This window comes from Tenacibaculum finnmarkense, from assembly GCF_900239185.1.
In the GTDB taxonomy this organism is placed as follows: Bacteria; Bacteroidota; Bacteroidia; order Flavobacteriales; family Flavobacteriaceae; genus Polaribacter; species Polaribacter finnmarkensis.
This window is the reverse complement of record NZ_OENA01000085.1, coordinates 1,123-51,944: the sequence shown is the minus strand read 5'-3', so window position 1 is coordinate 51,944 and position 50,822 is coordinate 1,123. Positions and strand designations below refer to the sequence as shown.

The window sequence follows — 50,822 nt, the reverse complement described above, 5'->3', positions numbered from 1 at the left end:
AATCGATGAAATTCGTGAAAATGACGAAGTTGAATTCGAATTACAAGAAGGAAAAAAAGGATTAAACGCTGTTGACGTAAGAGTATTATAATATATATTTTATTACCAGAGTAAACTTTTTAAAGCCTATCAATTTATTTTGATAGGCTTTTTGTTGTAAAAACCCACACTTTTATTAATGTTTTGGGCTATAAAAAAAATATAATGCTAATAAAATCAAATATTTACCTTGATTTTAAATATTTGGCATTACATTTGCAATTCAATTAACGTTGCAATCAATTAAGTAAGCAACATATATTTTTTATATTATGAATAGAGGTACCGTAAAATTTTTTAACGAGTCAAAAGGATTTGGATTTATTACAGAAGAAGGATCAAACAAAGAACATTTTGTACACGTTTCAGGATTAATCGATGAAATTCGTGAAAATGACGAAGTTGAATTCGAATTACAAGAAGGGAAAAAAGGATTAAACGCTGTTGACGTAAGAGTATTATAATATATATTTTATTACCAGAGTAAACTTTTTAAAGAAGCCTATCAATTTATTTTGATAGGTTTTCTTATTTTTAAACCGAAACTAATTTTCAGAATGAAAGAAGGAACAAACAGAAAAGATATTACAATAGGTGCTGCTGTTGAAGTTGTACAAAAAAATCATCAAAAAACAGGTGAATTAACAGCAGGAGTTGTGAGTAGGTTGTTAACAAATTCAGCAAATCATCCACATGGAATAAAAGTACAATTAGCATCTGGAATTGTAGGACGAGTACAAAAAATAACAGCAAACTAGCTAGGCTAATTTGCTGTTTTATTATTGCTTTTTAACTTTTTTTATTCCGTCTACTAAAAATAAACTAGCAAATAAAACTTTTACAAGTAAGTATATGTATTTACTTTGAGTGGTAATTCCGAAAAAGACCCTATATAATTCTTTGTCTTCTAGGAAATTAGAAATTGATTCTACTAAAATAAAAACTCCTAGTATAATATATATAAATGGTATTGCTTTTTTCATTAGTTCATTGGGATTTTTATGGTGTATGTTTTATTGCTTTTATTGTTCAATTTAGATTCTCGCAACCAAGGATTTACTAATTTTAACTCTTTATAAGTAACCTCGTATTTTTTTGCAAAGTTTGTAATGTTTGCAATTGACGTATTTACTTGAACATTATAAGTAGTCGGAAAGGTGTATAAATCTTCTTGATCGTATATAAATCCATATTTATTAGGATTTCCTAGCACTTCTTTTAAAGCTAAAATTCTAAAAACATACCTGCTAGTTTCACTATTTAAAAGTAAATCATAGTAATTATCAACTTGCTGTTGCTTTAAACGTTGCGAAATTCGACCGTTACCTGCATTATATGCAGCAGCAGCTAGTGTCCAAGAACCCAGTTTTTTCTTCGCCTTTTTTAAATATTCGGCAGCAACTCGTGTTGATTTTTCTAAATTATAACGTTCATCAACATTTCTATTTACCTCTAATCCATATTCACGACCAGTGGCAGGCATAAAATGCCAATATCCAGCGGCACCTTTTGATGACGGAATGTTAATTAAAGCACTTTCGGCAACACATAAATATTTAAAATCATCAGGCACGCCATATTTTTCTAGCAAAGGTTCTATGATAGGGAAAAATTTATTAGCACGTTTAATTAACAATACTCCGTTAGATTGCCAATAGGTATTTACCAATAATTCACGATCCATATGTTCTTTAACATCTGCTTTTTCTAAAGGAACACGTTCTCCTGCGAGTTCCATGTAGCTAGGTGCTTTTACAGCTCTAATTTCATAGCTTTCAGCTACATTTTTTATTTTAGATTCATTTTTTTTGCTTATTGTATTGGTCAATAATACCGCTACAAAAACAATAGTTATAAGTGATAAAAAACGGATGGATTTATTCATTTTCTTTAATTTTTAGGTGATTTTAAGCTCTTTTTCTGATTTTTAGCTATTTATAACAAGTTAATGAATAAAACATTCTTTTTCTAAAATTTTAGAAATAGTTTTTGCTTTATTTAAAATCATAATATGTGTTCCATTTTCAACTTCAATATAATTTTGAAGATTTTTTGCAGGAAAAACTTCATCATCAGTTCCGTGTATATGAGTTATATTCGCCAAGGGCTTAGATTGTTGCCAATGTAATACATTATAAACCGACCATTGTAAATAGGTTTCATCTCTTTTTGATAGATATATTTTATATAATTCAGCTCTTTTTTTCAGATAATCATTAAAAAAATAGCGTTCATATTTTTCGATATTCGCAATTATTTTAGAAGGGAAAAGTTTATAAACTCCTGTTATATACGCTAATTTCAAGCGTTTTGGCAATTCGTTATTATTTTTGATGCTCGATATTAAAATTACTTTTTCACAATCAATAATTTTACTCATTTCCTGCACCATAATCCCTCCAAAAGAAACACCTATTAAAATTGGTTTTTCATGATGAATATTTTCACACATTCTTCGGGCATATGCTTCGATGCTTTCATCAATAGAAATCGGCAATAACCATTCTAGAAAATGAAGTTCAAATTTTTCTTTTGATAGTTTTATGTATTCAAATATTTGTGTATTAGCTCCTAAACCAGGTACAAAATAGAGGTGTTTTTTTTCCATTAATAGTTATATTATAGTTTATAAAATTTGAAACACATAAATTATTTAGTTAAAATCAAGACCTCACAGGCTTTTAAAATCTGTGAGGTCTGAAAAGAAAGTATTTTATTCATCAAAATTAAAACGCACTATACCATCTTCATCAATTTTAGTTAAAGTAACGGTATGTAAGGTGTTTACTAAACTAGGATTCCAAGGAGTTTTAACTTTTACATAATTCTGTGTAAAACCATGAATATAGCCTTCTTTATTTTCACTTTCAAACAATGCGGTTAGCGTGTTTCCTAGTTGACTTTCATAAAAAGCCCTACGTTTTTTAACCGATAAACCACGTAACATTTTACTTCGTTTTGCACGTACATTTTTAGGAACTATTCCGTCCATACCAACAGCTTCGGTATTTGGTCTTTCAGAATAAGTAAATACATGTAAATACGAAATATCCATTTCGTTTAAATAATTGTATGTTTCTAAAAACAACTCGTCTGTTTCACCAGGAAAACCAACAATAACATCAACACCTATACAAGCGTTAGGCATTACTTCTTTAATTTTTTGTGTTCTATTAGTATAGGTTTTTGTTAAATAACGACGCTTCATTTTTTTCAATAATTCGTCATTACCAGATTGCAGTGGAATGTGAAAATGAGGCACAAAAGTTTTCGATTTCGATACAAAATCAATAGTTTCATCTTTTAATAAATTTGGTTCAATTGATGAAATTCGCAAACGTTTAATACCTTCAACCTTGTCTAATTCTTTGACTAATTCTAAAAAAGTATGTTCGTGTTTTTTATTTCCAAATTCCCCTTTTCCGTAATCACCGATATTAACACCCGTTAAAACGATTTCTTTGATGCCTTTTTCTGATATTTCTTTGGCGTTTTTCAATACATTTTCCAAAGTATCTGACCTAGAAATACCACGGGCTAACGGAATTGTACAATAGGTACATTTATAATCACAACCATCTTGCACCTTTAAAAAGGCACGGGTACGATCGCCAATAGAATACGCACCAACATACGAATCGGCCTCTTCAATTTCGCACGAATGCACTTCGCCAATATCATTTTTGGTTAAATCGTTAATATAACTGGTAACATTAAATTTTTCGGTTGCGCCTAATACCAAATCAACGCCATTTACATTGGCTAATTCTTCGGGTTTTAATTGGGCATAACAACCAACACCAATTATAAAAGCATCTTCATTTTGTTTTAGCGCATTTTTTACAATTGATTTAAAACGTTTGTCGGCATTATCGGTTACCGAACAGGTATTTATTACATATATTTGAGCTTTTTCATCGAAATCGACACGTTCAAAACCTTCATTTACAAAGTTTCGAGCAATTGTTGAGGTTTCAGAAAAATTTAATTTACATCCTAAAGTATAAAAAGCTACTTTTTTATCTGCGTTCATTCTTGTACATTTATCAACTACAAAATTACAATTTTATTCATGATTTTTGAAACGGAAAGATTACTCATTAGAAAACTTATTTTTACTGATTTAAAACCTTTTCATTGCCTAGAAAGTAATCCGTTGGTTTTGCAATATGCAACAGGTGGGGTTAAAACAATTTTAGAATGTGAAAAAGAATTAATAATGTTGATAAATAAATATGAAAAACCAAGCAATGATTTTTTTATTTATGCAGTAGAACGAAAATCGGATGGTTGTTTTATAGGTACCTTAGGTTTAATTAAAGATGTTGAAAATAAAGAAGATGATGAAATAGGTTATCGATTTATTCAGCAATACTGGGGCAAAGGCTACGCTAGTGAATTATGTGAAGGATTGATCGGTTATTGTAAAAGGGTAGGAATGAAAAAAATTATAGCCTATGTTATTGATAAAAATATTGCTTCCAGTAAAATTTTAAAACGTTTTAATTTTAAAGTAATTAAACATTTGATAAGCGATGATATTGGCTTACCTGAAACAAAATATGAGTTAATTTTATGATAGAAGATTCTTTAAATCCGCCATATTATGCGGTTATCTTTACAACAGTATTATCTGATAATTTAAACGGATACGATGCGATGTCAATTAAAATGGAATCCCTTGCAAAACAACAAAAAGGATATTTAGGCATTGAATCTGCTCGTTCAGCAGTAGGAATTACCGTTTCATATTGGGAAGATTTGGATGCCATTGTTCAGTGGAAAAATAATATTGAACATATTCAAGCCAGAGAAATGGGAAGAGAACAATGGTACAAAAAATATCAATTGCGGATTTGTAAAGTGGAACGTGAATATGGCTTTAATAAGTGATTTTAAGGTTTAAAATTGATTAATTTTTTAAGAAAAGAGACGCTTCAGTTATTTAGACAGAAGTTTTTAAAACGATATACATTGCAGATAAATCATATTATAAAAATAAAAGAAAGTAAGCGTAATTATTTCATTTTATTCATTCTTTTTATAGGATTGTATTCCTGTACCAAACAAAGCAGTAAATTTACAGATTCACAAGTTTTTAGATATAATGAACATTCAAATATTACTTCGTTAGATCCTGCTTTTGCCAAAGATCAGCGGAATATTTGGGCGGTAAATCAATTATTTAATGGCTTGGTTCAGTTAGATGATAGTTTGCATATTCAGCCTGATATTGCTAAAAAATGGTCGATTTCTGAAGATGGAAAAACATATCGTTTTACTTTAAGAAATGATGTAAAATTTCACAAGCATCATTTATTTGGTAAAGATTCTACACGAAGCGTAAAAGCTACGGATTTTAAATATTCATTTGATCGATTAGTATCAAAAAAAGTAGCATCTCCTGGTGGTTGGGTACTTCAAAATATTGCTGATTTCAAAGCGGAAAACGATTCGGTTTTCACCATCAATTTAAAACAAGCTTTCCCGCCTTTTTTAGGTTTGTTAGCGATGAAATATTGTTCGGTAGTTCCAAAAGAAGCAGTTGATTATTTTGGTAATTCATTTAGAGCAAACCCTATTGGAACAGGTGCTTTTCAATTCAAACTATGGGTAGAAAATACCAAATTAGTATTGCGTAAAAACCCATTGTATTTTGAAAAAGATGTAAACGGAAATCAATTACCGTATTTAGAAGCCGTAGCAATTACTTTTTTGCCTGATAAACAAAGCGAATTCTTACAATTTATCCAAGGAAATCTTGACTTTATGAAAAGTTTAGACGCCTCTTATAAAGATGATATTTTAAATACCAATGGAACTTTAAAAGAGAAATATACCGATAAAATAGTGATGCAAACAGGCGCTTATTTGAATACAGAATATTTAGGCTTTTATTCAGAAGGCTTGAAAAATTACCCAACGAAATCAAAATTAATACGACAAGCAATTAATTACGGATTTGATCGTGAAAAAATGATTAAATTTTTACGTAACGGAATTGGAATTCCTGCCAAAAATGGATTTATACCCAAAGGTTTACCTTCATTTAATTATCAAAAAGGATATTCATATCAACCTGAAAAAGCAGCTGCATTAGTATTAAAATACATCGAAGAAACAGGTGATAAAAATCCTGAAATAACCATTACAACCAACGGAAATTATTTAGATTTATGTGAATTTATCCAACGGGAATTACAAAATATAGGATTGCAGGTAAAAGTATCTGTAATTCCGCCATCGACTTTACGACAAGCAAAATCAAACGGTAAATTGCCTGTTTTTAGAGCCAGTTGGATTGCCGATTATCCTGATGCTGAAAATTACTTATCGTTGTTTTACAGTAAAAATTTTACACCTAACGGACCTAATTATACCCATTTTAAAAATATAACTTTTGATGTTTTATATGAAAAATCAATACAAGAAATTGACATAAAAAAACGCTATGAATTATACCAAAAAATGGATAGTATTATTATTGAACAAGCACCAATTGTTCCGCTTTATTATGATGAAGTTATTCGTTTTAGTCAAAAAAACATACAAGGGTTAGGCATCAACCCAATTGATTTATTGAATTTAAAACAGGTTAAAAAAACGAAGAGCCTATTAAAAATTAAATAAAGATTAGATTATCGTCCTGCTGAACTAAATTTAGGTTGACGAATTCCATTTTTTAACCATAAAATGTTTTTAAATGAAATTAAACAGACGCTAAAAATTATCTAAAATAAACAATAAAAAACTACCAATGCAAACGGCTCATAATAGGGTAGTGGTCTGAAAATTTAATATCGCTAAATGTTTTATATTGATTTATAGTGGCGGTATTATCGGTCAGCATAAAATCAATCCGCATCGGATAGATGTATCGAAACGATTTCCCTAAGCCAATTCCAGCGGTTAAAAAGGCATCTTTTTTATCTTCAGATAACTTTTGATACACCCAAGAATATGCAGTGTTATTAAAATCGCCACATATAATTTTTTTCTTCTTCCAAGAATATTCATGCTGTAAAATTAGCTCGGTTTGCGCTACTTGTTTTTCAAATCCATTTGTTAAACGCTTAAATAAATGCCCTGAATCTTTTTCGCCAAAATAGTCTTTATTTGGGTTTATTTTTAACGACTCTAAATGCACATTATAAATACGAATGGTGTCTTTGTTTTTAACAATGTCAACAAAAATAGTATTGTTTGCGCTATTTTTAAAGTTTAAAGAACCGGAGTTTACAATAGGGTATTTAGTGTAAATAGCAAGCCCAAATTTCCTAGATTTTGACTTGGTTTTAATATATTTATAAGGCAGTTTTATGTCTAATAATTCAGATCGATAAAACTCTTGCATAGCCACAACATCAGGGTTTTGATTGTTGATGAACTCGTATATTTTTTGTTCGGTGGTAATGTCGTTTATATGTTTGTAATAATTAAATAGATGCACATTGTAGCTCATTACTTTTAAGTCATCATTTAAAACTGTTTCTTTATTTGATAATTTTATAAGTGGCGTAGAGCTCACCCATCCGATACTTAAAACAAGCAGTGATAGTACCGCTTTTTTATTAATTTTAAACAACCAATACCCGAAAAAAAAGCAATTTAAAATAATTAATAACGGTACAAATAAACTCAAAACTGCTAGGGCAGGAATTACCTGTGGTGACACATAGGGTAAAACATAACAAAGCAATAATAGCGTAGCTAAAATTGAATTAACGAAGAATAATAATTTTTGTATGATAGGGGATTTTTTCATTTAATTAGTACCTTGTTTGAATAAAAATTCTTTTTCGGTTTGGGTTAAAGTATCGTAGCCAGATGTACTTATTTTATCTAAAATAGCATCTACTTCTTGTTGATTAACTGATTTTTTAAACGAGGTGGTTACTGGTTTTTTACCTGACTTATAAACTGTTTTTAATGGTTCTTCTTTTTTTTCAAAACAGTTAGTAGCGGTTTTTTTTAGCTTGTTAAAAATGGTTATTTCTTTATTACTTGCTTTTAAAACATATAAAAAACCAAACAACGCCCCACCTATATGTGCCAAATGTCCGCCAGCATTACCGGCAGGTATTTGAAGTACATCTAAAGCGATCCAAATGGCGGCTAATTTCCATAATTTAACATAACCAATTAGCGGAAATCGCAATTCATAAGTAGGCATATAAGTTGCACTTCCTATAAAAATAGCTGAAATCCCTGCGGATGCGCCTAATAAAATATTATTGTTAGCACCTTGTTGTAATCCTGGGAAAAAATGATAGCTCGCTATAAAAATAACACCTCCAAAAACAGTTCCTAAAAGATAAAAATTTAGCAGTTGTTTTGAGGTAAAATAGTGCTTGAAAAAATTACCTATATAAAATAATGCAAATAAGTTTGCTAGTATATGTATAAAGCCGGTGTGTAAAAATCCGTAGGTAATAATGGTCCAGGGTTTTGATAAGAAATCATCAAAATTAGCAGGTAAAGCAAACCATTCTACTAAAAAATTGCTGTTCGATTGAAATAAAAAACCGAAAGTATTGCTGATAAAAACCAACAAAAATACCGCAAGGTTTATGTAGATTAATTGCTCTACAATACCCGCGTTTTTAAATCGATATTTTAAATTATCTAAATTTTTTGAAACATTAAATTGAAATCTATTCATTCATTATTTAATTTTATGCGATACAATATACTAAATTAATGAGTTTTAAATTGATTTTTTTTCCAATACCAAGCAATTATAAAACCAATAATAGCTCCTCCAATATGTGCAAAATGTGCAATATTACCGATAGAATATTTGGTGACTCCAAAAAATACATCACTAGCAATCATGATCGGAATAAAATATTTTGCAGCAATCGGTACTGGGAAAAATATCAAAGCCAATTTAGCGTCAGGAAATAGCAATCCGAAGGCTACTAAAATACCGTAAACAGCCCCAGAAGCTCCAACAGCGGGAGTATGATATAGGCTGTAAAATTCGCTCATTGTTTGATTGGAAAGCGTAATTAAAGTATCATTATATTGCCCTGTATTTAATAAGTTTTTGATGTCAATAGCCGATATTCCTTGCTCAATTAATTGGGTGTAAATTCCATTAAATTGATAATAATTAACAAGTGTGTAAATTAATCCTGCTCCAATACCTGCCGAAAAATAAAAGAAAATAAACTTATTTTTACCCCACATTTGCTCTAGTGGTGTACCAAAAGCCCATAAAGCATACATGTTAAAAAGTAAGTGCATCGGGCTTGCGTGCATAAAAATATGCGTAACATATTGCCAAATAGCAAAGTGTTCATTTTCAGTGTAATGTAATGCAAAAATATTTGTTATATCTAAATTTAAAAGCTGTGGTACAAAATACATAATCACATTAATGATTATTAAATGCTTTATAGCGGCTGTTATTTTTGCCATATTTATTTGTTATTTATTGAAAATGGTATCAATTTCGTTTAAAGTTAATGTTTTAAACGTTGGTTTCCCAAAGGGTGAAGTATTGGGTTCTCTACAAGAAAATAAATTATTTACTAAGTTTTCTTGCTCTTTAATAGATAGTACGGTTCCTGTTTTTAGTGCTAACGATTTTGCAAATGATTTAGCCATTACATCAAAATGACTAAAACTAGCGTCAGGCACTTCTAATTTAATGTCGTCTAATAATTCTTCTAAAATTAAGGTTATTTGACTCTCACTAATTGAAGTGGGTATGCCTCGAATAATAACACTTTCTTTGGTAAATTCATCAAACATAAAACCAGCACTTTCTAAATCTGATTTTATGGTGTAAATCATTTCGATGTCCGATTTAGAAAAAGAAATAGTTACAGGAAATAATAATTGCTGACTACTTGCTTCTTTGATGGTAATGTTTTCTAGAAACTCTTCGTATAAAATACGTTGATGCGCCAAAGATTGATTAATTAAAACAACGCCTGATTTTATAGAGCTTAATAAATATTTTTTCTGAATTTGAAAGGTTTTACCTGTTTCTGTTTCTTGATGAGATTCAAATAGTTGCTCTTGTTTTGTAGCGTCTATTGATTTATTATTGCTATACAAAGCCTCCCAGTCATCCGTATCTTTTTTAAAATTAGATTGATAACTTACCGATTTTGAGCTATCTGTGTTGGTTTGTTTATTCGCATTATTTGGTTCGTTTAAATATTCAGCAGTAGTTGTTTTTTCTTGATAACTAGGCGATGCTGTAAACGGATTAAAAGTATGATCTACAGTAATTGGCGGAAGTTTAGAGGGATCTGATGATTTTTTGCTGTAATCATACGGTGTATCTAAGTTGGCATCCCTGCTAAAATCTAAGGCGGGTGTTACATTGTACTGCCCCAAACTGTGTTTAACGGTTGCTCGTAAAATAGCATACAGTATTTTTTCATTATCAAATTTAATTTCCGTTTTTGTTGGGTGTATATTGATATCAATACTATTTGGCGGCACTTCTAAATATAAAAAATAAGAAGGATGCGATCCGTTTTCTAACAAACCTTCAAAGGCCATTACTACGGCATGGTTTAAATACGAACTTTTTATAAAACGATTGTTTACAAAAAAGTACTGTTCGCCACGTTTTTTCTTTGCAAATTCAGATTTTGTGGTAAAACCTCTTATTGAAATAAGATCAGTTTGTTCAGAAATAGGAACAAGTCTTTCATTCATTTTATTACCAAAAACAGCTACAATTCGCTTGCGTAAATTGCTTTTTTTCAGATGATAAAGCTCGGTGTTGTTGTGTTGTAATAAAAAAGAAATATCAGGATGTGCTAAGGCAACTCTTTGAAATTCATCGACAATATGACGGGTTTCAATACTGTCTGATTTTAAAAAATTACGACGCGCAGGAATGTTGTAAAATAAATTTTTAACCGCAATACTTGTTCCTTTAGGTGTTGAAATAGCTTCTTCAGAAATAATTTTACTCCCTGCTATTTTAATAAAAGAACCAAGCTCTTGATTTTCTTGTCTTGTTTTTAGCTCTACATGTGCAATTGCAGCGATAGAGGCTAAAGCTTCTCCTCGAAAACCTTTGGTATTTAAGTTAAATAAATCTTGAGCATCTTTAATTTTTGATGTAGCGTGTCGCTCAAAACTCAAGCGAGCATCTGCAATACTCATTCCTTTTCCGTCGTCAATTACTTGAATTAACGTTTTACCAGCATCTTTAATTAATAGCTTTATAGTAGCAGCGCCTGCATCAATTGAATTTTCAACTAGCTCTTTAACTACAGAGGCAGGGCGTTGTACTACTTCACCAGCAGCAATTTGGTTTGCAACATGATCAGGAAGTAATTGTATAATATCAGACATTCGTTATTTTTTAGATAAAAAGATAGAAAGATCGAAATCGATAAAAAATAAAAATAAGAGTATAAAAAAAGCAACTAAAATGATAATTGTACTATTAAAACCGCCGTTTTCAGAATTTTTAAATTCATTAAGAGCAACTGTAAATTTACCTTTTAAGCCTTTTGTTTTACCAACAGTGGTACGGTATTTATCAAATTTATGTTTTACTTGATACGGGTTTCCCTCGCCTTTGTAGTAGGTGGGTTTGTAATCAAATTTTTTATTTTCTTTTTTAATAAATCCCATGGTTACTGTTTTTGAATACTGTAGTGTAACAAAAATCACACCAAATTAAGACGAAATTCAAAGTTACTGAATTATGAATTGATTGTCAAAAATTAAGGCTAAATTAACGTTAAAAAAGAACCAAAAAGCATATTATTTTGGTTCTTTTTTATCTGAAAAAATAAAATATGTTAAAAAAAGGCTTTAAAACCCTAAAGAACTAGAAGGTTTGTCTAAGTTTTTAAGTGCTGCCATTTTAACAGCTGCAATGGCACATTCAATACCTTTGTTTCCTAGTTTTCCTCCTGATCTGTCTAATGATTGTTGCTTTGTATTGTCTGTTAAAACACAGAATATTACAGGAACATCATATTTAATATTCAAATCTACAATACCTTGTGTAACACCATCGCACACAAAATCAAAGTGTTTTGTTTGTCCTTGAATTACGTTTCCAATAGCGATAATTGCATCTACTTTTTGAGATTCAATCATTTTTTTGCATCCGTAAACCAATTCAAAACTTCCTGGAACATCCCAAGAAACAATATTATTTTGTTCTGCACCACAGTCTAAAAGCGCTTCAATAGCACCTTTGTGTAAGTTTCCTGTAATTTCGGGATTCCATTCTGATACAACAATCCCAAATCGAAACGATTTCGCATTTGGGATGGTTGCTTTATCATAATAAGATAAATCTGTTGTTGCCATTTAATTATTTTTTAGAAACTCTTGCTGCAACACGTCTGTTTAAAGCACGCCCTTCGCTAGTGTTGTTGTCAGCTATTGGATGTTCGATACCGTATCCTTCAGCATTTAATCTTTCTTTAGCAATACCCTTGCTAACGATTGAATTTAAAATAGCATTCGCTCTTTTTTCTGATAAACTTTTATTAAAATCAGCGTTACCGGTATTGTCAGTATAACCACCTAATTTTAAGTTTACGTTAGGGTAGGCTTTTAAAATTTTAACAACATTATCAATTTGGTTGTTAGATTTTTCGTCTAAATCAGCAGCACCTGTTTTGAATAAAACTCTACGTAAGTTAAACCAAGAATTTTTGTCGGCTTTAGCATCACTTTTAATAAAGTTTAACAATCCGCTTTCAAAACCTTTGCTTAATGCTAAAAATTCAGTTCCGTCGTTAAGTTTTAAATTTACAAATTCACCTAAAAATTCGTATCCTTTAACAGATTTCCCTAAAAATTCTGATTTCGTATTATAAAGTGCGTTAACATCATTCATAATATGAACATCGCTTGCAGTAGTTACAGCTGGCTTGGTTTGTTCAACTTTCGCTAAAGAAACTGCGCTAGATGCATCTGCATATTTTGCAGTATTGATGTATTTTTGAATATCTCTACCTTGATTAGTAGTAGGGTATTTCTCTTTAATGGTTGTATATAATTTTTCAGCAGTCGTATATTCTTTTAAAGACATAGCCGTTTGTGCCGCTTTAAATAAGAATAAAGGCGCTGTAAAGTCATTACTTTTCTTTTTAGCTGCTTTTTGGTAGTATGTTAAAGCATCTTCAGGTTGATTGATATCTGCAAAAGCATCACCAATTGCACCTAAAGCAGTAGCACCTAATAATTCATCCTCTGAATTAAAATTACTTAAATATTGAATTGCTTCTTCGTATTTTTTTGTTTTTAAGAAAGAAATACCCGCATAGTAATTTGCTAAATTTCCAGCTTTAGTTCCGCTAAATTTATCAGCAACATCTGTAAAACCATATTTACCATCACCACCATTTAACCCAATGTTATAAAGTGCATCTGCAGGTTTACCAGCTGATTTTTCTGCTTTGTCAAAAAATGTTCTTGGATATGCTAATTCATTTGAAGCCTCTTGTTCATTCGGTTCAGAAATAAATGTATTGTAGGCTAAATACCCTAAAATTACAGCAGCAACTGCTACCAATCCTAAAAATAAAGCCTTGCTATTTTTTTCAATCCATTGTTCTGATTTATTCGCTGTGTCATCTAAAGTATTAAATACTTCGGCTGTTGTACTTTGCGCTTCATCAAAGTTTTCTTCAACTTCTTGCTCAACCTTTTCTTTTTTAGGTTTGTAACCCCTTTTCTTGTATGTAGCCATAATTGCTTAAAAATTTGTGGAACAAAAATAGCTTTTTAAATTGGATTTTAAAAATGGATTATTCCTGAAAAAATGATAATTTGCGCTTTCTTTTTTGAAAAAAATCTTATTCATGTATCTGCAAAAATTATCGTTAGTAAATTTTAAAAATATTGAAACGCAATCGTTTGATTTTCAGCAGAAAATAAACTGTTTTGTAGGGAGTAATGGCGTTGGAAAAACAAATGTGTTAGATGCTATTTATTATTTATCGTTTGCTAAAAGTTATTTTAATTCGGTAGCGGGACAAAATATTCGTCATGGGCAAGATTTTTTTATGATTGAAGGTTCGTACCAATTAGCTAGTAGAAATGAGAAAATTTTGTGTTCTTTAAAAAGAGGGCAGAAAAAAATATTAAAAAGAAATGGTAAGCCTTACGAAAAGTTTTCGGAGCATATTGGGCAATTGCCATTGGTCATTATTTCACCTGCCGATAGAAATTTAATTGTAGAAGGTAGTGAAACCCGTCGCAAATTTATGGACAGCGTTATTTCTCAGCAAGATAAAAATTATTTACAAAGCTTAATTTCGTATAATAAAATTATCAGTCAGCGAAATGCCTTGTTAAAATATTTTGTAGCAAACAGAACTTTTGATGCTTTAAATTTAAAGGTCTATGATGCTCAATTAGTGGAATATGGAACTATAATTTATCAAAAGAGAAAAGCTTTTTTGGAAGAATTTGCGCCAATTTTTAATGCAAAACACCATATAATTTCAGGCAATAAAGAAACCGTAAATTTGCGCTATAAAAGTCAGTTACATGATGCTTCTTTGATTGATTTATTTGCAGGTAGTTTAAATAAAGACAGGATGTTGCAATATACATCATCAGGAATTCATAAAGATGATTTGAATTTTGAAATTGACCAGTATCCTATTAAAAAATTTGGATCGCAAGGACAGCAAAAAACCTACTTAATTGCCTTGAAATTAGCGCAGTTTGAATTTATAAAAAAACAATCAAATGTAACGCCAATTTTGTTATTGGATGATATTTTTGATAAATTAGATGAAAATAGGGTGGCACAAATTGTTGCATTGGTAAATAATGATGCTTTTGGGCAAATTTTTATAACCGATACACATTTTGATAGAACCGAAAATGTGCTTAAAAATAGCAATCAAGAATATCAGATTTTTAAATTGTAGTAATCATAAATTTAAAAAAGTATGGCAAAACGAGAAAACGATAGTTTTTCAATAAAAGATTTATTAGGAAGCTATATTAAAGAAGGAAGTTTAAAAAAAGGCTTTCAGAAAATTCACATTTCAGAAGCTTGGACCAAATTAATGGGCGCAGGAGTAGCGTCTTATACAACTGAAGTAAGGTTGCAAAACGGAACGCTAATTGTTCGATTGTCTTCTTCTGTTTTAAGGGAAGAGTTAAATTACGGAAAAGATAAAATCATAAAAATGATGAACGAAGAAATGGGCGAAAATTTGGTCAAAAAATTAATGTTGGTGTAATAATAATAATGTAGAGACGTCGATTTATCGCGTCTTTTTTATGGCTATCACATTTTTTATAGATGCAAAATTATTTAGGCGCCTTATATGTTAGACGCGATAAATCGCGTCTGTATGTAATGTATGTTGTGTTTATTTTATGTTTTTAATATTCACATAAAAATTTTTATCCACCGTAATTTCTTTAATTTTAGCTGCTATTTTATCCGAAGAAAATGCTGTTGTTTGCCAATTTTTAGTAGGTTTTAATTGCTGTATTTTTTTATCAACTAAAATATTTATCGGCATATTAAAACCTTCAATAATAGTATTCCAACGATATGAAATACTGTTGTTTTCAACTTTATATTCAAAAACAGGAATTTTAACGGTACGCAAATACTGATCAAAAATACAAGATAAATCTAAGCCCGACTGTGCTATCAAATAATTTTCAACCTGCTTGGTGGTTACTGTTTTATGATAAAAAACCGAATTCAAACCACGTAAAATTTGTCGCCATTTTTCATCATTATTAAGCAAGGTTCTAATGGTGTGCAACATATTGGCACCTTTATAATACATATCGCCAGAACCTTCGCTGTTTACATCATATTGTCCAATAATAGGAATGTTGTTTAAAATACTTTTTCGAGTACCAATAACATACTCAGAAGCCGCTTTTTTACCGTAATAATAGTCTAAAAATAAGCTTTCAGAATAGGCGGTAAAACTCTCATGAATCCACATATCGGCAATATCTTTATTGGTAATATTATTGGCAAACCACTCGTGCCCAGATTCGTGAATAATAATAAAATCAAACTTTAAACCCCAACCAGTCCCTGATAAATCTCTTCCTAAATATCCGTTTTCAAATTTATTTCCGTAGGTAACCGAACTTTGATGCTCCATACCTAAATACGGCGCTTCTACGAGTTTGTATCCATCTTTATAAAAAGGATATTTTCCAAACCAATGCTCAAAAGCTTTCATCATTTTAGGGGCATCTTTAAACTGCTTTTTTGCTTTTGATAAGTTATCTCGCAATACATAATAATCCATATCTAAAACACCCGCTTCGCCTTTATATTTTTCAGAAAAATGCACATAATCGCCAATATTTATATTTACACCATAATTATTAATAGGATTATCAACAAACCAATGATAGGTTGTGCTAGCGTCTTCATGTTGTTCTATTTCACGTAATTTTCCATTAGAAATATCCATCAAATTTTTAGGAACACGCACGCTAATTGCCATGCTGTCGACCTCGTCGTACATGTGGTCTTTATTTGGCCACCAAACACTTGCACCTAATCCTTGGCAAGAAGTAGCTACAAAATGATTGCCATTTTTATCTTTTTTCCAGGTGAAACCACCGTCCCAAGGCGCATTTTTAGCAACCTTTGGGTGTCCTTGGTAGTAAACATCTAAAGAATTAACAGCGCCTGTTTTTTGATGCTTTTTCAAATGAATAAAATGCGCATTTCCTTGATGAGTTACTTTTAATTCTCTGCCATTTTGAATAACTTTCGTAATTTTTAAAGGCGCTTGTAAATCAATTTGCAATACATTATGTGGTTTTAAAACCGTGTATTGTACCGTGTTTTTTCCTTGGATAAATTTTTTATCAGGATGAATAGCAATATCTAAATGATAATAGGTCAAATTCCACCAAATTCTTTCAGGGGTAATTGACCCTCTCAAACTATCTTGATGCGTAAAATTTTTATGGTGTTCAAATAGCCCTGTTTGTGCTACGATATTGCTGCTGATAAGTAAGAAGAAAATACTTATAATTAATTTTTTATACATAATACGATACTGCTGTTTTCTGAAAAAATAAGAACGACAAAGATAAGTATTTTTAAACTCTTCTTAATTATAGCGAACTTTTCTGATATTTGCACAAAATCAATTTAATGTCAAAAGTCGTATTAATAACAGGCGCATCTTCTGGAATCGGAAAAGCGGTTGCTACCTATTTACACCATAAAAATTACACCGTTTACGGAACAAGCAGAAATCCATCAGATTTAAAATTACCGTATAAAATGGTCGCTTTAGATGTTACAAAACCAGCAACAATACAAAAAGCTATTCAAAGTATTCTTCAAAAAGAAGGTACAATAGATGTGTTAATAAACAATGCAGGAAAAGGAATAACAGGGTCGATTGAAGACACGCCAACCGATGAAATGCGTGCCAATTTTAACACAAATTTCTTTGGTGCTATTGATGTTATAAAGGCTGTTTTACCACAAATGCGTCAACAAAAATCGGGTGTTATTATTAATTTAACATCTATCGCAGGTTATATGGGATTGCCTTTTAGAGGAGTTTATTCGGCAAGTAAAGGAGCTTTAGAACTCGTTACAGAATCCATTAGTATGGAGGTGAAAAGCTTCGGGGTTAAAGTAATAAATGTAGCGCCAGGTGATTTTGCGACCAATATTGCCGCAGGACGCTACCATACGCCAGTGTATGAAAAATCGGCCTATAAAGAAAAATATGTCGAAAATTTAGCGTTGATGGACGGGCATGTATCATCAGGAATGAACCCTGATGTAATGGCAAAGGCACTGCATGAAATTATAGAACATAAAAACCCAAAAATTCATTACAAAATAGGTGGTTTTATGGAGAAGTTTTCGATTGTTTTAAAACGAATACTACCCGATAAAATGTATCAAAAACTGTTAATGAACCATTATAAATTGTAAATTTGCAAGCAATATTCTGTAAAGTCAAAATCGCTTTTAATTAAAATTAATTTAACCACATAACATATATACAGATGAAATTTTTTATTGATACAGCAAATTTAGCACAAATTAAAGAAGCACAAGCTTTAGGAATTTTGGATGGTGTAACAACCAATCCATCTTTAATGGCAAAAGAAGGAATTACAGGGCATGAAAATATCATAAATCATTACAAGGCTATCTGTGAAATTGTTGAAGGCGATGTTTCTGCTGAGGTTATTTCAACAGATTTCGAAGGAATGAAAAAAGAAGGGGATGCTTTGGCTGCTTTAAATCCTCAAATCGTGGTAAAATTACCAATGATAAAAGACGGAATTAAAGCCTGTAAATATTTCTCTGATAAAGGAATAAGAACCAATGTAACTTTAGTTTTTTCAGCAGGTCAAGCCTTATTAGCGGCAAAAGCAGGGGCAACCTATGTATCGCCATTTATTGGTCGTTTAGACGATATTTCAACAGATGGATTAAATTTAATCTCTGAAATTCGTTTAATTTATGACAACTATAATTTTGAAACACAAATTTTAGCGGCATCTGTACGTCATACCATGCACATTATTGATTGTGCAAAATTAGGAGCAAATGTAATGACAGGACCTTTAAGTGCTATCGAAGGATTGTTAAAACACCCTTTAACAGACATCGGTTTAGCAAAGTTTTTAGAAGATTATAAAAAAGGAAATTAAGTAATATTATTGTTTTAAAATAGGAAGTCAGAGAAGTAAAAGGATGTTTTGTCTTTAATTTTTCTGACTTTTTATTTCTTTAAAAATAAAGGAAATCTTGAGTTTCTATAATATTGAAACGTATTAATTAAAGTAAAATGTATCCTAAAAAAGAACTCGCACAATTAGTTATTTCGGCATGTCATCAATTTAATATTGATACCGTTATTATTTCGCCAGGATCAAGAAACGCACCGTTGACTATTGGGTTTTCAAATCACCCGAATATAGAAACATTAAGTGTTGTTGATGAGCGTTGTGCTGCTTTTTTTGCCTTAGGAATCGCTCAGCAAAAGCGAAAACCTGTGGCTATGATTTGTTCTTCAGGCTCTGCATTATTAAATTATTATCCCGCCATAGCGGAGGCCTTTTACAGCAATATTCCGCTGGTGGTAATTTCTGCGGATAGACCCAAACATTTAATCGATATTGGCGATGGGCAAACCATCCGTCAGGAAAATGTGTTTGAAAATCATGTATTATTTTCGGCAAATTTAACAGAATCGACCAATAAATCGGGCAATCAGTTTATTCAAAATAAAACGTTAGTAAGTAAAGCCTTGCAAATTGCAATTTCAAAAAAAGCACCGGTACATATTAATGTTCCTTTTGATGAGCCTTTGTATGAAACTGTTGATGAATTAAAAAAGGTTGATTTTTCTGAAAATTTAGATGAAAATTACAAAAATCATGAGAAAAATGCTGAAAATTATGAGAAATTACTAGAAATTTGGAATACATCTTCTAAAAAAATGATTTTAGTAGGAAGTCATTTCCCGGAGGATGAATTGCAAGCTGTTTTAAGTAATTTAGCGGATAATCAGTCTGTTTTAGTTTTTACAGAAACGACTTCAAATTTATATCATTTAAAATTTATCAACAGCATTGATAAATTGATTATTCCTTTAAACGAAGCTGATTTTTTGGCATTGCGCCCAGCGGTTTTAATTACCTTGGGAGGAATGGTAATTTCTAAGAAAATAAAGCAATTCTTGCGAAAATATGCACCCGAAAACCATTGGCATATTGATGAATTTAAACCGATGGATACCTATCAATGTTTATCGGAATTTGTGCAAGAGAAACCGGTACATTTTTTACGAAAATTAGTAAATCAGCAAGAAGATTATCAAGGAAATAAAGTAAGTGAATTAGCAGAGGTCAGCAATTTTTATCAACAAAAATGGCTGGTTAAAAAGCAAGAACGAAATCAAAAACATCAACAATATTTAGCAAATTGTGAATATTCCGATTTAAAAGTATTTGAAACCATTTTAAAAGCAATTCCTAGTAATTCACAGCTTCAAATTAGCAACAGTTCTATTATCAGGTATTCGCAATTGTTTGACACCAATAAAACCTTGCAAATATTTTGTAATAGAGGAACGAGCGGGATTGACGGAAGTACAAGTACCGCAATTGGAGCGGGATTTGCTACAAAAACCATCAAAAGAACAACTTTTATTACCGGAGATTTAAGCTTTTTTTACGACAGCAACGCTTTATGGAACACCAATATTCCTTCAGATTTTAGAATTATTATAATAAACAATGCTGGTGGCGGAATTTTTAGGTTTATCCCTGGGCCATCGACTACAAATGCCACAAATTATTTTGAAACGCCACATAATTTAACAGCGGAACATTTGGCAAAAATGTATGATTTTGAATGTACAGCTATTTCAAATTTAGAAGAATTAACAGCTGGGTTGCCTGATTTTTATACAAAATCGGTTCAACCAAAAATAATGGAGATTTTTACTCCAAAAGAAATAAATGACGTAGTTTTAAAGAACTATTTTAAAAACTTATAAAATGGAATTACAAGACGGATTATACGAAGACTCACAAGAAAATTCACAAGACGAATCACAAGGTGGTTTACAGGAAGGAGATCAGGTAAATTTAAAAATAGTAGAGCAAACACCTTTAGGCTACAATGTTTTAATTGATGATGAATTTGACGGTTTATTGTTTAACAGCGAAGTATATCAAGACATTGAAGAAGGCATGGAAACCTACGGATACGTTAAAAAAATACGTGATGATGGTAAAATAGATGTGTCGTTACGCCCACAGGGTTTTAGAAATGTAATTGACAGCGATGCTGATGTAATTATGCGTAAATTAGATGAAAAAGGCTATTTAATGCTTACTGATAAAAGCTCGCCTGAATCAATTAAATTTCGTTTACAGATGAGTAAAAAGGCTTTTAAAAGAGCTATTGGTGGTTTGTATAAAGATAAAAAAATTGAATTAAAGCAAGACAGAATTGAATTAATTAAATAATTAAGAACAATAATTACTGTTTTAAAATAGGTTTTTTAACAAAAAAATCCGCAACCAAAAGGCTGCGGATTTTTTGATTTTTAAGGCTTAAAATTATTCGCCGTTATCTTCATTATTCTCGTTATTATTGTCTTCGGGGTTTTCCTCTGGATTATCGTCTAAGTTTTCCTCTAAATTGTCTTCAGGTAAAGCTTCTTCTTTTGGTTGGCTTTCTTTTAAGCTAGTTACACGTTTAATATTCTCATAAAAAGCATTGGCATTTGGGTCAGAAGGGTTCATTTTTCCAAAGGCTGCTTTGTAGTAAAACTCCGCTTTATCGTAGGCTTTTCCTAGTTCGTGGTATTTTCCAACGTAAAAATCACCAATATGTGAATTGGGGTATTTTATCATTACAAAATCACCTAAAACACGTAAGTAATCTCCATCTTGTTTATCAATAACAATGTTTTCAATGGCAAAAATATCTTCTAATCGAACATTTAAATTCGATCCGTATAAATATTGAATGTCTAAATATTTTTGTTCTACATATTTAATTGCTTCTAAAGGATCTAAATCTTTAATTTTTTGGTCAAATTCACTTTTTGTTATTTTAGCGTATAAATAAAACATTTTTTCAAATGCTCGTGGTATGGTTTCGCCAATTACAGATAAATAACTAGGGGCGTTTTCAAATTTATCAAAAGTAATGTGTAGGTTTTTTGCTTCAAAAGAGGCTAAAAAAGCACTAATTTCACTAAAATATTCCTGTTGTTTCGGGTTGATGTATTTCTTATTATTACTAGTATATAAAAAATAGGTATTGTCTTTTTGAGCCAATCTTCCTAAAGAATAAGACTGAATGGCGCTAGCGCTAAATTTGGTGAACTGTGGCGTAATACAGATAAATGCGTTAAATAAAGGCTCGGCATCTTTTAAAAAATAGGTGCTAAAATTAGCTGCTTTTCCTTCGGCAGCTATTGTCATAAAAGGAGAGGTTCTGTAATTTAATTCCATATAAGGAATCAGTTCTTTTTTGATGAACTTCTGAAATTTTTTAGCAGTATTTGTTAGGGCATTATTAGAAGGGATAATTGAAATATCCTTTTTATAGGTGTTTTCCATATCAATTCCAACAACAATTTGTCGGGGAGCTTTGTCGGTATTTGCATATAATTTTGCATTACCAACATACATATCAAAAAGATATTGACTGCCTAAAACAATGGCTAAAGGGTATTGGGTAGTTTCATCTTTTTCGTAATTTTTGGGGATGTAAATTTTTACAGATCGACCCTTCTTAAAAAAGGTAGAATTAATGTTATCGGTAATCACTTTTTGTGAAAAAATGCTAGTACTTATTGCTAAAGCGACTAAAAAAAAGAGTTGTTTCATAGAGGTTTGTATTATATCGTTCAAATATAAAAAAGAAAAACAAAGTTATTATGTTATTTTTGCTGTACTTATTAACGATACTATTTTAAAATTATGATACAACCTCAATGGAAAGTTGCCAAAGAGTATGAAGATATTACTTATAAAAAGTCGCATAACGTAGCAAGAATAGCGTTTAACCGTCCTGATATACGAAATGCTTTTCGCCCACATACAACCTCAGAATTGCTAGATGCTTTTCAAGACGCGCACGAAGATGTTAATATAGGAGTAGTGTTATTATCGGCAGAAGGTCCTTCGTCAAAAGATGGAATTTGGAGTTTTTGTTCTGGTGGCGATCAAAATGCCCGTGGCGATAAAGGCTATGTTGGTAAAGATGGTTACCACCGTTTAAATATTTTAGAAGTACAACGATTGATTCGTTTTATGCCAAAAGCGGTAATTTGCGTGGTTCCAGGTTGGGCAGTTGGTGGCGGACATAGTTTACATGTTGTTTGCGATTTAACTTTAGCAAGTAAAGAACACGCTATTTTTAAACAAACCGATGCCGATGTAACGTCATTTGATGCAGGATACGGATCAGCATATTTAGCGAAAATGGTTGGGCAGAAAAAAGCACGTGAAATTTTCTTTTTAGGAAGAAATTACTCGGCGCAAGAAGCGTATGATATGGGAATGGTTAATGCGGTAATTCCTCATGATGAATTAGAGCAAACTGCTTTTGATTGGGCGCAAGAAATTTTAGAAAAATCGCCAATGTCTATTAAAATGTTAAAATTCGCTATGAATTTAACCGATGATGGCATGGTTGGGCAACAAGTTTTTGCTGGTGAAGTTACGCGTTTAGCTTATATGACCGATGAAGCAAAAGAAGGGCGTGATGCTTTTTTAGAAAAAAGAAAACCGAATTTCCCTAAAACTTGGATACCATAATCAATTAATAAATTTTCAATGATGAATTACGAATTCTTATTTTTAAGAATTCGTAATTTTAAATTATTAATTCGTAATTAAAATAAATGAAAATAATTTGTATCGGGCGTAATTATGCCAAACATATTGAAGAATTGGCAAATGAAAAGCCAGAGAGTCCTGTTGTTTTTTTAAAACCAGACTCGGCAATTCTTCCAAAAAAAATGCCCTTTTTTATTCCACCTTTTTCTGATGATATTCATTATGAAGTGGAGGTTTTGGTAAAGATAAATAAGGTAGGGAAACATATTTCGTCAAAATTTGCTCATAAATATTATGATGAAATAGGTTTAGGAATCGATTTTACAGCAAGAGACGTACAAGCAACATGTAAAGAAAAAGGTTTACCTTGGGAAAAAGCAAAAGCCTTTGACGGTAGTGCCGTTATCGGTAATTTTTATCCGAAGGAAGAGTTTAATTTAGAAAGCATTTCTTTTCAATTACATAAAAATGATGAAGTTGTTCAAGATGGAAACTCTGAAACGATGCTTTGGAAAATTGATGAATTAATTAGTTATGTATCGCAATATTTTACCTTAAAAAAAGGAGATGTTATTTTTACAGGAACACCTGCAGGAGTTGGTAGGGTCGTTGAAAATGATGTTTTAACAGGTGTTATTGAGGGTAAGCAAGCTTTTAATATTAAAATAAAATAAATATACATCCCGCTTTTTGCGGGATTCTTTTTTAATAAAAATAAGATGAACGCAGAAATAATAACTATTGGTGATGAAATTTTAATCGGTCAAATTGTTGACACAAATTCACAATGGATAGGGCAGGAATTAAATAAAATTGGGGTTTCGGTATATCAAATATCATCTATTCAAGATGAAAAACAACATATTTTAAATGCCTTAAAAGAGGCTGAAAGTAGAGCCGATATTGTAATTATAACAGGTGGTTTAGGTCCTACAAATGATGATATCACCAAAAAAACAATAGCCGAGTATTTTAAGGATACTGAAATTATTGAATATCCATCGGTTATTGAACATATTAAAGCGTTGTTTAAAAAAGTAAAGCATCCTTATAATGAGGTTCAAAAATACCAGGCGCAATTGCCATCAAAGGCAACCTTATTAATGAATCAATTTGGTACAGCACCAGGAATGTGGTTTTTTGAAAATGATACTGCCTTTGTGTCATTACCAGGAGTGCCTTATGAAATGAAAGGTTTAATGACCGATGAAGTATTGCCTCGAATTCAGCAAAAATATAAGCTACCTTATATAATACACACCACAATTATGACAGTTGGCGTAGGTGAAAGTGTTATTGCCCAAAGAATTGAAGATTGGGAAAATAGCCTGCCATCACATATAAAGTTAGCGTATTTACCATCTTTTGGAAAAGTTAGATTGCGAATTTCGGCAAAAGGAAGTGATAAAGAAACTCTTGAAAAAGAAGTAGCTAGTAAAGTAGCAATATTAAATACTTTAATTTCTGATGTAATTGTAGGTTTTGATACAGATGCATCTATAGAAAAAAGAGTAGGGGATTTATTAATCGCCAAAAATAAAACAGTAAGTACTGCCGAAAGTTTAACAGGAGGAAAAATTGGAGCTAATTTAGTGTCAATAGCAGGTTCTTCGGCATATTTTAAAGGAGGTTTTATAACGTATACCGCCGAATTAAAAGAGCAGTTATTAGGTGTTTCAAAACAAACAATACAAGAATTTAGTGTTGTTAGTAAACAAGTTGCTAAAGAAATGGCGGTTGGTTGTTTAAAAAAATTAAAAACAGATTTTGCTATAGCGGTAACAGGAAACGCAGGACCAACTACTGATGATACCGATAAAAGTGTAGGTGTTGTTTGTATTGCTATTGCAAGTAAACAGGGGGTTGAGGTGCATGAGTTTAATTTTGGGCAACCTCGCGAAAAAGTACTAAATAGAACCGTTACCAAAGCTTTAGACTTGTTACAAGGATGTATTTTAAAAGAGTAATTAATTGTTTTTTAGCTCGCTATCATTTGTTGAAAAATAATTGCGAATAAGTTATTAAATATTTTTTTAATTAGGCGTGTATATTCAAAAAAAATTGTAAATTTGCCGTCAGTTACGCTTCCAGTAGGTTAGATGCTTAACCTCAGTTAGAATAGATCAAAAATAATAAGAATTTAAATGAGAATTTTTTGCGCAATCAATATAAATGCGTAAATTTGCCCCTCGTTTAGAAATAATACTAAAAACTGTCAAGAAGATGTCTAGAGTTTGTGAACTTACAGGAAAAAAAGCAATGGTTGGGAACAATGTTTCTCACGCATTAAATAGAACTAAAAGAAAATTTAACGCTAACTTAATGACTAAGCGTTTCTTTATACCAGAAGAAAGTAAATGGATTACTTTAAAAGTATCTGCTTCTGCATTAAAAAATATTAATAAAAAAGGAATCTCTGCTGTGATTAAAAGCGCTAGAGAGAATGGTTTTTTAACTAAATAATTCCTTACTAGATAAAATTTCACAGAGATGGCAAAAAAAGGAAACAGAGTTCAGGTTATATTAGAATGTACTGAACACAAAGCAACTGGTTTACCAGGAACTTCACGTTATATTACTACAAAGAACAAAAAAAACACTCCTGATAGAATGGAATTAAAGAAATTTAATTCAATCTTAAAGAAGATGACAGTTCATAAAGAAATTAAATAATTAAAAGTTTTTTTAAAACTTTAATAAACCATAGAACATGGCAAAGAAATCAGTAGCATCGTTACAAACAGGAGCGAAAAGATTAACTAAAGCAATCAAAATGGTAAAGTCTCCAAAAACAGGAGCTTATACATTTGTTGGAGCTATTATGGATCCTGCACAAGTAAATGATTTTATCAAGAAAAATTAATACTTGTTTACAAAATATATAAAAGCTACTTTCATAAGAGAGTAGCTTTTTTTTGTGCTAAAAAACTGTATTTTTGGACGTTAGCTCTTTTTTGTGTTTCTAATATACTTGTTAGAATGACAAATAGCGTGACAATTTGACTATAGAATAAGTTTGGTATGGTTTTTAACCTTTATAAATGATTGTAAAATTTAACTATGAGTTTTTTTAAGAAAATTTTCTCAAGAGAGAAGAAAGAAACATTAGACAAAGGACTAGAAAAAACAAAAACAAGTTTTTTCTCTAAATTATCTAAAGCCGTTGCAGGAAAAACAAAAGTCGATGCTGCTGTTTTAGATAATTTAGAAGAAATATTAGTTTCTTCGGATGTTGGTGTAGCTACTACATTGAAAATTATTGATAGAATTGAAGCTCGAGTTGCTAGAGATAAATACGTGGGAACTGATGAATTAAACCAAATTCTTAGAGATGAGATTGCGGGTTTACTTTCTGAAACAAACACGAAAGATGCTACCGAATTTACCGTTCCTACCAATAATAAACCGCATGTAATAATGGTGGTTGGTGTAAATGGTGTTGGTAAAACAACTACGATTGGTAAGTTAGCATCGCAGTTTAAAAAGCAAGGCTTGAGTGTTGTTTTAGGAGCTGCTGATACTTTTAGAGCCGCAGCAATTGACCAATTACAGGTTTGGGCAGATAGAACTGATGTGCCAATTGTGCGTCAAGAAATGGGGTCTGATCCTGCGTCTGTGGCGTTTGATACGGTTACCTCTGGTATTAATCAAAATGCCGATGTTATTATTATTGATACCGCTGGTCGTTTACATAATAAGGTTAATTTAATGAATGAATTAACGAAGATTAAACGTGTAATGCAAAAAGTAATACCCAATGCACCGCATGAAGTATTGTTAGTTTTAGACGGTTCGACAGGTCAGAATGCTTTTGAACAAGCAAAGCAATTTACCAAAGCGACAGAAGTTACTTCGTTAGCAGTTACCAAGTTAGATGGAACTGCAAAAGGTGGTGTTGTTATTGGTATTTCTGATCAGTTTCAGATTCCTGTAAAATATATTGGTGTTGGTGAAGCAATTGATGATTTACAAGTGTTTAATAAACATGAATTTGTAGATTCTTTCTTTAAATAAGAAATTTTAAACATATTTTTTAAAATTATAAATATAAAAAAACTCCCAAATTGGGAGTTTTTTGTGTTTTACTGAAAAAATTAATAACGAATTAAAGTCTTAAACGTATAATTTAATTTATAGATATTTAAGTTATCGTCAAAGGCATTTTTTACTTCCAATAATTTACTTTCAAGATCAATTATTTTAGCGTCTATTTTAGTTGCATCACCAATATTTTTACTTTTTTGTAAAACTTTTTTAAGTTCAAGTTGATAAATGTAGAGGCGTATTCTTTACTCAAAGATTCAATTTCATCTCTAATAAATTTTGCCTGATTTAACGCATAATTTGGATAAATTAATTTATTATCGGTTAAATGAGCGCTGTAAGAAAAAGGTTTTAAATTGATTATTTGCGCTACCTTTTGCTGTACAATAGTGTTTGTATAATACCTGTTTATTAGCTGTGTTAAAGACGTTTTTTTGTCTTTTTCTGATATCATATTAGGGTTTAACGTATTTGAACGCTCGGTGGTATATTGAGTTAATAACAACACCAATCCTTTTTTTCTGATATCTAATGTTCTTAAATTTTGTTCAAAATTAACTTGACATTTTGCCAAACCTTCATAATGTTCTAAATATACTTTTAATGATTTTTTTAGTTCAACAATATGATTTATAGACACATTTTTATCTTTTATAGCATTTCCGATTACTAAATCGACAATAGATTTAATCGAATTAACAATGGGCATTGCGCTACTTATTGTTTTGGTTATCGGCGATTTGATAATATTATCAACAAAAAGTAAAAACTTTGATTTTTTAATTCCATTGATTTTACTTTTTCCTTTAAAGATGTTTTTTTCGATAATAATAGCAATTTGATTCGATAATGAAAAACCTAATTCCGCATTTTCAGGATTGTTTAAACTTGATATTTTAGTCAGATAATCGCTCGTTGCATCTAATTGTTTGATGGCATTTAAACTCACATTTGCTGCAAAAACAAAATCAGTGGTATTGACTATTTTTTTTCTTCGTTGTTGCAGCTGTTTTTTTAAACTAAAAAGCTCGGCATCGGTTAAACTTTTAATTTTTCGATTGTTAGACTCCATCAGTTCTTCAAAATTTTCAACTTTTAAAACAATAGTATCTAATTTTTCTTTGGTGTTTAATAAATTAAAATAGTTTTTGTAAATAATATTGATCGAGTCTTTTAGGGTTTGTCCGCTTGCATTTGAAGATAAAATGATAATAAAAATAAAGAATGCTTTTTTCATGCTGTTTAATAGTTGCTGTTTCAGAATGGTGTATAAAGCTGCGAATTTACAAAAATGAAATATAAACGTCATGCTGAAATAAACTCTCGTTAACCGATGTGATTTCTTAATTTTTATGTGATAATTTTTTTCAGATGAAATTGAAACGGGTATAAACAAAGTAATCGAATAGTTTAAAATTAGTACAAATGCCTAGCCCCGATTGTAGCAATTGTTTGAGCTCTTTTTTGTTTTTTTCTTTTAAAAAAATAAAAAAAGCGAGTGCGGAAAGCGGGAAATTGCTTCAAAAAATTTTTATAGCAGAAAAACAACAAATCGAATGCAAGTTTCTTTAATTTTTTAATAACCGCTACAATTAGTAGCGATTAAAGTTCTATTTACTTATAAAAAAACAGGCTGTAAAATCTTTTTTTAAACAGTATCTTTGCAACCTAAAATTTTTATAGCACAATGCGCACAAAATCACCAAAGCAGAATAAAATCAACGTAGTAACCTTAGGATGTTCTAAAAACATTTACGATAGTGAAATTTTAATGGGACAATTAAAAGCCAATGGTAAAAACGTAGTTCATGAAGATCCTGAAGATGATGGTAATATTGTAGTTATCAATACCTGCGGTTTTATCGGAAAAGCCAAAGAAGAAAGTATTGATACCATTTTGCATTACGCACAACGTAAAGAAGCGGGTGAAATAGATAAAGTTTTTGTTTCAGGATGTTTAAGCGAGCGCTATAAACCCGATTTAGAAAACGAAATTAAAAATGTAGATCAGTATTTTGGAACCCATGAATTACCTGAATTATTAAAGGTTTTAGAGGCGGATTATAAGCATGAATTAATCGGAGAGCGTTTAACAACGACGCCAAAACATTACGCATATTTAAAAATTGCCGAAGGTTGCGATCGCCCATGTTCATTTTGTGCAATTCCTTTAATGAGAGGAAAACACAAATCGACACCGATTGAAGATATTATTATTGAAGCGACTAAATTAGCTAAAAAAGGAATCAAAGAATTGATGTTAATCGCGCAAGATTTAACCTATTATGGGTTGGATATTTATAAAAAACGTGCCTTAGCTGATTTATTAAAAGAGCTGGTAAAAGTTGATGGAATTGAATGGATTCGTTTGCATTATGCCTTTCCTTCAGGTTTTCCGATGGATGTTTTAGAGGTAATGAAAAACGAGCCAAAGGTTTGTAATTATTTAGATATTCCGTTGCAACATATTAATACGGAAATTTTAAAATCGATGAAACGTGGAACAACCCACGAAAAAACAACTGCCTTAATTCATAAGTTTAGAGAAGCTGTGCCAAAAATGGCAATTAGAACTACTTTAATTGTTGGATATCCTGGTGAAACAGAGGAACAATTTGAAGAATTAAAAGCATGGGTTGAAGAAATGCGTTTCGAAAGAATGGGAGCTTTTGAATATTCTCATGAAGAAAATACAGGTGCTTTTGTTTTAGAAGATGATGTTCCTGCGGATGTAAAATTCCGAAGAGTAAATGAAATAATGGAAGTGCAAGGGCAAATTTCTTGGGAATTAAACCAGGCAAAAATTGGTAAAACCTACCGTTGTTTATTCGACAGAAAAGATGGTGAATATTTTTACGGGCGTACTGAATACGATTCGCCAGATGTTGATAATGATGTAATTGTAGATGCTACAAAACATTATATTAAATTAGGAGAATTTATCGATATTAAAATTGATGAAGCGGGTGATTTTGATTTATACGGAACTCCGCTTGTAAAGCAAGAAAAGCCAACAAGTTTAAATCAGCGTAAGAAAATAAATCATTAATAAGATGTTTTCTGAAAGATTTATAAAGATTTTGAAATTTTTTGAAAGTTTTTTGAAAAGATAAAAATTATAAAAACCCTGCTTTTAGCGGGGTTTTTTATGCGTTTTTGTTTGAGATTAATATTGAAATTAAACCAAATTATCGTTATGCTAAATTTATTTTCAGCATCGTATTCTGATTTTCCGTAGTTTCTTAAAAAGATAGTATAGTCGCTAAAAAAACTTCATTATAAATTCCAAAACACCTTGAGCAGGCGTATTTACATAACAGGTTTTACATTGATAAAACATAAATAAACAATCGATTAAATCGGTAATCATGTGTAATAAAAGCCCTAATCCGATGAAATTATAGGGTTTTTTGAAAAATAATAACACGACATACAAAGCCATTGCATAGTAGGTATGTAAAATATGAAAACCAAAACTGCACCGATTTTCTTGAAATATTGGTGTTGCAAAAAGATGGTCTAAATCGACTAACATCGTTGAAATTAAAATTAGTGCGACTTTTTTCCATTCTTTTCTGAAGAAAAAATATCCGATTAAAATAGGAAATCCGAAGTGTAAGAAATAATGAACTACTGTTTGTGTTTTGATGAAATCCAACGAAAATGATTTTAAAAATGATGTTTAAAAATAAGGAATGAAATTGCTACTGTTTTTTAAATCGATTACTTTTACCAGATAATCACACAAAATAGCCGCCATTTTGAATCCAAATGAATTAAAAGAGTTTTTAGACGCAAAAGTACAGCAATATAATAGTTTTGACTTTATTGCCCCCGATCCAATTTCGATTCCACACAAATTTTCTGTGAAAGAAGATATTGAAATTTCGGGTTTTTTGGCAGCAACAATTGCTTGGGGAAATAGGAAAAGCATCTTAAAAAATGCCAATAAAATGATGGATTTGCTAGGGAATTCGCCCTACGATTTTGTAATGAATCATCAAGAACATCATTTAGAAAACTTAGATGGTTTTGTGCATAGAACTTTTAATGCTATCGATTTTTCACATTTTATAAAGGCGTTAAAACATATTTATACACATCATAATGGCTTAGAAAATATTTTCAATAAACACGCTTCCAAAGATTCTTTACAACCTGCAATTCATGAATTGAAAAAGATATTTTTTGAAATAGAACACCCAAGCAGAACCACAAAACACGTATCTGATCCGTATAAAAAATCGGCATGTAAAAGAATTAATATGTGGCTTAGGTGGATGATTAGAAATGACAATACAGGCGTAGATTTTGGTCTTTGGAAAAATATATCACCCGCCATTTTGTCGTGTCCGTTAGATGTTCATTCTGGAAATGTTGGGCGTAAATTGGGTCTTTTAACGAGAAAACAAAACGATGCCAAAGCGTTATTAGAATTAGATACTTCGCTTAGAAAACTAGACAGCGAAGACCCTGTAAAATATGATTTTGCCTTATTCGGATTGGGAGTTTTTGAGAAGTTTTAAGGGGTTTTTAAATTTAATATAGTTTTTGTGATTTGTGAAGGAATTATTCAAAAGTAAAAGCGAAAAGAAAGTTTAAAAGTTATAAAAAGTTTTTTAGATTAATTATGTTTATAGTTGATAATGAGGTGTATAAGTTTCTTTTTTTTGGGAAGGGATTTTGTTTTGTTGTTGCTAATGAATTAAATATAAAAACGGAGAAAAGTCGAAAATCCGAATTAGAGAGTAGGCAAAAAATAAAAAAAATATGAAAAAAGGACTTTTACTTATTGGAATCATCTCATTACTTCTATCTTGTTCCTCACCAATGAACAAAAAATTTAGTGAAAAAACATTTAAAGAAGATATTGAAGCTATTAAAAGTAATATCGACTCAACTGAATTAGAATTATTAGCAGGCTCAATGCTCATGCTAAAATTTAAAGGTGAGAAAATTGAAGAAATGACATATTCTCAAATTCTAGAAAATGGAAAAAAATGGAAAGTAGAACAAGATAGAATTGAAGCAGAACAAAAAGCACTTGCTGAAAAAGCTGAAAAGGAACAAATTGAAAAATACAAAAGGCTTAATCAAGCAGTTATAGTATCTTGCTTTGATAAAGGTTATACAAAATATAATTATGAAGATTATATTACTTATAAATTTATAATAAAGAACAAATCAGCCAAAAAAATACGAGCTATAAAAGGAAACATAACATTTACAAATTTATTTGATGATAAAATTAACTCACTAAGTTTCGTGTATGATAAACCAATTGAAGCAGGTGAAGAAGTTACTTATAATGCACAAACTGACTACAATCAATTCAGAGAAGAAGACAAAACATTAAGAAACAAAGATTTGAAAGATTTAAAAGTAGTTTGGAAACCTGAAAAAGTAATATTTGGTGATGGGAAAATTCTAGAATAAGGCATAAGTAGATATCTAATTTTATTTGCGTAGTTATTTTTAACTACGCAAATAATCATATAAAATACAATTAGAATAGAAAATACTAAAAAAAGAAAAAATGAACTTATTCAACGAATTTATAAGGTCAGCCGTAAGGCAAATTGGTCGTGATGGAGGAAAAGTTGTCAGTAATAAAATTTACAAGAATCAACATGGTACTCCTATTTATAATAGTAATGAAACAACAACTTTTCTTAAAGAAGAAGACCAAGAAGAATTACATATTGATATGTCTATTCAAAAACAAATAAAAGGAGGAGGTTTAGGTATTATATTAAAAGGATTAATAATACAGATAATACCGTTTGGAATTATAGCTGTTATCTATAAGGGAATTAAATATTTGAATCAAAAAGATATTAATATATACAGAAGGAAAGCTAACAGAGTTCCTGATAAAAGACACACAAGTGGCTACAGAACTGATGGCTATTCAATTGTAAAAACTAATGATAAAAGAGAGTTAGATAATAATGAAATAAATTTATTGAAAAATAGAGGATATTCATATCTAGCTTCTGTACTTATATTTTTTACGTTAGGCTATCTATTATTGTATATAAATGAAAGCCCTAGCTAGCGCAAGCATCTTGCTTATGCCGTTAAACAAGCTAAAATCATCACTCGTTATAATACATTTTTTCCTGTATTACTACTGTTATTCGCTTTTGTCACGAGCGGGACGCTCGCGCTAGCAGAGGCTGTAAAAAGTTATTTAAAAAAAACACGAAGAAGGCATTAATAATTAATTATTGATGTCTTTTTCATTTAAATAATCTGCAACAAAAACACCCATACTAAAACAAGCTTGCAATAAATAACCACCCGTTGGAGCATTCCAATCGAGCATTTCGCCGATGCAAAACGTGTTTTTAAGGTTTATAAGCTCAAAATTTTCAGTAACCTGTTTTAAAGAAACGCCGCCAGTTGTAGAAATCGCTTCATTTAACGGCGCAGAATCTTCTATAATAAGCGGGAAGGACTTTATTTTTTGTGCTAACATATTTTTATCAAGATATTCCTCTTTCGTTAAAAATGACTTTAATAAATCAATTTGAACAGGGCTTAATTTTAAAACTTTTTTAAGAATATCAGTAATGCTGTAATTCGATGTGTTTATTTTTTTGAAGATTTCATCTAAGCTAAACATCGGTTTTAAATCTAGATAAATACTTGCTTGTTTGTTTTGGGAAAGTTGCGATTGTATTTCTGGGCTTAACGCATAAATAGCATTTCCTTCCAAGCCAAATTTTGTAATTACAAGCTCTCCTTTTTGGGTTTTATCGAAGCAAGAAAGAGCAATGTTTTTTAAAGGTTTTCCTTCATTTTTTAAAATAAAATCAGGTTTCCATGCAATTTTATACGCACAATTTGAAGGCAAAAAAGGACGTGTTTTAATGCTTTTATCCTCAAAAATAGGCAACCAATTACCATCAGAACCTGTGATTTTCCAACTTCCGCCTCCCATAGAAAAAATAGTATAATCGGCAGAAATAATAGTGTTTTTATTTTCAGTATTATTTTGATGTTCAAAAATCAAATTATTATCAGAAGCCCAACCCTTCCATTGGTAATCACATAAAAAACGAACACCTTTATCCGAAGAAAATTGTTTGATTTTTGATAAAACACTAATCGGTTTGATGCCTTTTTCAGGGTAAATTCGGTTGCTACTTCCCTTAAAAGTTGGGATATTTAATTTCAATAACCAAGCCTGTAAATCATCATTTGAAAAATTTAATAAGGCATTTTTAAGAAAATAATCAGGCGTATATCTGTCAATCATTTTATGAATATCTTCGCCGTGGCTAAGATTAAAACCGCCATCACCAGCGACTAAAAATTTGCGTCCTACCGATTTTTTTTGCTCATAAATAGTAACATCAAATTTTTTGGTATCTAAAAATGCACTAGCAAAAAGTGCCGCCGCGCCACCGCCAATAATGGCTATTGATTTCTTCATTTTGCAAAATTACTATTTGTTTATTGAAAGATTCCTATAAATGTAAAAAATCAAAGGAAGTCGGTTTTTATCAATCGATATTTAAAAGACAAAATTTAGTTGTTAAAAAGGTAAAATAAATATCAAATAAATATGAAATATTTAGTTCATATTTGCAAAATGAAGAAAAAATATATTTCAGAATTAATAGGAACTTTTGCCTTAATTTTCTGCGGAACAGGAGCGATGACGGTAAATGAAATTACCGGCGGAACAGATTTAACCCATACGGGCGTTGCCATAACTTGGGGGTTAATAGTAATGGCGATGATTTATGCTTTTGGCGAAATTTCGGGCGCACATTTTAATCCTGCGGTCACTATTGCTTTCGCTTTTGCTAAAAAATTTCCGTGGAAAGAAGTTCCAAAGTATATTATTTTTCAATTAATAGGAGCAATATTAGCAAGCTGTATGCTCTGGGTTTTATTCCCCGAAAGTGAATATTTTGGGGCAACAATTCCGTCAATTGTGCCGTGGCGTGCATTTATTTTAGAGCTATTATTAACCTTCTTTTTAATGCTAACCATTATCAATGTTTCGTCAGGAAGCAAGGAAGTTGGCGTAATGGCAGGAATTGCAATTGGAGGCGTAGTTTTACTAGAAGCCATGTTTGCAGGCCCGATGACAAAAGCATCCATGAACCCAGTACGTTCAATTGCTCCCGCTTTAATTTCAGGACATTTAGAGCATTTGTGGTTGTATATTTTAGCCCCTATTTTAGGCGCGATATTAGCTGTCTTTTCTTGGAAATTAGTCAAGTAATTTCCTTTTTTATTAGAAGCTATTTCCCGCTTTTCGCACTCGCTCTTTTTTTGAAGAAAAATCAAAAAAAGGAGCTCAAACAATTGCTACAATCGGGGCTAGGGTTTTGTGCTTATTTTGAAGATATTGCCTAATTTCCATATTTTTTCTTCCTAAAATAACGAAATCCAAAACCGAATAAAGCTAGTAAAAGCAAGGGAATACCGATATTTATAAATTGCCAAAAACGTTTTTGAGTGTAGGCTTTTTTCTTATTTAATAAGTTTATTTGTACGGTTTTATTTCTTAGGTTAATTAAGCCAGTATCGTCTAGTAAATAATCAATGGTATTGATTAAAAATTCTTTGTTTCCAAACTGTTCGCCAGTCCATTTATCTAAGGCTAAATCGTGTGGTTTTCCTTTTAAAATTTGATTTCTAGCCACATCACCATCGGCAATAACAACCATTTTATTTGCAGTACTTTTAGCTTTAAAAAGTGGTGTATTAAATGGTTTTGTTCTGTTTTTATATGCCGAATTAAAATCGCCTTCTAACAAAACGGCTAACAATTGTCGCCCGCTATTGTATTGTTTTTCTTTAGGTTGTTTTGCAATACTTTGCAATGCTACAAAATTAGGCGTTCCTATTTTTTTTGTTAAAAGAGACGTAACAAATAACGGTGTTTTTTTGATGTGTCCTTTTAAGGTGTCTATTTGCGTGGTAAAACGAAAACGAACAGGAGCAATATTTTTGGTAATCGGGTGGTTTGGGTTTCCATTTACTAGCGGATGATAAAACCAATTTAAGTGCTTAAACTGTGCTTGATTTCCTGTGTTTCCTGTTGCTAACGGTATTTTAGCCGAATATAAATCTTGAATTAATGTGTTATTAACACGAACTTGATAGCTAAATAATAGGTCTGTTAGGTTTAAATCACGTGGAAAAGCGAGCATTTTTCCATTATTATACAGGCTGTCGGTATCGGCATAATTGGTGTCAAGCATCCAAAGAGTTTTACCGCCATTGCTAATAAACTGATCGAGTGTGAATTTTTCTTGTTCGGTAAAACGTTCGGTAGGTTTTGCGATAATAGCTAAATCATACTTGGTTAAATCGCTAAGTGTTTTCTGAGGGTTTTTTGCCACACTGTCTAAAGTAAATTTTGCCAAACGATATTTTTGACTAATTTCTGTCAGTAAACTATATACATCGATATCTTCTAATTCACCATTACCAGCAATTACGGCGATTTTTTGTTTTTGATTTCTTGTAATATTGTTTATCGCATTTGCAAAAGAATATTCTAGTTTTTCAATGGCATTTTGTAGCTGTTTTTCTTGTGTTTTTGCTATAGTATTTGGTAATAAAGAAACCAATTCAGTTTTTTGTCCGCTGCTAATTTCTGCCCAAGGAAAAATAATAGCTTCCGACAATTTCCCGTCTTCTTCGACAGTTAATTGACTAGGCATCATGCCTTTTTTTATTAGTTTTTCACGAATATTATTCGGGTTGATAAATCGAAATTGAACGTTTGAATTTAGGGCTTTTAATTCTTCTAAAAATTGACGTGTTTCGGTTTGTAAGCGCTTAAATTCTGCAGGGAAATCGCCTTCTAAATAAACGTTAATAAAAATAATGTTTTCTAATTTATCCAATAGATTAATACTGGTTTTAGAAATCGTATAACGGTTGTCTTGTGTTAAATCGAAGCGTTTGTAAACGGAGTTTGAAAGGTAGTTTATCAATAATAATCCGAAGAAAGCAAAGGCGCTATATTGTAGCTTTTTATTCATTTTTTAACTGTTGTTTGGTCATCAATAAAAAGAAAAAAGTAAGGCTGATAAAATAAATAATATCGCGGGTATCTAAAACACCACGACTAATACTTTTAAAATGTTCGTACATTCCAAATTGTTGTAGCGTATATCCTGAATTTCCAAAAGAAGAACTTAAAGAGTCAAATCCGTAGAACAAAATAAAGCTGATAAAAACGCTTAAAATAAACGCGACAATTTGATTTTTAGAAAGCGTAGAGGTAAATAAACCAATTGCGGTATAAGTTGCGGCTAAAAAAAGAAGCCCTAAATACGAACCAATGGTACTGCCAATATCTACATTACCAACAGGGTTTCCAAGTGTATAAATGGTATAAACGTAGGTTAATGTTGGTGCTAAAGCAATGCAAACTAATACTAGGCAGGCTAAAAATTTCCCGACAACAATTTGCCAATCGGTTACTGGTTTTGTTCTTAATAGCTCAATAGTTCCACTGTTAAATTCATCAGCAAAACTTTTCATGGTAATGGCAGGAATCAAAAATAAAAAAAACCAAGGCGCTAGGTAAAAGAAAGAACTCATATCAGCAAAACCTGCATTTAAAATATTAGAAGTATCTTTAAAAACCCATAAAAATAAGCCATTTACAAGTAAAAATACCCCAATAACTAAATACGCTATTGAGGATGAAAAAAATGAATTAATTTCTTTTTTTAGTATTGAATACATTATTCTTGGTTTATGTCAAGACGAAAAATAGCATTGTCTTCTGGTAAATCTTCTTTTTTATTTTCTTGTAAAATAAATTGATTTTTTTCTAATAACGTTATCGCATCAGAATTATTTTGATGGGTAATGGCATCAATAGTTTTTAATTCGGCAGTTAATTGTGTAAACGCTAAAATAGTTTTCATGCTTTGATCCATAAAACCTTCTTTTTGATAATCAGGCATTAGTTCATAGCTTATTTTTGCCGAATTATCTTCCGAATTTATATCATAAAGATTAATTGAGCCAATAATTTTAGCACTTTCTTGCAATTCAATTGCCCAAAAAATACCGCTTTGAGTTTCAAAATTATCTAAACAAGCTTGAATAAAAGCATCAGCATCATTTAAATTTTTAGGGGTTTCTCTTGTAATTAATTTGTTAATTTCTTTGTTAGAACGCAATTTAAAAATAGCTCTTTTATCGTTAAAAGATACTTGGCGTAATGTTAATCTTTCTGTAGAAAGTTTTGGGAAAATTGTGGGGTAATTCATTATTGTAAACGTCTGGTTTTATTAATACTCTAAGTTTAGAGGTTTGTTATTGAAAATTAGCTAAAAAGTTTTTTTTAGTTTTCGGTGGTAAATTTAGCTGAAGGAATAGCATCAAATTCAACAGTAATACTGTCTCGGTATCCTAATCCTAATAGGGTAGAGGCTCCTCCAACAGTGTTTAAGTTGCTTCTGTAAATGGCAATTTCTAAAAACCCTGACGAATTAAAAATGGCTAATTTTTCGCCGTCATTATTTCTTTTTTCTTTCGGAATTGCATAGTCTACAATTTCGTTATAGCGTTTGTAAATTTTAGTAAAGGTATAGCGCTTGGCTGTAATAATAAAATTTCGCCCTTTTCCTACGGATTTAAATAGTTTTTTATCAATATTGGTAATTACATTCCCATAATTATCGGTATAAATAACTCCGCCACTAATAATAGTTTGTTGCTTATTTACGGTTGTTTTTATTTCAACACTATTTTTATATACGTCAATTTCTTTTCCAATAACATTTAAGCTACCTCCACGTGCAATGTGTGAGGCAACTTGCACAAAAACATCGAGCACCGGAAAACTAGTTTCAATATGATTGTGAATGTTTATTTCAACAATTTTTGTGGGTTTTATATCTGAAGTAATCATTGAAATAATGCCATTGTCAGGGCAAATAAAATAATGATTGTCTAATTCAATAGCGATATGTTTGTTTTCGGCACTTAGTTCAGAATCTACACCAATAATATGTATTGTTTTGTCAGGGAAGCTTTTATAGGTGTTTCTTAAAATATAAGCAGTTTCTGTAATGTTAAAAGGGGTAATATGATGTGTGATATCAACAATTTTCACCTCAGGTAATTCACTATAAATAGCTCCTTTAACGGCACTTACAAAGTGGTCTTTTATTCCAAAATCGGTGGTTAAAGTGATTAGAGACATTAAATATAACTGCGTATTAATTATTTGTTAAGTAGTGTACTTTAAAATAGTACCTTAAATTTTATGGCAAAATTACATAATTCAATAAAAATAATCATTATTTTTAAACTGAATAATATTAAAACATGTATCTTTTGAACGAACGTATCTTTGAATTAACAGAAATTGATCCAAATGAATTTTTTGGAGCGCAAGATAGTACTATTACAACGCTAAAAAAGTATTTTCCAAAAGTTAAAATTGTATCTAGAGGAAATAAATTAAAATTATATGGCGAACCTGAAATTTTAGATGAGCTAGAAAAACGTTTAGGCATGCTAATTAAGTATTTTAATAAGTACAATAAATTAGATGAAAATAGTATTGAACGTATTTTAACAGCCACAGGAAAAGAAGAAGAATTTAGAAAGTCGGCTAAAATAGAAGGCGTTTTAGTGCATGGCGTTAATGGTAATTTAATAAAACCGCAAACCTCAAATCAACGGAAAATGGTTGATTTAATGAGTAAAAATGATATGCTTTTTGCCGTAGGTCCTGCAGGAACAGGTAAAACATATACGGCGGTGGCTTTGGCTGTAAAAGCATTGAAAGAAAAAGAAGTCCGTAAAATAATATTAACACGTCCTGCGGTAGAATCGGGCGAAAACTTAGGGTTTTTACCTGGCGATTTAAAAGAAAAATTAGATCCGTACATGCAACCTTTATATGACGCTTTGCGTGATATGATTCCTCATGAAAAATTAGAATCGCATATTGAAAAAGGCATCATTCAAATTGCTCCGTTGGCATTTATGCGTGGAAGAACGCTAGACAACGCTTTTGTTATTTTAGATGAAGCGCAGAATACAACCCATAATCAGATGAAAATGTTTTTAACAAGAATGGGGAAAAATGCAAAGTTTATTATTACTGGCGATCCTGGGCAAATAGATTTACCACGTAAACAGGTTTCGGGTTTAAAAGAAGCTTTGTTGGCATTAAAAGATATTAACGGTATTGCCCAAGTATATCTTGATGATAAAGATGTAGTGCGTCATCGATTGATTAAAAAAATTATTAAAGCTTATAAAAGTATCGAAACGGAGTAACGCCTGTTTTTTAATTTTCAGAAATTAAAAGACTATTTAAACGAATGAGCCGTTTAAATAGTCTTTTTTAATTAAAAAAATGTTTGGTATTATAGCGTAGAAGTTATCGATTTATATATGGTTTGTTGCGTTTTTGAAGCACTAAATTTAGTAAATAAAAACGGAAAAAGATTTTCGTAAGTAGGCGAGTACTAGCAATGCCTAAATTATATATTTTGTTGTGGTGCGTTATTTTTTCAGGCAGATGCTGGATTTACTTGTATTTGCCCTCCGATTGCTTTTAATACTTTCATAATTGTTGCAAATTGAGGTTTCGCTCCATCTGATAACGCTTTGTACAAACTCGGTCTGCTTAAACCTGTTTCTTCTGCAATTTTTGTCATCCCGATAGCTTTAGCAATATTCCCGATTGCATTAATTACATCTGCATTATTACCTTCTTCCAAAACTGTGTTAAGATATTCCGCAATCATTTCTTTGCTTTCCAAATAATCAGCTATTTCAAATCTTGAAGTTTCCATTTTCTATTTATTTAATTTTTTCCAAATTTCTTTCGCTTTCGTAATGTCCTTTTGTTGTGTTGATTTATCTCCACCAATTAGCAGAACAATTACTTTTCCATCTTTTTCTTTGAAGTAAATTCTGTAGCCTTTTGCAAAATTTATTCGCATTTCCCGAATTCCATCGCCAACAGTTTTACAATCTCCAAAATGTTCGTCAGATTCCAATTTTTGAATTCTGAACAAAATTTTAGCTTTTGCTTTGAAGTCTTTCAACTTTTTCAGCCATTTGTCAAATTCAGTTGTTTTCTCAATAAAGAACATAATACTGTATCTACTTGGATACAAATTTAAGAATAATTTTTGGATTATTTACTATGAAATTCAGTTTTCGGTAGATTTTTATTTTTAATGCACTACATCTATAATGTATACTATATTGATTAAATTTGTTGAAAAAAAACACCCGATGATAAACATGATAAACATGGCAAGCATGACAAACATGATACATAAAATTTTATTTCATATTAGTATTCTATTAATAAGTACGCTGTTATCATGCTCTTCAAACGGTATTAAAAATAATGAATTATCAGAAAATAATGATTTAAACGAAGGTGTAGAAAAGAAAGTAACGATATTTTTTGTGAATGACCAACATGCTCAGTTAGACAATTTTGCGAAAATAAAGTATTTAATAGATAAAGAAAAAGAGACTAAAAATGTTATCGTTGCTTGTAGTGGCGATCTATTTTCAGGAAGCCCCGTAGTTGATAATTATAAAGATGATCAAGGTTTTCCGATGATTGATGTGATGAATAAAGTAGGTTTTGATGTATCAGTATTAGGAAATCACGAATTTGATTATGGCGAAGCTATATTAAAAAAGCGGATAGAGCAAGCTAATTTTAATTGGGTCTGCGCGAATGTAGACATGTTAAATTCAGGAGTTCCACAGCCAAATGAATTTTATACGGTTTCAAAAAATGATATAAAAATCACTTTTTTAGGCTTGGTGGAAACCAACGGAAAAAAGAACGGAACAATTCCTTCTACGCATCCATGGAAAGTTAAAGAAATGAAATTTGAACGTCCAGAAACGGTCGTAAATAAATATAAAGATGTTAAAAAATCAGAAGATTCCGATCTTTTTATCGCATTAACACATTTAGGACACACAAGTAGTCGTAATTTAGGCGATGTTCAATTAGCGAATAAATTTCCTTACTTCGATTTAATTATAGGCGGGCATTCGCATCAAGAAATTAATACAAAAGAAAACGGAATTCCTATTTATCAATCAGGTTCTTATTTAAAAAATTTAGGAAAAATAGAACTATCTGTAAAAAATAAATCCATTACTAGTAGCAAGTACACGCTTATTAATTTAGAGGAGGTTTTAGAATATGACCAAGAGCTGAAGAGCGTTATTGATACATATAATAATGTACCCGAATTAGAAGAAGTAATAGGAAATTCATTAATTAACCACCAAAGAAATCAAGTAGGGTGTTTATATGCCGATGCGCTTAAAGCAACCATGAATGTAACAGTTTCTTTTCAAAATACAGGAGGGATTAGAAGTTCGTTAAATCAAGGAGCGATTACTAAAAGAGACATCTATACTATTGAACCATTTAATAACGGAACTGTTAAATACGAAATGACTATCGGACAAATTAAAAATTTTTTAATAGAATCGAAGTCGGGCTTTTATTATTCAGGTATTCAAATTAAAAAAATAGGAAGAGTTATTGAAATTAGAGATGAATTAGGAAATCTATTAGACTATAATACCGTTGTTTCGGTAGGTTTAACCGATTATATACCCGCTGTTTATGATAATTTATTCCCCAAAAACAGCGAGGTTCAAAATATTTCGGCAGCAGCATCAATAATAAGTTATATAAAAAACACCAATCCGCAGGTAAACTATCCTAATTGTGGTAATTATTTTAGATATTAAGCAATTGTTTAAATTTCATTTAAAAACGTTTTTAGATCCTTTTATTCTTTATCAGAAAGAAATAAAAACCAAAAATAAATACCATATTTTTGCAATCAACAACACAGTTAACAACACAACAAAAAAAGTATGAATACAATTAACGAAACTAACTTTCAATTTCCAAAGCAAAAGTCGGTTTATAAAGGTAAGGTAAGAGAGGTTTATAATATAGATGACGAGTTATTGGTAATGATAGCTTCTGACAGATTATCGGCTTTCGATGTGGTTTTACCACGTCAAATTCCTTTTAAAGGGCAAATTTTAAATCAGATTGCTACCAAAATGATGAACGAAACCGCTGAGGTTGTTCCAAATTGGTTACACGCAACACCTGATGAAAACGTAGCCGTAGGGCATTTGTGTGATCCTTTTAAAGTAGAAATGGTTATCCGTGGGTATATGTCAGGGCATGCAGCACGTGAATATAAGGCAGGTAAAAGAGTTTTATGTGGCGTTGCAATGGCAGAAGGAATGAAGGAAAATGATCAGTTTCCAACACCAATAATTACGCCTTCAACAAAGGCTGAAAACGGCGATCATGATGAAGATATTACTCGTGAAGAAATTTTAGCTAAAAATGTAGTTTCTGAAGAAGATTATATCATCTTAGAAAAATACACTAGAAATTTATTTCAAAAAGGAACAGAAATAGCAGCTTCTCGTGGGTTAATTTTAGTAGATACTAAATATGAATTTGGTAAAACAAAAGATGGTAAAATTGTTTTAATTGATGAAATTCACACACCAGATTCTTCTCGTTATTTTTATGAAGAAGGATATGCTGAACGTCAAGAAAAAGGAGCGCCACAAAAGCAATTATCAAAAGAATTTGTACGTCAGTGGTTAATCGAAAATGATTTCCAAGGAAAAGATGGGCAGGCAATTCCTGAAATGTCAGACGAAAAAGTTACCGAAATTTCAAACAGATATATTGAATTATACGAGCAAATTACAGGAGAGAAATTTGTAAAAGCAAATACTGAAAATGTATTAAATCGTATTGAAAAAAACGTTGTTAATTTTTTAAATGGATAGCAATAAAATAAGTATTCGCCCGGTATTAAATTTATCCTCTGAAATTCCTGTAGAAGATTTTCAGAATAAAACAATACGCCCAATTTTAAAATTACAACACGAACTGCTTTTACAATTCTTTATCTTTTTCTGTAAAAGTCAAAAAGTAGATATCGTACATATCGAAAAAGAAAAATTTAATAAAGCGGTAAATAGTATCACCAAGAAAAATATCAATTTAAAAAATCAGTTTTTAGGGTTGATTATCGGGCAGTTTACCGTGGGTGAATTTGAATTTTATAAAGATAATAATACCGATATCAATAAAAGAATTTTAATGATGATTGGGCAACGAATTAAAGACAGCCAATTAGAAATTAAAAGTTTTAAAACAGATAGCAATTAATAAAAATTAATAAGAAATTAGTTAAAAATGATAATAGAGCCAAGAACTAGAGGATTTATTTGTTTAACATCTCATCCAACGGGTTGTGAGCAAAATGTAAAAGATCAAATAGCATACGTACAATCAAAAGGAAAAATTGAAGGTGCTAAAAAAGTATTAGTAATCGGTGCTTCAACAGGTTTCGGATTGGCATCAAGAATAACAAGCGCATTTGGTTCAGATGCTGCTACAATTGGTGTTTTCTTCGATAAACCTGCAACAGAAGGAAAGCCAGGGTCGCCAGGTTTTTACAATACAGCCGCTTTTGAACAAGAAGCAACAAAGGCAGGTTTGTATGCCAAAAGTATTAATGGAGATGCGTTTTCAAACCAAATAAAAGAACAAGTTGTTAACTTAATCAAACAAGATTTAGGGCAGATTGACTTGGTTATTTATAGTTTAGCATCGCCAGTAAGAATGCACCCTGTATCAGGAAAACGTTTTAAATCAACATTAAAACCTATTGGAGAAGTTTTTACTAATAAAACCGTAGATTTTCATACAGGAAAAGTTTCAGAAATTTCTATAAACCCAGCCCAAGGCGATGATGTTGCCAATACGGTAACAGTTATGGGGGGTGAAGATTGGAAAATGTGGATGGACGCATTACAATCAGAAAACTTATTATCGGAAGGCGCTACTACAGTGGCATATTCTTATATTGGTCCTGAAGTTACAAAACCTGTGTACAGAAACGGAACAATTGGTGCGGCTAAAGATGATTTAGAAGCAACTGCTTTTACAATTTCGGATGATTTAAAATCAATAGGAGGAAAGGCGTATGTTTCGGTAAATAAAGCCTTGGTAACACAAGCGAGTTCTGCAATTCCTGTAATCCCATTATATATTTCACTTTTATTTAAGGTGATGAAAGAAAAAGGAATTCACGAAGGATGTATCGAGCAAATTCAGCGTTTATATAGCCAGCGTTTATTTGGCGGCGATTTAGCTTTAGATGAAAAAGGAAGAATCCGTGTAGACGATTGGGAAATGCGTGAAGACGTACAAGCAGAAATTGCGGAATTATGGGAAAAAGCAACGACTGAAAATTTATCGGAAATTGGAGATTTAGAAGGATATAGTCAAGAATTTTTTAAATTATTCGGTTTTAAAGTAGCTGGTATAAATTATGATGCTGAGGTTAACGAAGTTGTTAGCGTACCAAGTATTCAATAATTAAAAAGCATACAAAAAACACCATCAAAACCTCATAGTCGTAATAGCTGTGAGGTTTTTTTTGTTATATTATTTAAAATTATGTTATGAAAACAGCAACAATTAAAGCATTAAAAGACGAATTAAAACATAAAAATCAAAATGAATTATTAGAACTTTGTTTGCAGTTAATTCGTTTTAAAAAAGAAAATAAAGAACTGCTTACTTACCTGTTATTTGAAGCTGATAATGAACAAGGTTATATTTTAGCTATTAAAAATGAGATGGATGTGTTGTTTGAAAATATCAATACTAAAAGTTATTTTTTTATCAGAAAAAGTGCCCGTAAAATATTAACAAATACCAAAAAATACATTCGTTTTTCAAAGAATAAAGAAACAGAAGTCGAATTATTATTACATTTTTGTATCAAACTCAAAAATTTAAAACCGTCAATAAAAAACAGTCCTCGTTTGCAAAATATACTAGCAACTCAAGTAAAACTGATTCAAAAAATTGTAGCAAGCCTGCATGAAGATTTACAATACGATTATGGTTTAGAATTAGAAAAATTATAAAAAGAACTTTTTTAACAAAAGAATCAAGTGCTTAACTATTTTGAGAACATCTTAAAAATCATTATTTTTGTAAGGAATAAAATTACAAAAGTAATAATGACTAAAGATTTATTTGAAAGAATTAAACAAGATAAAGGACCGTTAGGAAAATGGGCAGATAAGGCAGAAGGATATTTTGTTTTCCCAAAATTAGAAGGACCAATTTCTAACAGAATGTCTTTTAATGGAAAAGAAGTAATTACTTGGAGTATCAATGATTATTTAGGCTTGGCAAACCATCCTGAGGTATTAAAAGTTGATGGAGAATCAGCAGCAACCGACGGATTAGCCTATCCAATGGGTGCACGTATGATGTCGGGGCACACCAAATACCATGAGCAATTAGAGCAAGAATGTGCTGATTTTGTAGAAAAAGAAGCGGCATATTTAGTAAATTTTGGCTATCAAGGAATGGTGTCGGCAATTGATGCTTTGGTTACCAAAGATGATATTATTGTTTATGACATGGACACTCATGCTTGTATTATTGATGGTGTTCGTTTACATGCAGGAAAGCGTTTTGTTTACAGACATAACGATATTGAAAGCTGTGAAAAAAACTTGCAAAGAGCCACTAAAATGGCAGCAAAAACAGGTGGAGGAATTTTATTGATTTCCGAAGGTGTTTTTGGAATGCGAGGAGAGCAAGGTCGTTTAAAAGAAATTATCGCCTTAAAAGAAAAATATAATTTCCGAATTTTAGTTGATGATGCCCATGGTTTTGGAACCTTAGGTAAAGACGGAAAAGGAACTGGTTTTGAGCAAGGAGTTCAAGAGGGTATTGATGTTTATTTTGCAACATTTGCAAAATCGATGGCAGGAATCGGAGCTTTCTTTGCAGCCGATAAAGACGTAATTCAGTATTTACAATACAATATGCGTTCGCAAATGTTTGCTAAATCGTTGCCAATGCCCATGGTAAAAGGCGCCTTAAAACGATTAGACATGTTGCGTACCATGCCAGAGTTGAAAGAAAACTTATGGAAAATAACCAATTCATTACAATCAGGTTTACGTACTGCGGGCTTTGATTTAGGAACAACGCAAACTTGTATTACTCCTGTGTTTTTAAAAGGAGAAATACCAGAAGCCATGGCAATGGTTCGAGATTTACGAGAAAATCATTCGGTATTTTGTTCGATCGTGGTATATCCTGTAATACCAAAAGGATTAATTATTTTAAGATTGATACCAACGGCACGTCATACACAAAAAGACGTAGATGAAACAATTGTTGCATTTTCAGCAATTCGAGAAAAATTATCAAACGGAACTTATAAAAAGGTTGCAGAAGCAATTATGGCTGAATAAAAGATATAATTATAGCAAAAAAACTCATGAAGCATATACTATATTTCATGAGTTTTTTGTTTAAAAAAAAGGAATATCTTTGAGTCTTTATTTGATACTTAAAATTAATGAAAAAACTTTTATCTCTATATATAGTACTCTTCGTTTCTAGTAGCATAGGACAAATAAAAGACACACTACCAAACGTTAATGAAGAATATTTTTTGTTAAAAAATGGCGACAGTTTAATGATTACATTAAATGAAGTGGCTATTTTTCCGAAGCATAAGTTTAAAGAAAAATTAGATATTCATTATTATTATTGGTTTCGTAAAAAAGTTTTTAAAGCATACCCTTATGCTGTTTTGGCGGCAAAAAAAATAGACAGTGTAGCGGTTCGTTTATCAAAAATAAAATCGAAAAGAGCCAAAAGAAAATATATAAAAAGAACTCAAAAGTACCTCCAAGAAGAACTAACGAGTCCTTTAAAAAAATTAACAAAAACAGAGGGGCGCATTTTATTAAAATTAATACATCGCCAATCAGGTAAAACCGCTTTTCAAAATATTAAAGAATTACGAAGTAGCTGGAAGGCATTTTGGTACAATACCACCGCAAATATATTCAAGTTATCATTAAAATCTGAATACATACCAGAAACGATAAATGAAGATTTTTTAATAGAAGATGTTTTACAACGTGCCTTTATTGATGAAAAATTAGAATATCAAACACCAAAATTAAAGAAACCCTATAAAAACATCGTATTAAAAGGCAGGGGAAGCATCGATGTAACGGTTTATAAAAAGTTATTTGTAAAGATCCGCAAGAAGCGCGCAAGAAAAACCAAGCCTAAAAAAAAGTAGCAGTTATATATAAGGTATAAAAATTCAATAATTATTTTTTTTAGAAGCAATTTCCCGCTTTCCGCACTCGCTTTTTTTGTTTTTTAAAAAGAAAAACAAAAAAGAGCTCAAACAAAGCGTCAATCGGGGCTAGGCATTTGTACTAATTTCGATAATTCGAGAAACTATTATAATTTTTTCAAAATAGCGGATAAATAGTAGTTGTTTTACTCAATATATTTTTGTTTGTTTAAATTTTAGGTTATTTTTATATATTGCTATTAGGTTTTAAGCTTCATTTAAAACATTTTATAGCTAAAAAAAACACTAACTTTTAAATAAAATTACTTATGAATTATTTATGGTTTTTTGATGATGTAAATTTATTTAACCTTTTATGCCCACATAAATTTAAAGGTTATAAATCTTGTCATACTTTTGATGCGTATCTAAAAAATGATTACATCTATTTTGAAAAAGACCAAGCGAGTAAAATCTATTTAATAGAAAGCGGAAAAGTAAAAATAGGTTATTACTCCGAAGCAGGAAAAGAAGTTGTTAAAACCATTTTAGCTAAAGGAGAGTTATTTGGTGAAAAGGCTATTTTAGGAGAAGAAATACGCAATGAATTTGCACAATCAATAGATAATAAAACCTCTATTTGCAGAATTGGTGTAGACACTATCCATGAACTGATGCGTGACAACAAAACATTCAGTTTGCATATCTATAAATTTCTTGGTTTTCGTTTTAAAAAATTAGAACGTCGGTTAAAAATTTTGCTTTTTAAAGATGTAAAAACACGATTAATGGAATTTTTACAAGAATTATTTGAACAGTACGGGCATCGTTGTCAAACCACGGGCAGTCGTATTATTGTTCACCCTTATACACAAAAAGACATCGCATCACTTATAGGTACTTCTCGACCAACACTAAATATAATATTAAACGAACTACGAGTAGCTAAAATTGTAGATTTTGACAGAAAAACCATTACTATTTATGAAAAAGATAATTTAGTGTAAGCTAGCTAACATTTCAGCTTAAAAATTATTTATATTTTTGAATTAATAATAATTCTAAAAAATATAAATATGATAAAACTTAAATTTTTAGGAGTGTTGGCTATTGGTTTATTAGCTGCTTCTTGTGGAAATGATAATGATGACATTGTAATTGAAAACTTAGAAAAGTCAACCTTATCTGTTAGTCTAGAAGGGTTAGAAAATTTAGGTGAAAATTTTAAATACGAAGGCTGGGTAATTGTTAACGGAAAGCCTGTTTCAACAGGTTTATTTACGGTAGATGATTCTGGCGTAGCATCAAAAACTGATTTTACAGTTTTAGCTACTAATTTAAACGCAGCAACTAAATTTGTAGTAAGTATTGAGCCGCTTATAGATAAAGATGCAGGTCCATCAGATACAAAAATATTATCTGGTAATTTTTCTGGTAATTCAGCCATTGTAAATTCTACTATTGTAGCTGATTTTTCGACTGCCGCAGGAACCTATATTTTAGCAACTCCAACTGATGGAGGCAGTAATACTGACGAGCTTAGTGGTGTCTGGTTTTTAGATAATTCTTCTGGAGGAGTAAAACCGGGATTAATATTACCGAAATTATCAGCAGGATGGAAATACGAAGGATGGGCAGTGATTAACGGCGTAGCAGTTTCTACAGGAACTTTTACCGATGCTTCAAAAGCAGATGATAATGCAGGAACTTCACCATTTAAAGGGGATGCTGGTAATGGGCCAGGATATCCGGGCGAAGATTATATGCAAAATGCACCAGCAGGTTTAACTTTTCCTTTAGATTTAAGAGGAACAACATTGGTAATCACTGCAGAACCGTACCCAGACAATGCCCTAACACCTTTTACATTAAAACCATTAGCCCATATAGTACCGGCAACAGCATCTGACCACACAGCAATTAAAATGGGCGATGGTCCTGTACAGCAATTAACCGGTATGGTAACTAGGAGGTAACTATTTTTTTCTAGAAGCAATTTCCCGCTTTCCGCACTCGCTTTTTTTGTTTTTTAAAAAGAAAAACAAAAAAGAGCTCAAACAAAGCATCAATCGGGGCTAGGCATTTGTACTAATTTCGATAAATTGATAAATCAACTATAATTTAGGCAAAGTTCACACTATCATTTCGAGCAGTAAAAAATAAACCTCACAGGTTTTTAAAACCAGTGAGGTTTGTTCTTGTTTGAAGAATTTAAAACGAAATTCCTATTAACGAAAACAAACTGTCAGTTCGAGTTAT

At 31.1% G+C, this 50,822-nt stretch carries 56 protein-coding genes (1 of these 56 running past the window's edge); 34 read left to right on the top strand and 22 right to left on the bottom strand.

All coding sequences use genetic code 11. The annotated features are described in order from the left end of the window. The 3 genes from AQ1689_RS10175 to AQ1689_RS10165 all read left to right on the top strand — a co-directional run. Positions 1 to 91 carry the 3' portion of a cold-shock protein gene (locus AQ1689_RS10175; protein ID WP_101956014.1) on the top strand. 95 nt of this gene lie to the left of the window's left edge, so only the last 91 of its 186 coding nucleotides appear in the window; its start codon lies off the left edge, out of view; the stop codon is at positions 89 to 91. 220 nt (positions 92 to 311) lie between these two features. Next, positions 312 to 503, top strand: a complete 192-nt coding sequence (locus AQ1689_RS10170; protein WP_058884578.1) for a cold-shock protein — start codon at positions 312 to 314, stop codon at positions 501 to 503. Positions 504 to 596: 93 nt separating this feature from the next. Further along, complete coding sequence (locus AQ1689_RS10165; RefSeq protein WP_101915846.1) at positions 597 to 797, top strand: YwbE family protein; 201 nt, start codon at positions 597 to 599, stop codon at positions 795 to 797. A gap of 21 nt (positions 798 to 818) precedes the next feature. On the opposite strand, the gene AQ1689_RS10160 is transcribed toward AQ1689_RS10165, so the two are convergent. From AQ1689_RS10160 to mtaB, 4 genes are all read right to left on the bottom strand, one after another. Beyond that, positions 819 to 1,022 carry a hypothetical protein gene (locus tag AQ1689_RS10160; protein ID WP_101915845.1) on the bottom strand — a complete coding sequence of 68 codons (204 nt, stop codon included), beginning with the start codon at positions 1,020 to 1,022 and terminating at the stop codon, positions 819 to 821. Continuing rightward, on the bottom strand, positions 1,022 to 1,924 hold the full coding sequence (locus tag AQ1689_RS10155; protein ID WP_101956013.1) for a lytic transglycosylase domain-containing protein: 903 nt from the start codon (positions 1,922 to 1,924) through the stop codon (positions 1,022 to 1,024). Before AQ1689_RS10155 ends, AQ1689_RS10160 begins: the two co-directional genes overlap by 1 nt. A gap of 60 nt (positions 1,925 to 1,984) precedes the next feature. Continuing rightward, positions 1,985 to 2,647 (bottom strand): alpha/beta fold hydrolase, encoded by a 663-nt coding sequence (locus AQ1689_RS10150; protein WP_101915843.1) that lies wholly within the window; start codon positions 2,645 to 2,647, stop codon positions 1,985 to 1,987. A gap of 105 nt (positions 2,648 to 2,752) precedes the next feature. Further along, complete coding sequence (gene mtaB, locus AQ1689_RS10145) at positions 2,753 to 4,072, bottom strand: tRNA (N(6)-L-threonylcarbamoyladenosine(37)-C(2))-methylthiotransferase MtaB (protein ID WP_101915842.1); 1,320 nt, start codon at positions 4,070 to 4,072, stop codon at positions 2,753 to 2,755. A 39-nt stretch (positions 4,073 to 4,111) separates the two neighbouring features. On the opposite strand from mtaB, the gene AQ1689_RS10140 reads away from it, so the two are divergent. The 3 genes from AQ1689_RS10140 (at position 4,112) to AQ1689_RS10130 (ending at position 6,669) form a co-directional block, all read left to right on the top strand. After that, a complete protein-coding gene (locus AQ1689_RS10140; protein ID WP_101956012.1) occupies positions 4,112 to 4,618 on the top strand; it encodes a GNAT family N-acetyltransferase in 507 nt (168 codons plus the stop codon). Further along, positions 4,615 to 4,932, top strand: coding sequence for an antibiotic biosynthesis monooxygenase family protein (locus AQ1689_RS10135; protein WP_101956011.1), 318 nt, complete (start codon positions 4,615 to 4,617; stop codon positions 4,930 to 4,932). Before AQ1689_RS10140 ends, AQ1689_RS10135 begins: the two co-directional genes overlap by 4 nt. An 81-nt stretch (positions 4,933 to 5,013) precedes the next feature. Continuing rightward, entirely contained in the window at positions 5,014 to 6,669 is a 1,656-nt protein-coding gene (locus tag AQ1689_RS10130) for an ABC transporter substrate-binding protein (RefSeq protein ID WP_198913871.1), read from the top strand. Between the two features lie 121 nt (positions 6,670 to 6,790). Here AQ1689_RS10130 and AQ1689_RS10125 read toward each other — a convergent pair whose 3' ends face one another. From AQ1689_RS10125 to AQ1689_RS13400, 7 genes are all read right to left on the bottom strand, one after another. Then, positions 6,791 to 7,804 carry an endonuclease/exonuclease/phosphatase family protein gene (locus tag AQ1689_RS10125; protein ID WP_101956010.1) on the bottom strand — a complete coding sequence of 338 codons (1,014 nt, stop codon included), beginning with the start codon at positions 7,802 to 7,804 and terminating at the stop codon, positions 6,791 to 6,793. Further along, the gene (locus AQ1689_RS10120; protein WP_101956009.1) at positions 7,805 to 8,701 is read right to left on the bottom strand and encodes a rhomboid family intramembrane serine protease; all 897 of its coding nucleotides are present in this window, start codon (positions 8,699 to 8,701) and stop codon (positions 7,805 to 7,807) included. It abuts the gene before it with no gap. A gap of 35 nt (positions 8,702 to 8,736) precedes the next feature. After that, on the bottom strand, positions 8,737 to 9,462 hold the full coding sequence (locus tag AQ1689_RS10115) for a rhomboid family intramembrane serine protease (RefSeq protein ID WP_101956008.1): 726 nt from the start codon (positions 9,460 to 9,462) through the stop codon (positions 8,737 to 8,739). Between the two features lie 9 nt (positions 9,463 to 9,471). Beyond that, positions 9,472 to 11,367: a DNA mismatch repair endonuclease MutL gene (gene mutL, locus AQ1689_RS10110; RefSeq protein WP_101915837.1), complete on the bottom strand. Its 1,896-nt coding sequence runs from the start codon at positions 11,365 to 11,367 to the stop codon at positions 9,472 to 9,474. 3 nt (positions 11,368 to 11,370) lie between these two features. After that, positions 11,371 to 11,652, bottom strand: coding sequence for a riboflavin synthase subunit beta (locus AQ1689_RS10105; RefSeq protein ID WP_101915836.1), 282 nt, complete (start codon positions 11,650 to 11,652; stop codon positions 11,371 to 11,373). 183 nt (positions 11,653 to 11,835) lie between these two features. Beyond that, positions 11,836 to 12,342: a 6,7-dimethyl-8-ribityllumazine synthase gene (gene ribH / locus AQ1689_RS10100; protein WP_101915835.1), complete on the bottom strand. Its 507-nt coding sequence runs from the start codon at positions 12,340 to 12,342 to the stop codon at positions 11,836 to 11,838. Positions 12,343 to 12,346: 4 nt separating this feature from the next. Then, positions 12,347 to 13,732, bottom strand: a complete 1,386-nt coding sequence (locus tag AQ1689_RS13400) for an OmpA family protein (protein ID WP_101956007.1) — start codon at positions 13,730 to 13,732, stop codon at positions 12,347 to 12,349. A 112-nt stretch (positions 13,733 to 13,844) separates the two neighbouring features. Here AQ1689_RS13400 and recF point away from each other — a divergent pair, with 112 nt between their 5' ends. Further along, the gene (gene recF / locus AQ1689_RS10090; RefSeq protein WP_101915833.1) at positions 13,845 to 14,924 is read left to right on the top strand and encodes a DNA replication/repair protein RecF; all 1,080 of its coding nucleotides are present in this window, start codon (positions 13,845 to 13,847) and stop codon (positions 14,922 to 14,924) included. Positions 14,925 to 14,945: 21 nt separating this feature from the next. Beyond that, positions 14,946 to 15,242: a DUF721 domain-containing protein gene (locus tag AQ1689_RS10085; RefSeq protein WP_101915832.1), complete on the top strand. Its 297-nt coding sequence runs from the start codon at positions 14,946 to 14,948 to the stop codon at positions 15,240 to 15,242. Positions 15,243 to 15,374: 132 nt separating this feature from the next. On the opposite strand, the gene AQ1689_RS10080 is transcribed toward AQ1689_RS10085, so the two are convergent. Continuing rightward, positions 15,375 to 17,042: a M1 family metallopeptidase gene (locus tag AQ1689_RS10080; RefSeq protein ID WP_101956006.1), complete on the bottom strand. Its 1,668-nt coding sequence runs from the start codon at positions 17,040 to 17,042 to the stop codon at positions 15,375 to 15,377. A 107-nt stretch (positions 17,043 to 17,149) separates the two neighbouring features. Between AQ1689_RS10080 and AQ1689_RS10075 the strand changes: the two genes are divergently transcribed. The 4 genes from AQ1689_RS10075 (at position 17,150) to AQ1689_RS10060 (ending at position 21,006) form a co-directional block, all read left to right on the top strand. Further along, a complete protein-coding gene (locus AQ1689_RS10075) occupies positions 17,150 to 17,950 on the top strand; it encodes an SDR family oxidoreductase (protein ID WP_101956005.1) in 801 nt (266 codons plus the stop codon). Positions 17,951 to 18,024: 74 nt separating this feature from the next. Next, positions 18,025 to 18,678, top strand: coding sequence for a fructose-6-phosphate aldolase (gene fsa, locus AQ1689_RS10070; RefSeq protein WP_058884596.1), 654 nt, complete (start codon positions 18,025 to 18,027; stop codon positions 18,676 to 18,678). Positions 18,679 to 18,815: 137 nt separating this feature from the next. Next, positions 18,816 to 20,531 carry a 2-succinyl-5-enolpyruvyl-6-hydroxy-3-cyclohexene-1-carboxylic-acid synthase gene (gene menD / locus AQ1689_RS10065; protein ID WP_101956004.1) on the top strand — a complete coding sequence of 572 codons (1,716 nt, stop codon included), beginning with the start codon at positions 18,816 to 18,818 and terminating at the stop codon, positions 20,529 to 20,531. 1 nt (position 20,532) lies between these two features. After that, on the top strand, positions 20,533 to 21,006 hold the full coding sequence (locus AQ1689_RS10060; protein WP_101915828.1) for a S1 RNA-binding domain-containing protein: 474 nt from the start codon (positions 20,533 to 20,535) through the stop codon (positions 21,004 to 21,006). A gap of 93 nt (positions 21,007 to 21,099) precedes the next feature. Here AQ1689_RS10060 and AQ1689_RS10055 read toward each other — a convergent pair whose 3' ends face one another. Beyond that, on the bottom strand, positions 21,100 to 22,380 hold the full coding sequence (locus tag AQ1689_RS10055) for an alpha/beta hydrolase-fold protein (protein WP_145993759.1): 1,281 nt from the start codon (positions 22,378 to 22,380) through the stop codon (positions 21,100 to 21,102). Between the two features lie 93 nt (positions 22,381 to 22,473). On the opposite strand from AQ1689_RS10055, the gene AQ1689_RS10050 reads away from it, so the two are divergent. The 7 genes from AQ1689_RS10050 (at position 22,474) to ftsY (ending at position 27,348) form a co-directional block, all read left to right on the top strand. Next, complete coding sequence (locus AQ1689_RS10050; protein ID WP_101956002.1) at positions 22,474 to 23,313, top strand: 1,4-dihydroxy-2-naphthoyl-CoA synthase; 840 nt, start codon at positions 22,474 to 22,476, stop codon at positions 23,311 to 23,313. Positions 23,314 to 23,399: 86 nt separating this feature from the next. After that, positions 23,400 to 24,008 (top strand): fumarylacetoacetate hydrolase family protein, encoded by a 609-nt coding sequence (locus AQ1689_RS10045; protein WP_101915825.1) that lies wholly within the window; start codon positions 23,400 to 23,402, stop codon positions 24,006 to 24,008. Positions 24,009 to 24,053: 45 nt separating this feature from the next. Then, positions 24,054 to 25,301 (top strand): competence/damage-inducible protein A, encoded by a 1,248-nt coding sequence (locus tag AQ1689_RS10040; protein WP_101956001.1) that lies wholly within the window; start codon positions 24,054 to 24,056, stop codon positions 25,299 to 25,301. 256 nt (positions 25,302 to 25,557) lie between these two features. Further along, positions 25,558 to 25,797: a 50S ribosomal protein L28 gene (gene rpmB, locus AQ1689_RS10035; RefSeq protein WP_058886229.1), complete on the top strand. Its 240-nt coding sequence runs from the start codon at positions 25,558 to 25,560 to the stop codon at positions 25,795 to 25,797. Positions 25,798 to 25,824: 27 nt separating this feature from the next. After that, positions 25,825 to 26,007, top strand: coding sequence for a 50S ribosomal protein L33 (gene rpmG / locus AQ1689_RS10030; RefSeq protein ID WP_058884603.1), 183 nt, complete (start codon positions 25,825 to 25,827; stop codon positions 26,005 to 26,007). 37 nt (positions 26,008 to 26,044) lie between these two features. Next, positions 26,045 to 26,197, top strand: a complete 153-nt coding sequence (locus tag AQ1689_RS10025) for a DUF4295 domain-containing protein (protein WP_101915823.1) — start codon at positions 26,045 to 26,047, stop codon at positions 26,195 to 26,197. 197 nt (positions 26,198 to 26,394) lie between these two features. Beyond that, positions 26,395 to 27,348, top strand: coding sequence for a signal recognition particle-docking protein FtsY (gene ftsY / locus AQ1689_RS10020; protein WP_058884604.1), 954 nt, complete (start codon positions 26,395 to 26,397; stop codon positions 27,346 to 27,348). A gap of 193 nt (positions 27,349 to 27,541) precedes the next feature. Here ftsY and AQ1689_RS10015 read toward each other — a convergent pair whose 3' ends face one another. Then, positions 27,542 to 28,615, bottom strand: coding sequence for a hypothetical protein (locus AQ1689_RS10015; protein ID WP_101956000.1), 1,074 nt, complete (start codon positions 28,613 to 28,615; stop codon positions 27,542 to 27,544). A 450-nt stretch (positions 28,616 to 29,065) separates the two neighbouring features. Here AQ1689_RS10015 and rimO point away from each other — a divergent pair, with 450 nt between their 5' ends. After that, on the top strand, positions 29,066 to 30,427 hold the full coding sequence (rimO, locus tag AQ1689_RS10010) for a 30S ribosomal protein S12 methylthiotransferase RimO (protein WP_101915821.1): 1,362 nt from the start codon (positions 29,066 to 29,068) through the stop codon (positions 30,425 to 30,427). A 213-nt stretch (positions 30,428 to 30,640) separates the two neighbouring features. Here the strand turns inward: rimO and AQ1689_RS10005 are convergent, their stop codons facing one another. Then, entirely contained in the window at positions 30,641 to 31,036 is a 396-nt protein-coding gene (locus tag AQ1689_RS10005) for a DUF6122 family protein (RefSeq protein ID WP_198913842.1), read from the bottom strand. 103 nt (positions 31,037 to 31,139) lie between these two features. Here AQ1689_RS10005 and AQ1689_RS10000 point away from each other — a divergent pair, with 103 nt between their 5' ends. The 3 genes from AQ1689_RS10000 to AQ1689_RS09990 all read left to right on the top strand — a co-directional run bounded on the left by AQ1689_RS10000 (position 31,140) and on the right by AQ1689_RS09990 (position 33,436). Continuing rightward, positions 31,140 to 31,904, top strand: coding sequence for a TIGR02757 family protein (locus tag AQ1689_RS10000; RefSeq protein ID WP_101955999.1), 765 nt, complete (start codon positions 31,140 to 31,142; stop codon positions 31,902 to 31,904). A 244-nt stretch (positions 31,905 to 32,148) separates the two neighbouring features. Then, positions 32,149 to 32,814, top strand: a complete 666-nt coding sequence (locus AQ1689_RS09995; protein ID WP_145993758.1) for a hypothetical protein — start codon at positions 32,149 to 32,151, stop codon at positions 32,812 to 32,814. A 100-nt stretch (positions 32,815 to 32,914) separates the two neighbouring features. Further along, positions 32,915 to 33,436, top strand: coding sequence for a hypothetical protein (locus AQ1689_RS09990; RefSeq protein ID WP_101915819.1), 522 nt, complete (start codon positions 32,915 to 32,917; stop codon positions 33,434 to 33,436). A gap of 165 nt (positions 33,437 to 33,601) precedes the next feature. Here the strand turns inward: AQ1689_RS09990 and AQ1689_RS09985 are convergent, their stop codons facing one another. Next, positions 33,602 to 34,819 (bottom strand): BaiN/RdsA family NAD(P)/FAD-dependent oxidoreductase, encoded by a 1,218-nt coding sequence (locus AQ1689_RS09985; RefSeq protein WP_101955997.1) that lies wholly within the window; start codon positions 34,817 to 34,819, stop codon positions 33,602 to 33,604. A gap of 159 nt (positions 34,820 to 34,978) precedes the next feature. On the opposite strand from AQ1689_RS09985, the gene AQ1689_RS09980 reads away from it, so the two are divergent. Then, complete coding sequence (locus AQ1689_RS09980) at positions 34,979 to 35,620, top strand: aquaporin (RefSeq protein WP_180947575.1); 642 nt, start codon at positions 34,979 to 34,981, stop codon at positions 35,618 to 35,620. 130 nt (positions 35,621 to 35,750) lie between these two features. Here AQ1689_RS09980 and gldG read toward each other — a convergent pair whose 3' ends face one another. From gldG to AQ1689_RS09960, 4 genes are all read right to left on the bottom strand, one after another. After that, positions 35,751 to 37,394 carry a gliding motility-associated ABC transporter substrate-binding protein GldG gene (gldG, locus tag AQ1689_RS09975; protein ID WP_101955996.1) on the bottom strand — a complete coding sequence of 548 codons (1,644 nt, stop codon included), beginning with the start codon at positions 37,392 to 37,394 and terminating at the stop codon, positions 35,751 to 35,753. Next, positions 37,387 to 38,106 (bottom strand): gliding motility-associated ABC transporter permease subunit GldF, encoded by a 720-nt coding sequence (gldF, locus tag AQ1689_RS09970; protein ID WP_101915816.1) that lies wholly within the window; start codon positions 38,104 to 38,106, stop codon positions 37,387 to 37,389. Before gldF ends, gldG begins: the two co-directional genes overlap by 8 nt. Continuing rightward, positions 38,106 to 38,639: a GNAT family N-acetyltransferase gene (locus tag AQ1689_RS09965; RefSeq protein ID WP_101955995.1), complete on the bottom strand. Its 534-nt coding sequence runs from the start codon at positions 38,637 to 38,639 to the stop codon at positions 38,106 to 38,108. The genes gldF and AQ1689_RS09965 overlap by 1 nt, the downstream gene beginning before the upstream one ends. Before the next feature lie 74 nt (positions 38,640 to 38,713). Beyond that, positions 38,714 to 39,577 (bottom strand): SAM hydrolase/SAM-dependent halogenase family protein, encoded by an 864-nt coding sequence (locus AQ1689_RS09960; protein ID WP_101915814.1) that lies wholly within the window; start codon positions 39,575 to 39,577, stop codon positions 38,714 to 38,716. A 134-nt stretch (positions 39,578 to 39,711) separates the two neighbouring features. Here AQ1689_RS09960 and AQ1689_RS09955 point away from each other — a divergent pair, with 134 nt between their 5' ends. Further along, positions 39,712 to 40,665: a PhoH family protein gene (locus AQ1689_RS09955; protein ID WP_101915891.1), complete on the top strand. Its 954-nt coding sequence runs from the start codon at positions 39,712 to 39,714 to the stop codon at positions 40,663 to 40,665. A gap of 236 nt (positions 40,666 to 40,901) precedes the next feature. Here AQ1689_RS09955 and AQ1689_RS09950 read toward each other — a convergent pair whose 3' ends face one another. Both AQ1689_RS09950 and AQ1689_RS09945 read right to left on the bottom strand, forming a co-directional pair. Further along, positions 40,902 to 41,186, bottom strand: a complete 285-nt coding sequence (locus AQ1689_RS09950) for an addiction module antidote protein (protein ID WP_101955994.1) — start codon at positions 41,184 to 41,186, stop codon at positions 40,902 to 40,904. 3 nt (positions 41,187 to 41,189) lie between these two features. Further along, positions 41,190 to 41,513, bottom strand: a complete 324-nt coding sequence (locus AQ1689_RS09945; protein WP_232122568.1) for a type II toxin-antitoxin system RelE/ParE family toxin — start codon at positions 41,511 to 41,513, stop codon at positions 41,190 to 41,192. Between the two features lie 121 nt (positions 41,514 to 41,634). Between AQ1689_RS09945 and AQ1689_RS09940 the strand changes: the two genes are divergently transcribed. From AQ1689_RS09940 to AQ1689_RS09900, 9 genes are all read left to right on the top strand, one after another. Continuing rightward, the gene (locus AQ1689_RS09940; RefSeq protein ID WP_180947574.1) at positions 41,635 to 43,134 is read left to right on the top strand and encodes a bifunctional metallophosphatase/5'-nucleotidase; all 1,500 of its coding nucleotides are present in this window, start codon (positions 41,635 to 41,637) and stop codon (positions 43,132 to 43,134) included. Positions 43,135 to 43,263: 129 nt separating this feature from the next. Then, on the top strand, positions 43,264 to 44,211 hold the full coding sequence (locus tag AQ1689_RS09935; RefSeq protein ID WP_101955991.1) for a phosphoribosylaminoimidazolesuccinocarboxamide synthase: 948 nt from the start codon (positions 43,264 to 43,266) through the stop codon (positions 44,209 to 44,211). Then, the gene (locus AQ1689_RS09930) at positions 44,204 to 44,596 is read left to right on the top strand and encodes a glyoxalase (RefSeq protein WP_101915811.1); all 393 of its coding nucleotides are present in this window, start codon (positions 44,204 to 44,206) and stop codon (positions 44,594 to 44,596) included. The genes AQ1689_RS09935 and AQ1689_RS09930 overlap by 8 nt, the downstream gene beginning before the upstream one ends. Before the next feature lie 27 nt (positions 44,597 to 44,623). Then, positions 44,624 to 45,811: an enoyl-ACP reductase FabV gene (gene fabV, locus AQ1689_RS09925; protein ID WP_101955990.1), complete on the top strand. Its 1,188-nt coding sequence runs from the start codon at positions 44,624 to 44,626 to the stop codon at positions 45,809 to 45,811. Between the two features lie 86 nt (positions 45,812 to 45,897). Continuing rightward, on the top strand, positions 45,898 to 46,368 hold the full coding sequence (locus AQ1689_RS09920; RefSeq protein ID WP_101955989.1) for a hypothetical protein: 471 nt from the start codon (positions 45,898 to 45,900) through the stop codon (positions 46,366 to 46,368). A 96-nt stretch (positions 46,369 to 46,464) separates the two neighbouring features. Next, on the top strand, positions 46,465 to 47,718 hold the full coding sequence (locus AQ1689_RS09915) for an aminotransferase class I/II-fold pyridoxal phosphate-dependent enzyme (protein WP_101955988.1): 1,254 nt from the start codon (positions 46,465 to 46,467) through the stop codon (positions 47,716 to 47,718). Between the two features lie 107 nt (positions 47,719 to 47,825). Next, positions 47,826 to 48,563, top strand: coding sequence for a DUF4294 domain-containing protein (locus AQ1689_RS09910; RefSeq protein WP_101955987.1), 738 nt, complete (start codon positions 47,826 to 47,828; stop codon positions 48,561 to 48,563). Between the two features lie 329 nt (positions 48,564 to 48,892). Next, complete coding sequence (locus tag AQ1689_RS09905; protein WP_101915806.1) at positions 48,893 to 49,570, top strand: Crp/Fnr family transcriptional regulator; 678 nt, start codon at positions 48,893 to 48,895, stop codon at positions 49,568 to 49,570. Between the two features lie 69 nt (positions 49,571 to 49,639). Continuing rightward, positions 49,640 to 50,539 carry an anti-sigma factor gene (locus tag AQ1689_RS09900; RefSeq protein ID WP_101915805.1) on the top strand — a complete coding sequence of 300 codons (900 nt, stop codon included), beginning with the start codon at positions 49,640 to 49,642 and terminating at the stop codon, positions 50,537 to 50,539. Positions 50,540 to 50,822: the final 283 nt, after the last annotated feature.

Coding starts and splice junctions, on each gene's coding strand:
- AQ1689_RS10170 (WP_058884578.1), top strand. CDS start 312: ATGAATAGAGGTACCGTAAAATTTTTTAACGAGTCAAAAGGATTTGGA.
- AQ1689_RS10165 (WP_101915846.1), top strand. CDS start 597: ATGAAAGAAGGAACAAACAGAAAAGATATTACAATAGGTGCTGCTGTT.
- AQ1689_RS10160 (WP_101915845.1), bottom strand. CDS start 1,022: ATGAAAAAAGCAATACCATTTATATATATTATACTAGGAGTTTTTATT.
- AQ1689_RS10155 (WP_101956013.1), bottom strand. CDS start 1,924: ATGAATAAATCCATCCGTTTTTTATCACTTATAACTATTGTTTTTGTA.
- AQ1689_RS10150 (WP_101915843.1), bottom strand. CDS start 2,647: ATGGAAAAAAAACACCTCTATTTTGTACCTGGTTTAGGAGCTAATACA.
- mtaB (WP_101915842.1), bottom strand. CDS start 4,072: ATGAACGCAGATAAAAAAGTAGCTTTTTATACTTTAGGATGTAAATTA.
- AQ1689_RS10140 (WP_101956012.1), top strand. CDS start 4,112: ATGATTTTTGAAACGGAAAGATTACTCATTAGAAAACTTATTTTTACT.
- AQ1689_RS10135 (WP_101956011.1), top strand. CDS start 4,615: ATGATAGAAGATTCTTTAAATCCGCCATATTATGCGGTTATCTTTACA.
- AQ1689_RS10125 (WP_101956010.1), bottom strand. CDS start 7,804: ATGAAAAAATCCCCTATCATACAAAAATTATTATTCTTCGTTAATTCA.
- AQ1689_RS10120 (WP_101956009.1), bottom strand. CDS start 8,701: ATGAATAGATTTCAATTTAATGTTTCAAAAAATTTAGATAATTTAAAA.
- AQ1689_RS10115 (WP_101956008.1), bottom strand. CDS start 9,462: ATGGCAAAAATAACAGCCGCTATAAAGCATTTAATAATCATTAATGTG.
- mutL (WP_101915837.1), bottom strand. CDS start 11,367: ATGTCTGATATTATACAATTACTTCCTGATCATGTTGCAAACCAAATT.
- AQ1689_RS10105 (WP_101915836.1), bottom strand. CDS start 11,652: ATGGGATTTATTAAAAAAGAAAATAAAAAATTTGATTACAAACCCACC.
- ribH (WP_101915835.1), bottom strand. CDS start 12,342: ATGGCAACAACAGATTTATCTTATTATGATAAAGCAACCATCCCAAAT.
- AQ1689_RS13400 (WP_101956007.1), bottom strand. CDS start 13,732: ATGGCTACATACAAGAAAAGGGGTTACAAACCTAAAAAAGAAAAGGTT.
- recF (WP_101915833.1), top strand. CDS start 13,845: ATGTATCTGCAAAAATTATCGTTAGTAAATTTTAAAAATATTGAAACG.
- AQ1689_RS10085 (WP_101915832.1), top strand. CDS start 14,946: ATGGCAAAACGAGAAAACGATAGTTTTTCAATAAAAGATTTATTAGGA.
- AQ1689_RS10080 (WP_101956006.1), bottom strand. CDS start 17,042: ATGTATAAAAAATTAATTATAAGTATTTTCTTCTTACTTATCAGCAGC.
- AQ1689_RS10075 (WP_101956005.1), top strand. CDS start 17,150: ATGTCAAAAGTCGTATTAATAACAGGCGCATCTTCTGGAATCGGAAAA.
- fsa (WP_058884596.1), top strand. CDS start 18,025: ATGAAATTTTTTATTGATACAGCAAATTTAGCACAAATTAAAGAAGCA.
- menD (WP_101956004.1), top strand. CDS start 18,816: ATGTATCCTAAAAAAGAACTCGCACAATTAGTTATTTCGGCATGTCAT.
- AQ1689_RS10060 (WP_101915828.1), top strand. CDS start 20,533: ATGGAATTACAAGACGGATTATACGAAGACTCACAAGAAAATTCACAA.
- AQ1689_RS10055 (WP_145993759.1), bottom strand. CDS start 22,380: ATGAAACAACTCTTTTTTTTAGTCGCTTTAGCAATAAGTACTAGCATT.
- AQ1689_RS10050 (WP_101956002.1), top strand. CDS start 22,474: ATGATACAACCTCAATGGAAAGTTGCCAAAGAGTATGAAGATATTACT.
- AQ1689_RS10045 (WP_101915825.1), top strand. CDS start 23,400: ATGAAAATAATTTGTATCGGGCGTAATTATGCCAAACATATTGAAGAA.
- AQ1689_RS10040 (WP_101956001.1), top strand. CDS start 24,054: ATGAACGCAGAAATAATAACTATTGGTGATGAAATTTTAATCGGTCAA.
- rpmB (WP_058886229.1), top strand. CDS start 25,558: ATGTCTAGAGTTTGTGAACTTACAGGAAAAAAAGCAATGGTTGGGAAC.
- rpmG (WP_058884603.1), top strand. CDS start 25,825: ATGGCAAAAAAAGGAAACAGAGTTCAGGTTATATTAGAATGTACTGAA.
- AQ1689_RS10025 (WP_101915823.1), top strand. CDS start 26,045: ATGGCAAAGAAATCAGTAGCATCGTTACAAACAGGAGCGAAAAGATTA.
- ftsY (WP_058884604.1), top strand. CDS start 26,395: ATGAGTTTTTTTAAGAAAATTTTCTCAAGAGAGAAGAAAGAAACATTA.
- AQ1689_RS10015 (WP_101956000.1), bottom strand. CDS start 28,615: ATGAAAAAAGCATTCTTTATTTTTATTATCATTTTATCTTCAAATGCA.
- rimO (WP_101915821.1), top strand. CDS start 29,066: ATGCGCACAAAATCACCAAAGCAGAATAAAATCAACGTAGTAACCTTA.
- AQ1689_RS09995 (WP_145993758.1), top strand. CDS start 32,149: ATGAAAAAAGGACTTTTACTTATTGGAATCATCTCATTACTTCTATCT.
- AQ1689_RS09990 (WP_101915819.1), top strand. CDS start 32,915: ATGAACTTATTCAACGAATTTATAAGGTCAGCCGTAAGGCAAATTGGT.
- AQ1689_RS09985 (WP_101955997.1), bottom strand. CDS start 34,819: ATGAAGAAATCAATAGCCATTATTGGCGGTGGCGCGGCGGCACTTTTT.
- AQ1689_RS09980 (WP_180947575.1), top strand. CDS start 34,979: ATGAAGAAAAAATATATTTCAGAATTAATAGGAACTTTTGCCTTAATT.
- gldG (WP_101955996.1), bottom strand. CDS start 37,394: ATGAATAAAAAGCTACAATATAGCGCCTTTGCTTTCTTCGGATTATTA.
- gldF (WP_101915816.1), bottom strand. CDS start 38,106: ATGTATTCAATACTAAAAAAAGAAATTAATTCATTTTTTTCATCCTCA.
- AQ1689_RS09965 (WP_101955995.1), bottom strand. CDS start 38,639: ATGAATTACCCCACAATTTTCCCAAAACTTTCTACAGAAAGATTAACA.
- AQ1689_RS09960 (WP_101915814.1), bottom strand. CDS start 39,577: ATGTCTCTAATCACTTTAACCACCGATTTTGGAATAAAAGACCACTTT.
- AQ1689_RS09950 (WP_101955994.1), bottom strand. CDS start 41,186: ATGGAAACTTCAAGATTTGAAATAGCTGATTATTTGGAAAGCAAAGAA.
- AQ1689_RS09940 (WP_180947574.1), top strand. CDS start 41,635: ATGATAAACATGATAAACATGGCAAGCATGACAAACATGATACATAAA.
- AQ1689_RS09935 (WP_101955991.1), top strand. CDS start 43,264: ATGAATACAATTAACGAAACTAACTTTCAATTTCCAAAGCAAAAGTCG.
- AQ1689_RS09930 (WP_101915811.1), top strand. CDS start 44,204: ATGGATAGCAATAAAATAAGTATTCGCCCGGTATTAAATTTATCCTCT.
- fabV (WP_101955990.1), top strand. CDS start 44,624: ATGATAATAGAGCCAAGAACTAGAGGATTTATTTGTTTAACATCTCAT.
- AQ1689_RS09920 (WP_101955989.1), top strand. CDS start 45,898: ATGAAAACAGCAACAATTAAAGCATTAAAAGACGAATTAAAACATAAA.
- AQ1689_RS09915 (WP_101955988.1), top strand. CDS start 46,465: ATGACTAAAGATTTATTTGAAAGAATTAAACAAGATAAAGGACCGTTA.
- AQ1689_RS09910 (WP_101955987.1), top strand. CDS start 47,826: ATGAAAAAACTTTTATCTCTATATATAGTACTCTTCGTTTCTAGTAGC.
- AQ1689_RS09905 (WP_101915806.1), top strand. CDS start 48,893: ATGAATTATTTATGGTTTTTTGATGATGTAAATTTATTTAACCTTTTA.
- AQ1689_RS09900 (WP_101915805.1), top strand. CDS start 49,640: ATGATAAAACTTAAATTTTTAGGAGTGTTGGCTATTGGTTTATTAGCT.